Source organism: Paenibacillus sp. ACRRX, assembly GCF_022346885.1.
Taxonomy (GTDB): Bacteria; Bacillota; Bacilli; order Paenibacillales; family Paenibacillaceae; genus Paenibacillus_B.
Genome location: NZ_JAKRNK010000001.1, coordinates 461,374 through 519,044 on the forward strand (window position 1 = coordinate 461,374; position 57,671 = coordinate 519,044).

The following is a 57,671-nucleotide window of genomic DNA, read 5'->3' on the forward strand; positions in this document are numbered from 1 at the left end:
ACAAATTTTATGAATGCGCTTTCCATGACGCGAATATGTATCGATATCTCACGATTTAGCGTATTTGGGCGTCAATAGTGTCCATATATGATGAACCAGACTTGTGTTGAATGCTGCTCTAGTATAAGGAACATCAGCTTTATCGCATTGTAAAAATAGATCTCGTAACAATCTTTAAAATAATATTAATCATTTATAAATATTTTCCATCATTTTACTACCCGTGCACTAGAGTAGGTGGTACAATGTTGAGGAAAATATAACCTTCACACAAAGTACAAATTTGAGAGGGGAAATAATGTGGTAAAAAAGAAGTGGACGTCCTTAATGCTGATTGTGGTACTTATTGGGAGCTTGTTATCCGCGTGCAGTAGTTCAAATTCAACTACGAACCCACCTAAGGAACAACCTAAGCCATCCGACACCAAGACCGAACCAGTAAAGGAAAATACGGTGCAGACACCGAAAGACGGAGGCGCCATTACGCTAGGCACCTTCACAGACATCGTGACAGCGAATCCGCTATTTGCCAGCGACACTTCTTCAGGCGATGCCATTAACTTGATTTTTGCTAATTTGTACGATGTTGATCGTAAAGCCAATGTTGTAGCAGAGCCTTGGTCGCTAGCGGCAGAACTGCCGCAGATCAGTGAGGACTCCAAGACTTATACGATCAAATTAAAGCCGGAAGCCAAATGGAGCGACGGCCAACCGGTTACGGCCGACGATCTTATCTTTTCCATTAATACTACCCGCAACCCGGATGTTGGCTCACCAGGTATTAGCTCCTTCGATAAGGTAGACACTGTGACCAAAGTGGATGCCAATACGGTTCAAATCAAGCTGAAGCAAGTATATGCCCCATTCCTCTACTCCCTTAGACTCAGTCTTATCCCTAACCACATCTTAAAAGATGTCCCTGCAAAAGAACTCAAAAAGCACCCATTTGGTGCAGACCCAACGAAGACGGTAACCAACGGACCATGGAAATGGACCGAATGGAAACAGAAACAGTACTTAAGCTTTGATATCGATCCAAGCTATTGGGGGGCTAAGAAACCTCATATCGCTAAGGTCGTGTACAAAATATACGCCGATCAAAATACGGAAGTACAGGCGCTGATTAAAGGTGACATTGATAGCGTCTCGGCTATTCCGGTTACACAGCTTGCCGCTGTTCAGAGCAAAGAAAATCTGAATGTCGTGCTTGCCCCAGGGCCGCTGTATGAATACCTCGGCTTTAACTTTAAGGGCGAGAACTTCCCGGGCAACGTAAGCTTGTTTACGGGGGAGAAGACTAGACAGGCAATCGCCTACGCGCTTAACCGCCAAGGTATGGTTGACAACATTTTGAAAGGAACCGGCAAGCTGATGAATTCGCCATTCTTGCCAGGCTCGTGGGCAGATCCTGGAGAGGCTGCCGTCAATTATAGCTATGATGGGGCACAAGCGAAGAAGCTGCTGGAAGAGGACGGCTGGAAAGTCGGTGACGATGGTGTATTAACGAAGGATGGCAATCGCTTCTCCTTTGAGCTGCAGTACAATACAGGCAACAACCGCCGCGAACAAGTGGCTGCTGTTATTCAACAGAACTTAAAAGATGTAGGCATCGAGGTCAAGCCAAGAGGAATCGACTTTGCGGCATGGCAGGAACAGAACATTAATCCAGGGAAATATCAAGCTATTTTAGCTGCTTGGTCTTTGACAGATCCTGATCCGAACTCGGAAAGTATTTTCTCTTCAAAATATTTCCCGCCAGGACAAAATGCAGGCTGGTATAAAAATGATAAGTTGGATCAATTGTGGGTGAAAGGGTACTCTGTCGTTGATCAGAATGAGCGCAAGAAAGTGTATCAGGAAATTGGCAAAGAAATTTCTACTAATCTTCCTTATGTATTCCTATATCAATACGGAACACCGCAAGGCTTAGGTCCTAAAGTCAAATATGCAGAAGAAGATAAACCAGAACCTTCACTTGCATACGGTTATATGTTCCGCATTATCAACTGGTGGGTTGAATAAGGTCAACAACCATTAGACAACACCGGACGAGGGGAGGGGAGTTAACTCCCTCCCCTTTATGGTTTAGGAGGATTATTTCATGACGGAATTCCTGATCCGCCGCGTACTTCAGTCGCTGCTAGTTATATTTCTGATCTCGATCGTGACCTTCGGTCTCATCCATGCGGCCCCAGGGGGACCGACACAGATCTTTCTATCACCGGGCTTATCTCAGGAAGCGGGCAGAATTCAAGCACATAACCTGGGATTGGATCAGCCGGTATATATTCAATATGCACGATGGCTGGGCGACATGCTGCAAGGAGATCTTGGACAGACATTTAAGAACAATCTCCCCGTCTCGGATATTCTCTGGCCTACTGTGCAGAACACAGTCATTTTAATGGGAGTTGCTTGGCTGTTCGCAATGCTGATTGCAATTCCTTGGGGAATTTATAACAGTACGTCTGAATATGGAATCTCTGATCAGACAGCATCGATGATTTCCTACATCGGATTTGCTATGCCTGTATTTTGGTTTGGTATTATGCTGCAGGAACTTATATCGATCAAATGGGATCTGCTTCCTTTGTCCGACATGTACACGATGGGGAAAGAAGGTAATATTGGCGACCTTTTCATGCATTTAATTCTTCCCGTTTCTGTTCTGACATTGGGATTTTTGGCTTCATATGTTAAATATTCACGCACAAGCATGTTGGAGGTACTCGATCAAGACTACATTCGAACAGCACGGGCTAAAGGAATGAAGGAAAGAAGAGTCGTGTTCCGTCATGCGTTGCGAAATGCGATGATACCGATTATTACGATTTTAGGGCTGGATTTACCTATTCTAGTAGGGGGTGCTGCTATTACAGAAAGTGTATTTAACTGGCCTGGCATGGGACGACTGTTTATCGAAATGGCAGTTGCCCGGGAATACTCAGTCTTGATGGCAATTACGCTCATTACAGCTGTTATCGTGGTTATCGGAAATTTAATCGCAGATATTTTGTATGCTATCGTAGATCCTCGTGTACAGATTGGTCGTAAAGGGGGCGTCTCATCATGAGCGTGGCCAACCTCAAAGAGCTTCAGCCTGAGCCTGGACGTGACACAGATCTTCAACCCGTCCTCCCTCTTCCTCCCTCTGAGAAACCAATTGGCTTGTGGCAAATGGCATTTAAGAAATTTATGAGCAATCCATTTGCCGTGTCAGGACTAGTTGTTTTGTTATTTTTCGTGATCGTTGCCCTCTCCGCTCGTGTTATCGCTCCTTACGATCCGGCTGCCATCGATTTATTAAATGCGAACCTGCCAGCAGGCAGTCCCAACCATCTGTTCGGAACAGATGAACTGGGACGAGACATCTTGACGCGACTCATCTACAGCAGTCAAGTATCCCTCTTGGTTGGTTTTTCTGTGGCAATCATCTCTGTGGTGATCGGAACGATCATCGGATCGGTTTCAGGCTATTTTGGCGGCTTCGTAGACACTTTTTTTATGCGAATCGTAGATGTGATGAATTCCATTCCAACATTGTTTCTAAATATTTTGGTGCTTTCTATTTTTGGTTCTAAGTTCAGCTACATGATCATAATCATGGGATTTACAAGCTGGATGGGTTCTGCGCGGCTCGTTCGTGGTACGTTCCTGCAGCTTCGTGAGATGCAGTATGTAGAGGCGGCGAGAGCAATTGGTGTATCAAGTTGGTCTATTATTGGGCGGCATTTGCTCCGTAATTCAACAGCTCCAATTATCGTTAACGCTACGTTAATGGTAGGGGGGGCCATATTAGCCGAGTCAGGATTATCTTATTTGGGATTAGGTGTCCAGCTTCCGGATACGAGTTGGGGACTCATGTTAAGCAACGCACAGCAATTTATGTTGGTAGATCCCATGCAAGCGCTTTATCCTGGGCTGTGCATCTTTTTAGTCGTCCTAGCTGTCAACTTTATCGGGGATGGCATTCGCGACGCATTTGACCCGCGCAAGAAAGTGAAAATTCCACGCAGGAGGTTACAGCAATGGCGGGAAAACTTCTTGAAATCCAAAATTTGACCACGGGATTTGTAACTGAGAAAGGGATTGCCAAAGCCACGGACCGAATATCCCTCAGCGTGGAAAAGGGCAAGACCCTCTGTATCGTAGGAGAATCCGGCAGTGGCAAAAGTGTCGCCTCGCTATCCATTATGCGGCTCGTCAATTATGCTGGCGGAACGATCTTTGAGGGCAGTATTCGTTTTAATGGAGATGATCTGGCTGCCAAGTCACAGAAAGATATGATTCAGATTCGCGGCGAGCGAATTGCGATGATATTTCAGGACCCGATGTCTGCGCTTAATCCTGTCTTTACAATTGGCGACCAGATCGCGGAGAGCCTACAGCTGCATCAGCGGATTAGCCGCCCAGAGGCATGGCGGCAAGCCGTTGATATGCTGCATATGGTCGGGATACCTGACCCGGAGCTGCGCGCCAAGCAATACCCGCATGAGATGTCGGGCGGGATGCGGCAGCGGGTTGTGATAGCGATGGCGCTGGTATGCAAGCCCGCGCTGTTAATTGCCGATGAGCCTACAACCGCACTAGATGTAACGGTCCAAGCTCAGATTCTAGAACTGCTGCGACGCTTGCAGGATGAGCTAGGTATGGCGATTGTACTCATTACCCACGATATGGGGGTAGCGGCAGAGATGGCCGACCGGATCGCGGTAATGTACGCAGGCAAGATCGTGGAAGAGGGAACGGTTCTGGATATTTTTGATCATCCGTCACATCCTTACACGATTGGCCTGCTTAATTCCATTCCGGGATTGGAGGGCACACGAGGCGAGGAGTTGTATACGATCCCAGGAACGATACCCAGCATTAATAACCTTCCTGCGGGATGTCGCTTTAACCCTCGATGCGTAAAGGCGGAAGATAAATGTCGCCAGCAAGAGCCAGGACTAAATGAATATCGATCGGATCATTACGTCGCCTGCTTGCTTTATGGCTCTGAGGGAGCAACGAATCCAGTTGATTCCGTTACGGAGGTGCACCGCTCATGACACAACAGCCGCTTATTGATGTCCAACATCTTAAAAAGTATTTTCCAATCAAGACAGGACTGTTGAATCGGGTAATCGGTCATGTGAAGGCAGTGGACGATGTTACCTTTGGTATTCATCAGGGGGAGACATTCGGGCTTGTTGGCGAATCCGGCTGCGGGAAGTCAACGCTGGGGCGGGCAATTTTACAGCTGCAGAAGCCGACAAGCGGGGAAGTGTTCTTTGATGGCCGAAGCGTACAGCAAATGAATGCGAAGCAGTTGCGTCATTTGCGGCAGGATATGCAAATTATTTTCCAAGATCCGTTTGGATCGCTCAACCCACGGTTCCATATTCGGGATATTATCGGTGAGCCTTTACGTGTTCATCAACAAGTATCGGCTGCGGAGATTGATAAAAGAGTAGTGGAACTTATGGAACTGGTAGGCTTGGATGCGACAAGGCGCAATCGTTATCCGCATGAGTTCTCAGGTGGACAACGGCAGCGTATCGGCATCGCCAGGGCAATAGCGTTAAATCCACGCTTTATTGTAGCGGATGAAGCGGTGTCAGCATTGGATGTGTCCGTCCAGTCGCAAGTATTAAATCTATTGATGAAGCTCCAAAAGGAACTCGGATTAACGTTCCTCTTTATTGCGCATGGACTAAATGTAGTCCGTCATATATCAGATCGCATCGGCGTGATGTATCTGGGCAGGCTGGTAGAAGTTGGCCGTACGGAGGAGTTGTTTGCTAATCCGAGGCATCCTTACACAGCTGCATTGTTGTCGGCTATTCCACGACCTTCTCCGCACCGGAAGCAGGAACGGATTGTATTGCAAGGAGATGTTCCTTCTCCTGCCAACCCACCGTCGGGATGCCGGTTCCATCCGCGCTGTATTTACGCGCAGGACAAGTGTCGTGTCCTATCGCCCGAGCTTGTCACGATGACAGCGGATCGCCAAGTTGCTTGTCATTATCCATTGGAGGCGATTCCGCATTCAGTAGTCATCTAATAGCAGGTTATGATTCGGATGTGAAAGATTGTGATAACGGCTGAGATATCAAGTAAGACTCAAGTTACACGAAATGACAAACAAGCCTTTGGAGGATCAATAGCGATCATCCAAGGGCTCGTTGTGTAAACTGGGGTGCAAACCGTCGAGCAGAGACAAGGGCTAGATGGACGTCTTTGTAGTCGTGACGTTCGAATACAGTATAGCTACCGATATTTCGCACACATCGTTGGTATTATTTTGATACACGTGCCCCGTGTCTGCCGAGAAGGAGATTGCATCTCCCTTTTCTAACGTACTGGTCTCTGGCCCAATTTCGAGTGTGAGCGTACCTGAAAACACCGTTATGGACTCAATGACACCAAGTCCATGCGGTTCAGAAACGTAAGCGCACCCAGGCAGTAAGCGCGCACGAAACGTCTCCATTGAGATGCCAGGCGCCGCATAGGTATTATGAGCTTCAAAGCGCTTGTTGTCTTCCCGAAACTGAGGCTGATCATCTGCCCGCACGACCTTCAATGAAGGATTCTCAAGAATAAATGCCGTTAATGGAACCTGTAGTCCAGATGCAATCTTCCAAAGTGTAGCTACCGTCGGATTGGAGGTGCCGCGTTCGATTTGTCCCAGCATTGGCTTACTCACTCCGGTAAGTTCAGCTAGATCATCGAGTGTCATGTTTAGCTGTTGTCGATAATGGCGGAGCCGCTTGCCAATTCGATCTGAAATAAGGTCTTTTTCCATAATTACCTCCATTAAATGACGATATGATTAATAATAAACAGGCATCTGAAAAAATGATTATATTTAGTCAATAAAATGGGTTGACCGTTCCTTTAAGTATGCTATATTATATCTTGGCAGTTATTATAGCATATCAAGGGAGAAGTCACGGATGGCAGGCTATGTATCATCTAGAATAACAAAAGATGTCCCCTCGCGAAAAGGGTTTGTGAAGGCGTCTTTTGATGTGTTTCCGCTTGCTCTTAGCGTGTTTACGTATGGGCTGGCATTTGGAGCGCTTGCAAACAATGCTAATCATTTCACATTGTGGGAAACGGTTGCAATGTCTATGTTTGTGTTTTCCGGGGCAGGACAATTTACCATTTTGTCTTTGCTTCAGCAGGATGCTACATTATGGGCGATTGCCATCAGCACGTTTCTTATTAATGCCCGTTATGTTATTTATGGCTTGTCGTTAGGCCGGGATCTAGATGATTGCCGCCGAGGGCACCTCTTATGGATGTCACATATCATTACGGACGAGAGCTACAGTGTAGGAACGATTCAAGCGCAGGAGAGCAAGCTTAGCGTAAGTTACTTTGCTGGAGCAGGAATTATTGTATTTCTGTCATGGATATTAAGTTCGGTTGCAGGGTATCAGCTGGGTGGTCTGATTCAAGACCCGACTCGATATGGTCTTGACTTTGCATTCACTGCCGCCTTCCTTGGTCTGCTCATTGCACTGTTAAAACAGCGCAGCCACTACTTGGCTGCGGCGTTAGCGGTTATTGCTTCAGTGGTTGCTTACCAATGGGTAGGAACATCCGGCGCTGTATTTGCCGGAGCCGTTGCCGCGTTTGTAGTAGGGGTGAAATCGAAGTGATATCCTCGACTCTATTAGTTGTCATTTGCGTAGCGGCTGCTGCTACATATTTGACCCGATACCCAGGTTTTGCGCTTAGCCGCTATATCAAGATGTCGCCTGACATCGAAAGAGGCTTCCGTTATGTACCGATTGGTGTATTTGCCGCGTTGGTTGCTCCTTCTGTCTTTTATCATCCAACAGTGGATGGCAAGATTGAATGGGCATTTTACATCGCCGTAATTGTAGCCGCAATTACTTCATGGCTTGCGAAGAGCCCGCTTTGGGCGATGGTGACAGGCGTACTGCTTATCGCATTACTGCGCATGTTTTAGTCATCTAATCACAGACTATCTTCCTTTAAATAAAGATAACCTTGGTCAGCGTGAGCTGCCAAGGTTTTTTATTTTATTTAAGAATAAGCAAAGAATCTGCACCTTCCGATTGCCGTGTATATACTGGTATAATAAGTAGATATGAATTGAGGTGAACTTCATAATGGCAAAGGCTAAGAGTAAGCGTCCAGCACCGTATGCTAAACCTGTTTCGGAAGAGAAGCCGGCCACACTTAAAGACTTGCTCAGTCCCGAGGTGTTAAACAAGTTAAAGGCGCAGTCTGAAGAACTGAAGGCAACAGAAGTGAAGCAGAAGGAAGACGAGCGGAAGCGGCTTGAAGAAGCCCGCAAAGCAGAGCAGAAGCAGTTAGATAACAACTTTGAATATTTGCTGAATAACAGCAGCATGGACTGGCGCAAGCATAAGTAAGTTTGCTGCACGCCGTGACGAATAAGGGGGTTGCCTGGGTAAGCGTTCAGTGCTTACTGGCGGCCCCTTCCGTTTATCAGGGGCGAATGGTAACTCGGGTCCCAACAGGAACGATACTCGCCAACAGTAGTACGTCGGGGTTGTACATACGGATACACCCGTGAGACACCATGTGTCCGATGGAAGAAGGATCATTTGTACCATGGATGCCGTAATGAGGCTTGGATAACCCCATCCAAAATGCGCCAAAAGGTCCGCCTGGATTCGGCTGCTTATTAATAATGACATAATCGCCTTCTGGTGTTGCTGTCACCATCCTGCCAATTCCTACGGGAAAACTGCGGACAACAATGTTATTGTCCAGCAAATATAAACTTCGATCGGATAAGTCGATAATAATGCGGTAGTTCGGCATACAGGTCACTCCTTTAACAGCAGTGTATGTAAGTTCTAGTGTCTCGGTTTAGGCAGATCCTGTTCACCATTTGGGTTATTACGGTATTAACCCCAATGCGTACTCATAGGGTTTCTTTTTTTGCTTATAAATTAAATTAATGCCCAAATATGGAATTAAAATGTATTTTGTCTAGACATATAGTATAGGTAATAAGTCATTACTAATTGTCAGATCAGGTTGAAGGGGCGAGATGTAAGGCAGTCGTCTTATGCTTGATCCTTGAAATGAAGGAAATTACATGGGAGAGGGGGATGAAATTGACCAGTGCTGTTAAGAAAATAGGTCATTTCATTTTGTTTGTTGTTATCGTGCTTAGTTTGTCCTCCTGTGATGGCATCACGATGTTAAACAGCACTACTGTTGATGTGCAAATGAATGCCAGTGTCACAAATGTTAGCGCTGTGTCTATCCAAGCGTTTAGTGCCAATATAAAGGTTACAGCTGCGAATGTAGAGGAAGCAAAGGTGCACCTAACTGGGAAATTAAGTGGAGACGAGAAAGAAATGGAGAAGCTGCTTCGTGTGGATGCCGAAGGGTCTAATCTGAATATCCAGTTGAAACGTTCAAACAGCATGCTAGTTACAGCTAATGATCTTACGCTGGATATCGAGCTGCCAAGTCGTCGCTACAAGCAATTGTCAGTTCAGGCTTCTTCGGGCAACATTGACTTGCAGCGGTTGGAAACCGATCATTTAAGTACGCATGTATCCTCAGGTAACATCAAGATTGACCAGTTTGAAGGGAATAAATTCGAGGCTGAGTCGAGTTCCGGTAATATCGAAGTAAATAAGTTAGCCGCCGATGCAGCCATCAAAGCCACATCAGGCAACGTCATGATCACTTTAGCAAAGCTAGATAAACCGTTGTCAGCGGAGACGAGTTCTGGTAACGTTACAATAACTGTGCCAAAAGACGCCAAGGCGAGATTGAAAGCTGATACCAAGTGGGACAATATGAAAATAGACGTTCCATTTACCATTACGAACAAAGAAAAGCGACAAGTTGAAGGTATACTGAACAACGCACAAGCAGATGCAGCTTTATTCTACGTAAAGACAACGTCTGGACAATTTGACCTCAAGCAATAAATAAATCATTCTATAACCTTCCTGTCACGGATAGTCTGTCATCTAATAACCTTTCTGCAAGGCATCGTCTTGGTGCATGCAAGAAAGGTTTTTTGACATGTCGATAAAAAACCGGAACTGGATAAAGTTACCCCTTTTTATATAATGTTATCCCTTTCGCTGAGACCGATATTCATTGAAAATGAAGGTGTAAACCGTAACTCAGCTTCTTCTCGCAAGTAAGCCAAATCCCTCAATAAATACATTAATGTGTTGACACTCCTGTTAAAAATGCGACTTCTACTAAGTATCTTTGTAATCGCTTACAACCACTTGTCCCATTTATTCTTTTTTGTGCTTCTCACATCTGATGCTGATCAGCCCGTTTGCCAGACGATCTCAGTTAATAGGTTCGTCTGAGTAAGCAGGCTGCTGCATATAAGCGGCAGGCTGCTTTTGCCGCCCACTCAAAATTGGAGGTGATTTTGACTAACTCTACACTATTTGCAGTTGTTCCAAGAGGGACGACAGCGTGCATTACAACTACAAAGGAGGAATTTAATGATGTTTGCTCGAACGGCTTTGATTCGTAAATCTGCCGTTACTCTACTCGCATTTGCCATGATGTTATCCGTATTGGTAGTTTCATTTGTCCCTGCACAGACGGTGGCTGCGGCTGCTTCATCGTACAAGGTTATCGGTTACTATCCTTCATGGGGAGCGTATGGCCGGAATTATCAAGTGAGTTCTATTGATACCACTAAAGTCACGCATATTAACTATGCCTTTGCGGACATTTGCTGGAATGGACGTCACGGCAATCCAGATCCGACAAGTCCGAATACACAAACTTGGGCTTGCCAAGATGCTAACGGCAATATTAACGTACCTAATGGAACGATTGTTTTGGGTGATCCGTGGATTGACGTGCAGAAGAGCTTTCCCGGAGATAAATGGGATGAACCTATACGTGGAAATATTAAACAATTAAAGCTGCTCAAGCAGGCCAATCCGAACTTGAAGACGATCATTTCTGTAGGCGGGTGGTCGTGGTCGAACCGTTTCTCTGATGTAGCGGCAACCGCTGCGACACGAGAAGTGTTTGCTAATTCTGCTGTTAACTTCATACGCACTTACAACTTTGACGGGGTGGATCTGGACTGGGAATACCCTGTTGGGGGAGGCTTGATCGGCAACAGCGCTCGGCCTGAAGATAAACATAATTATACCCTGCTCTTACAGGCAATTCGTGAGAAGCTGGACGCCGCGGGTACAGTCGATGGTAAACAGTATCTGCTCACGATTGCTTCAGGTGCAAGCCCAACCTATGCAAGCAATACTGAGCTTGGGCAGATTGCCAACGTCGTAGACTGGATTAACATTATGACTTATGACTTCAATGGTGGATGGCAGAAGATGAGCGGGCATAACGCGCCTCTTTATTATGATCCGCTTGCAACTGCAGCGGGTCTGCCTAATGCGCAAACTTTTAACGTAGAGCAAGGCGTTCAAGGGCACTTGAATGCAGGTGTCCCTGCGAGCAAGATTGTGCTGGGCATGCCTCTTTATGGACGTGGGATGAGCGGATGTACAGATGCAGCTAACGGCCAATATCAGCAATGTACGGGAGCCGCTCAGGTAGGCACATGGGAGAAGGGGTCGTTTGATTTCTACGATCTTGAGGCGAACTATATCAATAAAAATGGGTATGTGCGTTATTGGAATGATGCTTCCAAAGTTCCCTATCTGTACAACAAATCAAATAAAACCTATATTTCGTACGATGATGTGGAGTCATTTGGTTACAAAGTTAGCTTCCTGAAGACGAAGGGCCTTGGGGGAGCAATGATCTGGGATTTAAGCGGCGATCGGAATAAGACGCTGCAAAATAAATTGATAAATGACTTAAGTGGAGGAGTTACACCACCGGACGTGATACCGCCAACGACGCCAACTAATGTCACTGTCGTATCCAAGACGTCAAACAGCGTGAATTTGAGCTGGACGGCATCGACAGACAATGTAGGGGTAACGGGCTATACGGTCACATATGGCCCGACTACTGTGACTGCTGCTGGAACAAGCGCAGCCATAACAGGTTTAAGCGCAAATACAGCTTATACATTTGCAATTGCAGCGAAGGATGCGGCGGGCAACGTCTCCCAAGCAGCCACGATACAAGTGACTACCGACAGTGGAAGTGTGCCAGACGTGACACCGCCAACGGCGCCAACTAACGTCACAGTCGTATCAAAGACGTCAAATAGCGTGAATTTGAGCTGGACGGCATCGACAGACAATGTAGGGGTAACGGGCTATACGGTCACATATGGCCCGACTACAGTGACTGCTGCTGGAACAAGCGCAGCCATAGCAGGATTAAGCGCAAATACAGCTTATACATTTGCAATTGCAGCGAAGGATGCGGCAGGCAACGTCTCTCCAGCAGCTACGATACAAGTGACTACCGACAGTGGAAGTGTGCCGGACGTGACACCGCCAACAGCGCCAACTAATGTCACCGTCGTATCAAAGACGTCAAATAGCGTGAATTTGAGCTGGACGGCATCGACAGACAATGTAGGCGTGACAGGGTACACGGTCACATATGGCCCGACTACAGTGACTGCTGCTGGAACAAGCGCGGCCATAACAGGATTAAGCGCAAATACAGCTTATACGTTTACAATTGTGGCGAAGGATGCGGCGGGCAACGTCTCCCCAGCAGCTACGATACAAGTGACTACCAACGCAAACAGTGGTGGTGTATGTGCGTCTGCGTGGGATGCAGCTGCGGTATACACGGGGGGCAATCGCGTAACTTACAACGGCAATGTGTATGAAGCAAAATGGTGGACGAAAGGTGAACGTCCGGATCAAGGTGGAGACTGGGGTGTGTGGAAACTAATCGGTCCATGCAGCTCGACGCCAGCACTCATTGTGCCTACTGAACGGACAGAATCAGCAGGAGCAACAATAATCGGAGGAGCGGGCTTATCGCCCGCTTTTCTGTCCCTCTCAAGCCAGTCAGCACTAGCCCAGCCAACTACTGCTGCGCTGCCAGCCGACAAAAAAGTGATTGTCGGCTATTGGCACAACTTTGATAACGGCTCCGGATTTATCCGTCTACGCGATGTCTCGCCCAACTTTGATGTGATTAATATATCCTTTGCGGAGCCGGTGAGTGGTCCATCCGGAGGGACGATAGGCTTTACACCTTACAACTACACAGAAGCGGATTTCAAAGCAGACGTGAAGTATTTGCAAACACAAGGTAAAAAAGTGATGATCTCCATTGGTGGAGCCAATGGCCAGGTGCAGCTCGTATCGGAACAAGCTAAAAATAACTTTGTAAATTCAATGACAAACATTATATCTTCGTACGGCTTCGATGGTTTGGATATCGACTTTGAAGGTCATTCTTTATACTTGAACGTGGGGGATAAAGATTTTCGCAGTCCGACGACACCTGTTATTACGAATCTAATTTCGGCTGTTCGAAGCTTGCACAACCACTTTGGGGATTCCTTTATGGTGACGATGGCACCTGAGACCTTCTTTGTTCAGGTCGGGCACAGTTTCTATGGTGGCAACGGAAATGGTATCGATAGCCGAGCAGGAGCATACTTGCCTGTAATTTATGGATTACGTGACATATTGGATTGGCTTCAAGTACAGCACTATAATTCAGGTCCAATCACAGCTTTGGACGGCACTTACTACAATATGGGGGATGCGGACTTCCATGTTGCAATGGCTGACATGGTATTAAGCGGATTTACAGTTGCAAACAACCCCAATTTGGTGTTCCCGGCGCTGCGTCAGGATCAAGTTGTAATCGGACTTCCGGCGAACGTTAACGCAGGCGGGGGCTATACGAGCGTAGCGGAAGTACAGAAAGGATTGAATTACTTAATGAAGGGCCAATCCTTTAATGGGCGTTATAAGCTGGCTAATCCGGCAGGCTACGCGGGGATTAGGGGCTTGATGACATGGTCGATTAACTGGGACAAATTCAATAACTTTGAGTTTTCCTCCAAGCATCGGACTTATCTCGACAGCTATCAGACGGGGCCTGATACACAACCGCCATCCGTACCAGCTAATCTTCAGGCAAACGGGGTTACCTCAAATAGCGTCAAACTGGCCTGGAGTGCCTCGACGGATAACGTAGGTGTTATTGCTTATGATGTATATCAGGGCGGCGTAAAGACAGCCACGGTTACAGGAACAACTTATCAAGCGATAGGATTAGCCGCAGATACTACCTATTCATTTAACGTTAGAGCAAGGGATCTGGCAGGGAATATATCTTCCCCAAGTCTTGAAATTCAGGTGAAAACACTTGTGGAGAACGGTGATGACCACATTCCTCCAACGGTACCAAGCAACGTGCAAGTTACCGCCAAGTCGGCTACTAGTGTAACATTAAGCTGGACACCGTCCACTGATAATGTAGGAGTTGTTGAATACTTGGTGAGTTACGGAGCACAAACAGTGAATCAAGCTGCACCAACTGTTCAAATCTCAGGACTGACTCCTAATACGCTATATTCTTTTTCGATAACAGCAAAAGATCTGGCTGGAAATGTGTCTCCGGCAGCAACGATTCAAGTGACAACCGATACAGCGAGTGGTACTACAGCCTGGAAAGCGGGCACTGCTTATAAGACAAACGATGAGGTAACATACAACAACGTGGTATATGTATGTGTACAAGGCCATACTTCTTTGCTGGGCTGGGAGCCTGCCAATGTTCCGGCATTATGGAGAAAAAAATAGCGAGAATGAAGCCTGGCTTATGCCAGGCTGTTTTTATAGGATAGTTACATGAACTGTCTCAAAATCTAATCTCTAACCGTTTTCATGGCGAACAATAATTTACGTGATAGGGGAAGACTAGATTGGAATGAGAAACGCCCAATGCAAGTTATTGATGTAAGCCGAGGCCAAGCGTGTTATTCATATTATAACCGCGCAGCTTGATAAGGAGCGGCACGATGCTTCCGTCGCTTTCGAAATGGAGTTTCCTATTACTGATCCTAACAGCAACACTTCGGATACCGTGGAGCAATTTATACACGCTTTGACCTCAGACAATGTTTCATTTGAGCCTGCAGAAGATTGCATAAAAGGCAAATATATCGTGCTGAATCCAGATAAATTAACCCACGTTCAATCTTTGAGTTAACAGTTTACAACCAAAAGGCAGTCGCATTTCATAAATGCGACTGCCTTTAATTTCATAGATGCGAGTCCTGCTGAAGCGTATTGTTTAAACCTTGACTGGGCTCAGACTTAAATGGTGCTGTCGTCAAGGCGAGGTGAAATGATCAGGCTGAGTCAGCATCATCGTATGCAAGTAGCGCTTAGCTAGGTGCTGAAAGTACGTCGTCTGCACGGAAGTAATTGCGATCACCAATGCATTTCGAATCAGGATGCGATGTTTGTCCTGAATTTGGGCACACTTTGTCATATATTCATCTGTTTTCTTGACGATAATAAGTTCCAGTACATCGTCATGATGAAGACGCAGCGGATCATGACCGTGAACGTCCAGCACCTGATCATTATTTTGATCGAGCTCCTCATATAAAGAAGAGTAGATCTGATAAAAAGTTAACGGGCGAATCGGGTAATCTCCATCATGCTCCTGTTGTTCGAACAATACGGACAAGAGCTGCCGTATCGCTTCAAAGCTCAGCGTTGCCCGTAGATCCTCTACAATCAGGATGATAGCAGCTTGCTGCAAGTCATACTTTTTCCCAACGCGTGGAGAACAGATCAATTCTTTGATATCCCGTTTAACCCAATTCTGTATCGATGTAATGGAAAAGCTCGTATATTCAACCTGATTGCCCAGTGACACGATTTCATTTAGCGATAGTCCCTCAGTATGAAGGTTACTTCGAATCAATTTCTCTAATATGATAGGAAGCTTGGACGGCATCATTGTCATACTTGCGGAATCAGTGCCTTTGAATTGCTGGTATCGGCGCCACACTTCTTGGAGGATTAGTAGCGGGCTTTTGCCACTGGCTGCGGACTCGGCTGATTCTCCTGAGTGAGAACGGTACAAAAATTGAAGCAGTGCGGACATTTGCTTCCGAGTTAGCATAAAGGACTCCATTGCTTGCCTCCTTCCGCGCATACACACAGCGTATGCGATATATGATTAACGGTAGCACTAGGCGAGCGTACAATCAAGTTTGCTTGTCATACCTGCTAAGAACTGCCCTTACATCATACAAAGACGACTAATCGCAAGTCAAAGGGAAATAGAAAGCATACCGACCGCTCAGGGATTCAATAACCACCGCTACGGGTTAATTATGACTTAATATGAACCGATTCAGACGTTGTGATTCTGTAGATAAGTTCATATAATAAGTTCAAATGAACTTAAAAATAGGTATCTCAAAGGAGAGAATCATTTAACAATGGAAGTTCCCACCCTAGAATTTATTCTTATCGCTGTATTAATTGCAATGACTGCATTTTTCGTAGCAGCCGAGTTTGCCATCGTTAAGATACGAACAAGTCGTATCGATCAGCTGGTGCTGGAAGGCAAGGCTAATGCATTAGCCGCCAAGAAGGTGATTAGCAATCTGGATGGCTACTTGTCCGCCTGTCAGCTAGGCATTACGATTACAGCACTTGGTTTAGGATGGTTGGGTGAGCCTACCGTTGAAAAGCTGCTCCATCCGTTGTTCGAAATTGCTGGTTTTCCGGAGCAGATCAACAAAGTATTGTCGTTTATTGTAGCATTTGTTCTAATTACGTTTCTGCACGTTGTGGTTGGTGAATTGGCGCCAAAGACAGCAGCTATTCAGAAAGCAGAGCAAGTGACCCTACTCTTTGCCAAGCCGCTTATCATTTTCCATAAAGTTATGTATCCGTTTATTTGGATGCTGAATGGCTCTGCCAATGCGATTACACGCATGTTCGGTATGAAACCTGCTAGCGAGCACGAAGAAGCCCATTCAGAGGAAGAGCTGCAGATCATCTTAAGTGAGAGCTTTGAGAGCGGGAAGATCAACAATACGGAGTATGGTTATGTGAGCCGCATATTTGCATTTGATGACTTGTTAGCGAAAGAAATTATGGTTCCTCGAACAGATATGATTGCACTGGACGCTGATCTTACTGTCGATGAAAATATGGACATTATGAAGCAAGAAGAATATACACGTTATCCAGTCATTAAAGAGGATAAAGATAACGTCATTGGTATGGTCAATACGAAGCAGATGTTCCTTGATTACAAGATGATTGCAGACGTCCCGGTTGAGCAACTGGTTCAGCCGATCATGACGGTATCAGAGGCGATGCCTGTCAAGAAGCTGCTGCGCAAGATGCAATTGGAACGTGCGCATATGGCGATTCTCGTCGATGAATACGGGGGAACATCGGGCATGATTACGATAGAAGATATATTGGAAGAGATCGTTGGTGAGATTAGGGACGAATTTGATGCTGAAGAGCGCGCTGAAGTAGAGCGAGTGGCAGAAGGTCATTATCGTGTCGATGGAAAAGTACTGTTGTCAGAAGTGAATGATTTGTTGGGTACCCATCTTGAAAGCGCTGATTTCGACACAATTGCCGGATGGTTGTATGATCGTTTCCCAGATGGAAAGCGTGGCAGCAAGATTACGGTAGAGGGTGTAGAATTTACGATTTTGGAAAAGGAAAGACATCGAATCCGTAAAGTAGAGCTCAAGAGAGCGGCTGATAGTACGGAGTAACTTAAGTTAACAAAGAGCCTGTCCCCTCTGGGGGCGGGCTTTTTGTTATGTTGAGCTTGACATTTGTTTGAGAGATGGATAAAATTCTGTTAAGTTGTTAATCGTAATAATTACGAATAAATAGAAGGGATGATAAGTATGAGTAATAGTGAATGGAAAGTGGGAGGCGGTTATGAGCCGATTCCTGTCACGGTGTTATGCGGCTATCTAGGTTCTGGTAAGACGACAGTGCTTAACCATATCCTGAAGCAGCGAGGGGGGATGCGTGTCGCAGTGATTGTGAATGATATGAGCGAAGTAAATATAGATGCAAAGCTGATTAAGTCAGGCTCTGCTTTGTCACGTACAGAAGAAAAGCTGATTGAGCTGTCCAATGGCTGTATCTGCTGTACACTTCGTGATGATCTGCTTCAAGAAGTGAGAAGATTGACTGAGGAAGGTAGATTTGATGCAATTGTAATCGAGTCGACTGGAGTGGGGGAGCCAATTCCGATCGCCCAAACCTTCACCTACATGGATGACAACTTGAAGATTGATTTATCAGAGCAGTGCCGGTTGGATACAATGGTTACTGTAGTAGATGCTTATCGCTTCTGGCATGATTTCTCATCGGGTGACAGTCTGCTGGAGCGCCAGCAGGCAGTCGGCCATGAAGATGAGCGTGACGTAGTGGACCTGCTTATTGATCAGATCGAGTTCTGTGATGTACTGCTGCTAAACAAGTGTGACATGGTTCAAACGGAGGAGCTCGATCAGTTGGAGCAGCTCATGCGCAAGCTGCAGCCAAGGGCGCGGATTATACGCACCGTTAAAGGCCAAGTGGATGTAAATGATATCCTTAATACGCATTTGTTTAATTTTGAGGCAGCTAGCATTTCCCCAGGGTGGATGCAGGAATTACAGCGTGAAGAGCATACACCGGAGACAGAGGAGTACGGCATTGGATCCATGGTATTCCGGAGTCGTCGCCCATTCCATCCCGAACGGTTAGGTCTTCTCTTTGAGGAATGGCCGGAAGCGATCATACGTGCCAAAGGCACATTATGGATTGCCTCGCGGAATGATATCGCAGCATCCATCAGTCAGGCCGGGGCTTCAATCCGCTTTGGTCCTGCGGGCTACTGGATTGCGGCCTTGCCTGACGATGAACGGCAGATCTATCTGGATGCGGAGCCGGATCTGGCGGCGAACTGGGAGCCGCGTTGGGGGGATCGGATGACGGAACTCGTCTGTATCGGCATAGACTTGGATCGTGAAGTGATGAACAAGCGACTAGAAGACTGTGTGCTGCGTGTAGATGAAGTAGAGCTGGATTGGAGTTCCTTTCCTGATCCGCTGCCATCTTGGGATCAAGCGTTAGAACAAGTGGAGATGCAAGAAATCGGTACGGACGTAAGTAGGTAATGAATGACTTGAGACCTACCTCAGTCGTAATAACGTCTTCTTATGAGAGCTCTGACTGCGACATAGTCTGGGCTCTTTTTCCTATCCAGCCTTGTACCTGAACAGCCTGTGCAGCCATAAACTGAAGCTAATCTTTAAGCTTGTATTGCTGTTTGCATATTAGTCAGTAACGATCGTGTAAGCGCTGCAGTGAATAAACGATACATTATAAAGACAGAGTGGAAAATAACAGGTCTCGTCATCATATTAAGCGCCAGCGATTCGCTATTTTATTATTTTGTCCTACATTAAAAATGTACAATGCTACAAATTCATTCACAATTGTTATCGTTAAATCTGAAATCTAACGTATGTTCAAGAAGAGTATTATGTGCTAAAGTAAATAACATGTTGCAAAAAGGAAATAACACCCAAAAGAAATGTGTGTTTGTAAGGAGTAACCTCAGTATTTCGGATGATCTTCCTATTTTGCCGTACATTCGCTGTGTGCTTGATAACTTTACTGTACCCGCTATATATTAGCGCACACTATTACTGCATATGCTCCCCGCACGTATCCGCTATGCATGGACACAGTTGACCTTGCTTGGTCAGATGTTGTTAACCAGAGGGTCATGCTGCACACAATAATATGTAATCAACATTCTCCGTGTAACCATTGTTCATTTAGCTGTCTGTTGACAGTGCACAGGCTGAATACGCGCTAGGTGCACATTTCGCGACCATTACACATATCCAATGAAATACGTGAATATAGGATAGCAACAGAAGGATCGTTGTTGGGTAACGTAAACTAGACGATAAGGCCTAACAGGTATCTCGATTTCGAGAACAATGGGGCCGATATAATGACTATATGATATATATTGTGGGGTTTGTTTAACCGTAATCAGGGATTACTGTACGTAATATGCTAGGGGTCGGCTTTACATTGGGTACTAATCCAATTTGAAACATTTTTTATTATGGTGTATTTTATGACTTTCAGATAGGCTATATAGACTTTTGGCCTGTAGTGCCAGCGGTGTTCCTAGCTTTTCTGCAATGAATCTCATAATTATTTAAATTAATGGAGGCTTGTTTATGAGTCAACACGTTCAACAAGACCGGGTTATCACATACGACATGTCCTATAGCAGGGATGAGAGATATCGCGAAGTAGCTACTAATCCCGAGCAGATGCGAATGGGCGTTGCAGCAATGATTGCTCATTATGAAAAGACGGAAGATGAGATTACGGCAGGGCGAATTAGCATCTACTTGCGGATTCTAGGTGAGCTGGATGAAGGCGAAAAGTACGCACGTTTGGCGATCGGCGCATATCGGGAAGAGAAACGGCCAAGAGGTGTATACGTTAACAAAATCCGGCTCGCTCGCATTCTACATTGGAAGGGCGAATATAACGAAGCAGCTGACATACTGTCGTACTTAAAAACAACGTTGGAACGCGAGCATATTGCAGTCGATTTGTTAGATCTTATCTATTATGTAACTGGTGAAGTGAAGGTTGATCAGGGTCATTATAAAGAGGCGCTTTCCTTCTTAAAGGAAGCCAAACGATTGGGTGAGATTAAAAAGGATCACGAAGCGCTTGCAGCGACTGTAGCAGCAATCGCAAGGGCTGAACGATTGTTGTCTGATGAGGTCGAATGCGAATAGGAACGGAATCGAACTGAAGTTAAGTGCAGTCAGAGGAGAATTTGTGAAAAAGATGCTAAAGTTTCTCAATATCGGTTATTTGCGCATCGGGACTTATCGACAGCAGGAAGCGTACAAAGCTCTGATCTCATCCCATATCATGGATATATTAGACCCTTACACCCCCATATTAGTGGGGACGATTCCACTGGAAATTGATCTACCGCACAGTGACCTTGATATCGCATGTGAAGTACATGATTTGCATGGCTTCAGACATGAGATGGAGGCGAGACTTCGTCCGTTTTCGCCCTTACATCTAGCTATAGGAGTCATAAATGGACAACCCTATATTACAATAAGTTTTACATATGAAGGTTGGGATATTGAAATATTTGGACAACCAGTCCCAACGACAACTCAGAACAGCTTTCGACATATGATAGTGGAATGGCGTTTGCTGGAGCTCATAGGAGAGAACGGTAAGCAGGATATACTTAACATGAAGAGGGCTGGTTTCAAGACAGAGCCTGCTTTTGCGGAGTACTTAAAGTTAGCAGGCAACCCTTATGAGTCACTGTTAATGTTGGCAGACCTAGGCGACGCTGCATTACAGCGGTTCGTAGAAGCGGCGCGATAAAGTAGGGATAACGTTGTTATCATAGAGAAACCTTCTGATTGAGAACGGTTCAAAATAAATGTTATAGCAACTAAATTAAAGAATATATAAAGCACTGGCATGCTTCCAGTGTTTTTTATATTTTATTTTAATCGTATTAGGCTCAGCAATTCTTTTTGTACCTATGAACAGTGAACTAGCTGGGAAGGTTGTTTGAACTGTGTCTACTTGGAAATAACAAGTAAATACTGTATGAAGCAGGGATAATCTACTATCCCCATTCAATTACAAGAAATTAAAACTGTACTTTTGTTTCATTTTCTTCTAATATCATGGAGGGATTTACAAGATGTCATAGTAAAACACGGCTTTTGCATGTTACAATGGGGTCGTTCATTTTGGTGTAAGGAGTACAATGTATGAGTGTTGATCACAATCCGTTTGACCGACATTTTGACAGCCTAGAATCGATAGCAGATACGATAAGTGAAGTTGTGCAGTGTCCAGTTACGATCGAGGACGCTAGTCACAAGCTGTTGGCTTATAGTTCGCATGATCCGGAGACGGACCCAGCTCGGATTGCTACAATTATTGGAAGACGAGTTCCGGAAAATGTCATAAGTGCCCTTTGGAAAGAAGGGATTATTCAGCAGATCATGACAAGTCATGAACCCATCCGAATCTCACAAATAAGTGAGGTTGGGTTAGGTGATCGAATCGCGATAGCTATTCGCAATAACCAGGATGTACTTGGCTATATTTATATATTAGATAACAATCAACGTACAAATGAGACATCTCTGCAGTTGCTGCAGCAAGCAGCACAGGCTGCACGAACGAAGCTTGTCCAACTGCAGACGCAGAATCGCAAGCAAGAACAGCATAACCATGATTTCTTTTGGCATTTGCTCACTCATGCTAACCAATCCGAGCCGGAAACTAAAGAACGTGCCTCGCAATTAGGAATTGCGCTGCCACCTCGGTATCAAGTGATTGTACTGGAGTTCGAGTCCGATATAAACGATAAGTTGAACCAGCAGATCCAGTACACCATTCGCACGGTCCAGCAAATTCGAATTGCGCTTCATGTGATCCACAATAACCGTTTAATTATGATGTGCGCACCCGGAGTTGGAAAGCATGCAGAACTGCATTACAAAGACGAATGCAGCAAATTTATTACACAACTAAAGCTCCGTTTTGGAGCTGTGCCTGTTCGTAGAGGCGGGGGCTTGTTTTATGAGCAGTACGTCTCCGTGGAGAAGAGCTACCAAGAAGCGTTAGTTGTCATTCAAATGAGAAATAAGTATCCGGAAGCACTGAGCGGCATAAATGACTATAATGAATTGGGATATTATCGCTATCTGCCTACGTTGGTTGTGGATAGAGAACGTAAACCGATCATCAACGAGAATCTCAATCGGCTTTGGCAATATGACGATGAACATAACAGCGATCTGTTGTATACGTTGGAAATATTTCTAAATCAAGATAGTAATGTGAAAAAGGCGGCAGAGGTGCTGCATGTGCATACCAACACGTTGATGTACCGTTTAAAGCGTATTATGGAGATCGGTGATATCGACTTGAATAATATGGATCAGAAAGTAACGATGTATTTAGAGTTGAAGCTAAATAAATGGAAGTAACCAATATGGCACCTGTCTTTGTGTAAAACTACAAAGACAGGTGATTTTTTTTGGAAATCAAGATAAGGTAGTGGATCGCAAACTACCTTATACTGGAAAGAGACGACTTTAATTTCAGGAGGCTTGAAGATGCGGATTGGTGTGCCAAAGGAATTAAAGAATAATGAAAATCGAGTTGCCATTACACCGTCAGGTGTGGTTGCTTTGTATCAATCAGGTCATGACATCCTTATCGAGGACGGCGCAGGCACTGGCAGTGGCTTTACGAATGAAGACTATATTAGGGCTGGAGCAGAAATAGGTTCAAGTGCCGCTGATGTATGGTTTCGGGCTGATATGATATTAAAGGTGAAAGAGCCCATTCCTTCTGAATATGCTTATTTTCGATCAGGTCTTATTTTGTTTACGTATTTACATCTAGCTGCAGAGCCTGGATTAGCGAAAGCGTTGACAGAGAATGGGGTAACAGCAATTGCGTACGAAACAGTTGAAGTGAATCGGACGCTGCCTTTATTAACACCAATGAGTGAAGTCGCGGGACGGATGGCCGCCCAGATCGGGGCACAATTTCTCGAAAAATCTCATGGTGGAAAAGGAATTTTGTTGGGAGGTGTACCTGGTGTCAGACGTGGGAAAGTGTCTGTCATCGGTGGTGGTATCGTCGGTATGAACGCTGCCAAGATTGCAATAGGACTTGGAGCTGATGTTACAATCATCGATATGAATGCGGATAGGCTGCGGCAATTGGAAGATATATTCGGTTCATCCATTCATACTTTGATGTCTAATCCGCTTACGATTGCCGAAACAGTTGCCGAGTCAGACTTGGTCATCGGAGCGGTTCTGATCCCTGGAGCGAAGGCACCTAAGCTGGTAAGTGAAGCGATGATTCAGTCGATGCAGGCTGGCTCTGTTGTCGTTGACGTGGCCATCGATCAAGGGGGCATTTTTGAGACCGTTGATCATATTACAACTCATGACAATCCAACTTACGTTAAGCATGGCGTAGTTCATTACGCTGTTGCCAATATGCCAGGAGCAGTTCCGCGCACATCGACGATCGCACTGACAAATGCTACGATTCCATACGCCTTGTTAATGGCTAACAAAGGATTGGAACAGGCACTACGGGAGCATAAAGCTCTATTGGCAGGCGTGAATACGGCAGGAGGCGCTGTTACTTATTACGCAGTTGCCCGAGATTTGCATCTCGACTATGTTCCTGCAGCAGAAGCATTAAAGTATGTCTCTGTTAATTTGTAACAAGTCAGATGGAGAGAAACTAGGCAATACGATGTATACTTTTTAGCTGCAAACCCCAGTTCTTATATAAATGAATTTGGTAAGCGAATTCGTGACCCCTGCGCGAATTCGCTTTTTAAATTGTGCAAGTCAGTTGCTCTGATATCGAAATCGCTTGAGGTATATGCAGCAGTGCATGAATCTGGTAAAATAACGAAAACACCACTTTATGGCAAAAAAATGGAGGCATTGGAACTGAAAGCGAGACCACAGTTTATAGCCGTTTATGGAGCTGCTGGCAGTCTTTGCAGTCCTTGTGTGTTTAATAGGGTTAATGTATCGAACACTTATTACCGACAAATCTTCGCACGTTGTGCATCTCAAGTATTTGAACTGGTTTAGAATGGTATGTTTTCGCATCAAGGATGAATGGGAATAGCCACAATCCCCAGTTAGAAAGGAGGATGATCGTCATGTGGTATACGATTACGGCGTTGCTGGCAGCCGGGGTTACATGGATATGTTATCGCATATTTCAGAGGATCAGGCTACTGGAAGAGCAGAATGACGAGCTTCTGTTTCGGATTGAGCAGCTTGAAAGCAGGCGGATAATGGAGCCAGATCATTATGTATCTTAATGAATATACGATGGATAGGCAGCTATCACATTCTCATCTTGTTGTCTGTTTGTTAAAGATTTGATTAAGAAATTCAGAATTGCTGTACAAAAAAAGTACATTATATAGAATTAGTACTAGGAGCATAGATCAAGGTTGCTAGTGGTTTAAGTAAGATAACCTATTAGAAGTGATATAACTACTATTCCAGTAAACTGATCATTACATGTAAGACGACCTCTTCTGCTCCGTGCTTCAGATTTTTTCCTACCCACTTTCTAAGCTCACTGCGAGTAACACCTTCATCACAGCTCTATTTTAACTCATACATCAGGATGAAACACATAGATACATATATCGTGGAGGGAGACTGTACAATTGAATATTTCAATTATTATTCCAGTTCACAACAAAGTTGAGCAGTTGGAGCGGACCTTGGCGTTTATTAGCGAGCAACAGCATCGGGACGACATTGCGTATGAGGTAATTGTTGTGGATGACGGCTCAACAGAACCTGTTAAAGAGGTAGTAGATTCGTTTGTGTCGAAAATTAAAGCGTTAAAATATTTGTTTATTCCACGGGATAAATTCTCGTGCCGTTCCAGAACAAGAAATACAGGAGTTAATGAGAGCAGGGGAGATATCTTTGTGTTTTTGGATTGCGGGATCGTGATTCCAGCACATTTTGTGGATCGTGTCGCCGAGAGAATCGGCTTAAGCCAGAATACTGTTTTGTACCATTATATCCTTGGTGCATTTACAGACCCGGACAAAGAGGACATGTCGGTAATAGATGGAATTACACCTCACAATTTACAAGAAATAAGTGAGCGTTTGAAGTACCATCCGGCTTGGGAGGACATGAGAACGTCTCATTTTCACCTAGTTGAAAATAATTTAAACCGGATGGATGTACCGTGGACGATGGGCTGGAGCGGGGCAATAAGCGCATCCAGGGAAATTGTGCTGCAAGCTGGTGGCTTTGACGAATCGTTTAAAGGCTGGGGAGCAGAGGACACGGATTTCTCTTATCAACTTCACAAACAAGGCGCTGTTATGCATGCGACAGAAGATATTTGTGTCCTTCATTTGCCGCACCGCTCAGATGATCAGAAGCAGCTTAAGATTAAGTCGAGTTTTCTTAATCGAAAGAAAATGCACGTAAAAAATTATCAGTTTGATACGGAAATTTATCCGTATTCAGCTGACATGCATTACGATCAGGTCATTTCTAAATTTAATCATCTCGTTGTGAAATACTATACGCCGGAATATGAGCTTTCCTTTATCGATACACTTAATGCTAACTATATTGCCGGTTCAGAATGCTCACTTATTATTGGTGAGGACAGTATTGCACATCTTTCCGCGCTCCATACTTCTCATATTTTCATCCAGAATAAACACATACACCAAGCTTATACTGAACGGTTTGCTGCTAGGGAAGTTGTGTATCTGCTCGGGGTTGATACACCGTATGCTCGGGGGTATTTCGATACGATTGTTGTGACGGATTATTACCGCATGATCAGTGAACCTCTTGCTGGTTTAATGTTCAAAGAATGGTTCCGTATTTCCAAGCGATTGATCTTAATCTACCATAAAGAGTACATTTCTTATCTCGCCAATGTGTCAGGATGGACTTGGCATAGTTTAGAGGAAATCGAGCTAATTTTTCGGAGCAACAATTTAGGTTATGAGATCCAGGATCAGCTCGGTGATTATATCATAATTGAGGTAACTAAAGCTGTCAGCAGGCCAACCACATCTACGTCTTTAGCTGATCCGACTTCCGTAGGGAACTAGCTGACTAGGAAAATAGAAGGTGATTCGTAAGTGAGTCATCCGAAGATGTGTTGATGCATTGGTGACTGAGAGGCTAAATATTAAATAATTCATCAAACAAGCACAGCAATTTAAAGCTTGAACAAACATAAAGTGCCCTATATTCCACTGTATGATCAGCGGAATATAGGGCACTTATTTATCTTTTGTTAATCTATTATGTTGTAAGGATTATTAGTTGAGAGGTATGGTTGTTACTCTAGGCCATACTGGCGCATTTTATAATAAAGTGCACCTCGTGAAATACTCAACATACGTGCCGCTTTGGCTTTGTTCCCAGCTGCTCGCTTCAGTGCATCCGCAATACGGACACGTTCCATCTCTTCTGAGTGCACGCTTAAAGGAACATCAGCCTCCGTCAACTCGGAAAGCGTTGTTAGCCTAGCGTAATCAGGCAGTTCGCGCACAGATACTGCGCCGGTTCCGTTTGAATGGGCCATAAAGCAGGCATGCTCCATGGCATTTGCCAACTGCGGCATATTTCCAGGCCAATCAAACGAAGTCAGTGCTGTCAATGCGTCGGAACCCAAGGGCGGCGACTGTGCATTCAACTTTTCTGCTGCCACGTTCAGGAACATACGGGACAGCTCAGGTATGTCCTGCTTACGTTCACGCAGGGCAGGAACCTCCTGCTGCAGCATCGCATAGTACAGCTCAGGAAGCCACTGTGACAATACGGACACTTCGAGTCCATTCGCTGCAGAAGCGATAATTCGACAGGATAACGATACAGTGGACGTGCCGCCTAATCTATAAAATTTACGATCTTGCAACATCTGATAGAGCTTTTCTTGGAGCGATTGGGGCAGCAAATGTATATCTTTGAGATACAAGACACCGTCCTTCGCTTGATCCAGCTTGCCAAGACGGACTTCATCACCTTGATACCCAAATAACTCTGCTTCCAGTAAACCGTGAGGAAGCGCACCACAGCTCACCGTAACAAACAGCCCCTGCAGCTGAAGCTGCTTATGAATCCATTGTGCGATTGCACGTTTGCCTACCCCTGATTCCCCCAATAGGAGCAATGGACGCTTATGTTCTACAACAAGGCAGGCCGCATGTACTTCTTCTGGCTTAAAAGGAAACACCGCAGAAGATAATTCCTCAGCCTCCGGTTTATTATACATTTCAGCGCTTAGCTTTACGTACTGCGTTACGTTGCTTTCGATAGAGATGGCACCAATTAACTGTTCCTGTTCATCTCGCACGGGAGAGGCATTAATCATAACATGTACGCCGGGACGAGGTTCGTGATATACGTGATGTACTTCAGTACCGCTTTCCATCACTTGAAATAACATAATAGATTCCCGTTGAAAGAAGTCTCCAATTCGTTTGCCTACAATATCAGATCGTGCAATTCCGTATGTCTCTTCCGATACCCGATTCCAGTACTGCACGATTCCATCGGTATCCACGATCGTTACGGCGTCATTCGTTGTGTCTAATAGTCGCTGCAGCAGAGCATTTACATGTCTGCCAGACCAGGTATGTATCTCTTGTCCCATGATTTCCACTCCGGTTTCTGCTGTCTTTCAACTATTATGGCAAACGCCCCCTAGAAAATCAATCCATCTTACTCGTAAAACTTTTCCAAGTATTTCTTCAAAATCTATTTACATGTTCAACCAATTGTGATTATAATTAATCATCGAGGTTAAATGTGTACAAAAATTGAACACTTCAATGTTTAGGGGGAACTGTTCGACATGGAAAGCTTAATGCGAAATGCGTTTCTATTTCTGTCGAAGAATAAAGTGGCTAACCGCACCGCTAAGAAATATGGTCTCCGCTTTGGCGCCAAGCGGTTTGTAGCTGGTGTTCAAATTTCGGAAGCGGTTACAACTGTGCGTATGTTGAATGAGAAGGGGATCGTAGTTACACTGGATCACCTTGGCGAATTCATCTCCACACGTGAGGAAGCCATTGAAGCGACAGCATACAATGTACGTACGCTGCATGAGATTGCCGCTAGCGGCGTCAAGTCCAACCTGTCCTTAAAGATGACTCAGCTTGGTCTCGATATCTCTCGAGAGCTGTGCATGAGCAATATGCGTCAGATTTTGGACGCAGCCAAGCAGCATGGGAACTTTGTACGCATCGACATGGAGGATTACGCTCACAATGAAGTCACCCTAGACATTTTCCGTGAATTAAGAGAAGAATATGGCAAGACCGTCGGACTAGTTATACAGGCATATTTGTACAAGAGCCAAGCTGATATGGAACAATTATCGGTTTATAAGCCCAACCTACGACTTGTTAAGGGTGCTTATAAGGAATCACAAGAAGTCGCATTTCCACGTAAGGAAGACGTAGATCAGAACTTTATTCGTATCATTGAACAGCACCTGCTGGATGGTCATTATGCAGCAATTGCAACGCATGATGATAACGTCATTAATCACGTCAAGCAATTTGTAAAGGACCATCGCATTCCGAACAGCCAGTTTGAATTTCAGATGCTGTACGGAATCAGGGTTCAAGCGCAGCAGGAACTTGCTAATCAGGGGTATACAATGCGTGTATATGTGCCTTACGGGGACGATTGGTATGGATACTTTATGCGAAGACTGGCAGAGCGGCCTGCCAATGTAGGCTTTGTCCTCAAGTCAATGTTTAAGTCGTGATATGACAAACGTACGGATTTCTTCATTATATACATTCATTATTATTGGGAGGTACGAACTATGAGCATGATTGAATATCGTAACGAGCCATTCACTGACTTTACAATTGAAACGAACAAGCAAGCGATGGAGGCAGCCCTTCAACGCGTGGGAGCGCAGCTCGGTAGTACTTATCCATTAATAATAAACGGTGAGAAAATTAGCACGGAACGTGCGGGTACATCTATTAACCCTGGAAATACAGATCAAATTATCGGTTATGTGGCGCAGGCAGATGGTGAATTGGCTCTGAAGGCAATTGCCGCTGCGGATGCGGCATTCCAAGAGTGGCAGTATGTTGATCCAGCAGAACGTGCAGGATACTTATTTAAGGCCGCAGCTGTGATGCGTCGTCGTAAATTTGATTACTCGGCATGGCTCGTATATGAGGTTGGTAAGAACTGGGGCGAAGCAGATGCAGATGTAGCGGAAGCGATCGATTTCCTCGAATTTTATGCACGCGAGATGATTCGTCTGAGTGGCCCACAGCCATTGACGAAGCTTGCAGGCGAAGACAACCGCCTATCGTATATTGCACTTGGCGTAGGTATTGTAATCCCGCCGTGGAACTTCCCGCTTGCTATTATGGCGGGTATGTCCGTGGCAGCGATTGTGACGGGCAACACCGTTGTGCTAAAGCCAGCTTCTACTTCACCGGTCATCGCGGCAAAATTTGTCGAGCTAATGGAAGAAGTCGGCTTGCCGGCAGGTGTCTTGAACTTCATTCCGGGTTCTGGAGCTGAAATTGGTGACTTGATCGTGGATCACCCTCGCACACGGTTCGTATCCTTTACAGGCTCACGTGACGTTGGATTACGTATTAATGAACGTCTAGCCAAGCCTGCTGAAGGACAGATCTGGATGAAACGTCTAATCGCAGAAATGGGTGGGAAAGACGGCATTGTCGTCGATAACACGGCAAATGTGGAAGAAGCGGCTACCGCGATTGTAGCGTCGGCATTTGGATTCCAAGGGCAGAAATGTTCTGCTGGTTCCCGTGCAATCATTCATCAGGACGTATATGATGAAGTGTTGGAACTGGTGACAGCCAAGACGAAGCAGCTTCAAGTAGGATCTGCAGTCGCAAACGTAGCAATTGGTGCTGTTATCGACGAGAATGCATATCGTAAGACGTTGGAGTACATCGCGATAGGTGCCGAGGAAGGTAGAGTAGTAGCAGGCGGAGATGTAGCGGAAGGCAACGGCTACTACATTCAGCCGACGGTTATCGCGGATGTAAGCGAGAATGCACGAATCATGCAGGAAGAAATTTTTGGACCTGTACTTGCTGTTTGCAAAGCAGATGATTATAAGCATGCGATTCAAATATTTAACAACACGGAGTACGGGCTGACTGGCGCTGTATTCAGCGGCAATCGCGAGCATTTGGAGTATGCGCGGCAGCGTATGCACTGTGGCAACCTGTATTTTAACCGCAAGTGTACAGGGGCTCTGGTCGGAGTGCATCCATTTGGCGGATTTAACATGTCAGGTACCGATTCCAAGGCTGGAGGCCGTGATTATTTACTGCTCTTTACACAAGCAAAGCTGGTATCGGAGAAATATTAATTAAGGGGAATGCAAGCCTTCGTCTGGGAAATCCGACGGAGGCTTTTTATTGTAGTGACACATATTAGGAAATAGTAAGCGCTCACTCCTTCTATTTTTCAGGGGTTAACTGACATTAGGAGTTCACATGTTGTACGTTTCTGTAGAGAAAGCTGTTTTGATGTATAACTTTTTTCCTTGCTTGTTGGGGGGATTATCTATAATATCGATATGAAGACCGTTTTCTTGTACATGATCACCTAGCAGGAACGTGGTGTAGACAAAGGATTGGCCGCTGATGGGGATGTGGCAACTTTATTGAATAAGTAGCTTTCTACCTGCTGCTGAGAAAGTAGGTTGATACCGTTGACGCCTTTACAACGCAGAATTAAATGGAAGGCAAGTCTGACAATTGTGGGTTGGCTTGTGTTTATCCTATATGTACTCTACAGTACATACTTATTATTTTTCGGGTTTTATCGCAGTTATGGTTTAAGTGAGGGTTACTATCCTGTGAATTTAATACCATTAACAACAATATGGGAATATGCGATGCACATAACAGATTATCCTGTGTATGTGTGGTTTAACAATTTGATCGGTAATATTTTGTTGTTTGTTCCACTTGGAGCCCTTCTTCCGCTGCTGGTTAGAAGCTGCCGAGGGTGGGTAAGGATGATGCTGATTTCTTTCTTGATGACGATGTTTATTGAAGTGATGCAGTATATGCTTCAAGTCGGAACGCTTGACGTTGATGATATGCTGCTGAATGTATGCGGTGGTATGATTGGTTATGGTTGCTATAAGATCGTTCGTATGCTCCTTATTTCGTTATCACGTGTAGGCCCGCAGCAATCTCCTCCTTTACCATAAGTTCTCCTCCATCAGTCCATATCCCCAAACGACCTTTTCTATATTCTATTATTCATGTTTGAAACAATTAATAGCGTGGTGCATGTCGTTTATACCCTGAATAAGGAATAGTCTGGTAATCCCCTGTGAGATATGATAGAATTTAGAGCTTACATCATATCCAATATGAGCTGTTATCATCCTATTACAGTTGCAGAAGGGAATATTAACATGAAACCGATCCGTAATTCGACGAAAGCTATTATACAGCGTTCAGGTCACCTGTTACTAACGCAGAACATAGACCAAGAGGGTCTGTTTTATTTGTTTCCAGGCGGTGGTCAAGAACACGGTGAGCAGCTAAATGAAGCACTTATACGGGAGTGCATGGAAGAGATCGGACAGAACGTAGTTGTAGGCGAGTTAACCCATATCCGTGAGTATATTGGTGCCAATCATCAATTCAGTCTAGTGGATGGGGACATCCACCAAGTCGAGTTTTATTTTGACTGTGAGTTGGAACATGAGGCAGATACTTTTATAGGCACCAATCCTGATGAATATCAAGTTGGTGTTGAATGGATTGCCATAGACAAACTACATGAGATTCGTTTATATCCGGAACAACTAGGTCATATTTTGCAAGGAAAGAGACCTGCTGTCTGTTACTTGGGAGATACGAACTAGTAACTTTTTCAACAATTATAGGAACGTATGAACGAATCATCCGTTATATATAAGAGGACGTTATGAAGATAGCGCCGCATTTTGCGGTGTTTTTTTCATGCCAGCTAATTAAAATTTGAAAATGTAACGTGGAGGCTTCAAATGGAAATGGACAGACTTACGCAACGGCTTCATCCCGATTATATCAAAGTATCACGTATATCCGGCTGCCTCACGAATCTTATCTTGATGATTGGGTCCGCCGTATATTTGCTAATCGCTCTTCAAAAGGACTGGGTATTTTGGCCAGGTTGGATAGCACTTTGTATATTTGTATTTACGTTTGTTCTTTTTACATGGATTGTGCCTGTAGTAGAATATGAACGGTTTAAATACGAGGTATTCGAGGAAGAAGTTGAGATTCGTTCAGGATTGATCTGGATCCGAGATGTACTCATTCCGATGGTAAAAGTCCAGCACGTGGAGTTAGAGAGTGGTCCGCTAATGCGGCGTTATGGCTTGGCAGAAGTAAAGGTTGTAACGGCTGCCAGCACGCACCGGATTAAGGGGTTAAAGCAGGCGGAAGCCGAACAATTAAAACTGCAGGTTGGTAAGCTGGCAAGAGTGGTGGAAGCTGATGAATGAGCCGAAACGAATGCATCCTGTATACATGCTGTTTAATCTCATTACCTATGCGAAGGCATTATGGCCAATAGCCATCTTTTTTGTATTCAAAGATATCAATTGGCTTCAACTTCAGTGGTTTTGGTATGCTGGAATAACGGTTGGTATTGCTGCGGTCCTTGGGTTTGGCTGGATGGGGTGGCGCAGGCATACGTATCAGCTTGAAGCAGATAAGCTCGTGATTCGAAAAGGGGTATTTTTCCTTGAGGAGCGTTCGATCTACTACGGGCGCATCCATTCGGTGAATACTGAGCAGCCTTTGTTGCAGCGAATATTAGGCGTTGTGCAGCTAAAAATTGAGCTGCCTGGCGGAAAAACAGACGGTGATGGCGTCTTGCCGGCCATCTCTGCGGCGGAATCAACCCGCTTGCAAGTATGGTTAAGGGAGCAGATAAACAAAGAGGTGAGCGAGAAGGCAAGCATCGCTAATACAGTAAGTGAAGCGAATACTGGCGCTGATGAAGCAGTGCACAGTCAACAAGCAAGCCTGACTGATATCGGTTCTAATAACGTTAGCAGCAGCGCTGCATTCTCTTCTGTTCAAGGCGAGTCACCACACAAGCAAGAAACGATATTTAATATTTCGGGTAAGCTGATCGTTATGGCTGCCTTTACTTCAATTAATATAGGATTGGTACTTACTTTTATTGCAGGTATAATCTCATTAGCCGATGATATTTTACCAAAGAAGGTGTACGAGCGGACCATCGAACAGGCAACGGAGCTGCTGCCAGGCTGGTGGGGGATGGCGATAGTTGGATTTTTACTAGCTTGGCTCTTATCAGGGCTTTTGTTTGTTGTAAAGTACGGAGGGTTTCGTGTAACACGGGATGGCAGCCATATCGCCATTTCATATGGGTTGATAGAGAAGAAGGCACATACGTTTAAGGCGGAACGTGTTCAGGCAGTCATATTTAAAGAGAGCTTGCTGCAGCAGGCTTTCGGATACGGAAAATTGATGCTCCATGTTGTTTCTTCCTCCAAGCAGGAAATGATAGTCCTTCACCCTTTCATTCGCAAACAGGAATGGAGTGTGATTATGTCCGATCTGATCCCGCATCTTCATGTAGTGCCGATTGAGACCGTATGCCCTCCTCGAGCAAAATGGGTATATTTCCGAGTTGATGCTCTAATCGTGATTGCGTTATGCGCAGCTGCAATTGGCTTTTGGCACGAAGCCGGGTTATGGTCGCTCTTGATTGTACCTCTGACGATTTTATGGGATCTATTGCAGTATCGCGATACTGGCATGACCTTATCAGAGAAGCAGATTACGCTGCAGTCTAGAGAAATTGCCAGAAGTACGTATATCGTGCCCCGATCTCAGATGGTGTCGATCGTGCTTAAAGGAACGGTATTCCAACGTAAACGCAAGTTGTTATCTTTGAATGTAAAGCTAATGGGGGATGTAGCGGGCACTACTTGGGCTGTTAAGCATCTGGAGCAGGCCGATGTTGAACGCGTATATCGATGGTTTAGTCGCAGACGACATGTGTAATTTTAACTAAGGTTTTATTTTCCAAGACCCTCTTCTATTCTTAGAGAGGGTCTTTATTTGCTAGGAGCACAAAAAAGAATTGGAAATAATAAAAATTGAAGTTTCAATTGCCAAGTCAGGAAGAAGGATGTATACTTTTAATGAAAATGATTATCAATATCATACATACGAGATTATACTGCATGCTTAGGCTGGGGAGAAGCCACCATCGGAACGGAGGAACTTATTGATGAGCAACATCATCATGATTTTTGCAAGTATGACAGGTAATACCGAAGACATTGCTAAGGCAGTGGAACGCGGAATCAGAAGCACAGAGGCCGAACTCACCATGAAGGAAGTAATGGATGCTGAAGCATCTGAATTGGCTAATTACGATGGGATCGTATTAGGAGCATACACCTGGGGAGACGGAGAACTGCCAGACGAGTTCTTGGACTTCTATGACGATATGGATGAACTCAGCTTATCTGGCAAGAAAGCGATTGTGTTCGGATCATGTGATTCTTCCTACCATGCTTATGGCGCTGCTGTTGATTTATTGATTGAGAAGCTCCAATCGATAGGCTGCGAGGTTGTACTGGAAGGACTGAAGATTGAGCTGTCTCCTTCTAAGGATGAAGAAGAACAGTGCGCTCAATTTGGACGCGACTTTGTTGCCAAGTTGTAGGGCGGCGGCAAGAGCAAGGAAGTCGTCGTAGGCAGATGAAGGAATATTGAACTATTGGCGATTGATTTATTGAAACTGCTAGTCGTTCACGTTCATGCAAACTAAGAGGTATGACGCAAATGAGTAAAGGCAGTGCTCGTTCTCCATCAGGAGCGGCGCTGCCTTTGTTGTATTAGTTGTAGCGCGGCTTTCTATACTTCGTGGCAGGCTACGAAATGATTCGGCTTGGCTTCCCTGAATAAAGGTGCTTCCACCGTACAGCGTTCTGTCGCAGCTGGGCAGCGTGTACGGAAGTAGCAGCCTGATGGCGGGTTGATTGGACTCGGTAGCTCTCCTTTAAGGACGATGCGCTCTTTGGAGGCTTCGATCTCGGGATCAGGCACAGGAATAGCAGACATTAGAGCTTTTGTATAGGGATGGAGCGGGTCAGCATATAAAGTGCTGCTTTCTGCAAGCTCGACCATCTTGCCCAGATACATAACGGCAACACGATCGCTGATATGTTTGACCATGGACAGGTCATGTGCAATAAACAGATAAGTAAGGTCGAACTTCTGCTGCAATTCTTTTAACAGGTTGACGACTTGGGCTTGAATAGAGACGTCGAGCGCAGATATCGGTTCATCGCAAATAATAAATTGTGGATCAACCGCAAGGGCACGCGCGATACCGATTCGCTGTCGTTGTCCGCCTGAGAATTCATGCGGGTAACGGGTTGCATGATCGGGATTAAGTCCAACGAGATCCAATAGGTCCTCAACGCGGCGTTTACGTTCTGCGCGACTGTTAGCTAGGCGGTGGATATCCAATGCTTCGCCGATAATATCAGTAATCGTCATCCGCGGATTCAGCGAAGCATATGGGTCCTGGAAGATCATTTGCATCTGGCGGCGCATTGCTTTCATTTTAATGCTATTAAGCTGGTTTATATTGGTTCCATTAAAGGTGACGCTGCCTGCAGTTGGCTCATACAGCCGCAGTACAGTTCGACCCACAGTCGATTTGCCGCAGCCGGATTCACCAACCATCCCTAGCGTTTCACCCTTTTTTACTTCAAAACTGACATCGTTCACCGCTTTGAGAACACCACCGCGATTTACATGGAAATATTTTTTGAGTCCTTCAACCTTTAGCATTGCTTCCGTTCGTGTCATACGGTAACCTCCTGTGCCAAGGGATGCATGAGCCAGCAGCGTGCTTGATGAGAACCGCTAATATCCGTAATTTCTGGATCTTCGGTTTTGCAGATTTGCATCGCATAGTCGCAGCGAGCGCAGAATCCACAGCCTGCAGGCGGCTTAATGAGGTCAGGCGGCGTTCCGTTAATGGGAATAAGTGGTTCATTTTTCTTCTGATCAAGACGCGGCAAGGAACGCAGCAGGCCCTTTGTATAAGGGTGCTTTGGATTTTTGAATATTTCCCACTTTGTTCCGGTCTCGACCACTTTCCCTGCATACATTACGATAACTCGATCGCACAAATCGGCAACGATCCCGAGATCATGAGTGATCAAAATAATTGAGGTGCCAAACTTGGCTTGCAAGTCCTTCATAACGGACAGGATCTGCGCTTGAATCGTTACGTCCAACGCTGTAGTTGGCTCATCTGCAATAAGTAATGATGGATTGCAGGCTAACGCAATTGCGATCATCGCGCGCTGGCGCATGCCACCGGAAAATTCATGCGGATACTGTCCAAAGCGCGATGAGGCATTTGGAATGCCAACCAAGTTCAACATATCAACCGCGACTTGCTTAGCTTCCCGGCCAGAGAGTTGTTTATGCTTTTCTAATACTTCTGTAATTTGGCGTCCAATTGTCATTGTTGGATTAAGTGATGTCATGGGGTCCTGAAAGATCATACCGATATCTTTTCCACGTATACTCTGCATCCGTGATGGCTTGAGCTTCAATAAATCTTCACCCTTAAATAGAATCTGACCCTGCTTCACTTTACTGGGCGGCGAAGGCAACAATCTCATAATCGACTGAGCGGTAACGCTTTTTCCACAGCCAGATTCGCCTACGATTGCTACAGCCTCGCCAGGATTAACATGGAAGGTCACACCTCGCACGGCTTTAACCTCGCCGGCACGAACATGGAAGGAGACGTGCAAGTCGTGTACCTCTAACAATGGTTTCAATGGTTTATGCATGCCTATGCCTCCTTATTTCTTCAGCTTGGGATCAAGCGCGTCACGCAGGCCGTCACCGAACATGTTAAATGCAAGCATCGTTAAGCTGATAAGAATAGCCGGGAATAGCATACGCCAAGGATATAAAATCATGGCTTTGAGTGCATCATTAATCATCGTGCCCCATGATGCAGCTGGAAGCTGTACGCCCAACCCGAGGAAACTAAGCACTGCTTCGCTAAAGATAGCAGTAGGCACAGCCAATGTTAACGTTACGATTATGGGGCCGAGGGAATTTGGCACTAAATGACGGAATAGAATACGGGCCCCAGATGCACCAAGAGAGCGGGATGCAAGTACATACTCTTGATTTTTTAGCTGCATCATCTGTCCACGTACAATCCAAGACATATTAATCCAACCCGTGATACAAAGCGCCATAATTATTGTAAATAAACTGGGTTCAAATACAACAACAAGTAAGATGGCGACAAGCATATCAGGTACGGAATAAATAATCTCAGATATTTTGTTCATAACATCGTCTAGTCGTCCCCCGATGTAACCCATAATACCGCCGTATATTACGCCAATAAATAGATTTATAAGCGCAGCGGAAAATCCAACAATTAAGGAGATCCGGGCACCCATCCAAGTACGGGCGAACATGTCGCGGCCGAGATCGTCTGTGCCAAACCAATGTTCTGCTGATGGAGGCTGGTTGGTAAGTTCCAGATTGTTGGTATAGTAGTCATACGGTGTTATGAGGGGGCCTATTATTGCCATGATAATGAGCAGCACAAGTATGGATAAACCCATCATTGCCCCAACATTACTTCGCAACCGAAACCAGGCATCACGCCATGCAGAAATGCTTTCGCGTTCGATCGCCTCCGCCGCATGTTCGTCGATGGATATTTTGGTGAATTGTTCTGCTGAATACTGTCTGTCCGAAAGGGGCCTTTTTTTGTTGTATGAGATCATGCCGCTTTCTCCTTTCGTTTACCCAGCTTAATACGTGGATCAATAAAACCATAAGCGAGATCCGTAATGAATCGTGCGGACATCAATATTAATCCGTAAAAGATCGTAATGCCCATAATAAGCGAATAATCACGATTGCCGATACTCATTACGTAAATTTTGCCTAGGCCTGCAATCCCGAATATTTGCTCAATAATAAACGAACCAGTGATAACGTTGGCTGTAAGTGGCCCGAGATAGGTAACAACAGGCAATATACCGTTACGAAGCACGTGTCGCTGCATGACAGTCCAAGTGCTTAACCCCTTAGCTCTCGCGGTTTTGATATAGTCAGAATGTAGTACTTCTAACATATTAGAACGAGTTAAGCGTGCGATAAACGCGATTGGCAGAGCCGCAAGGGCGATTGTGGGGAGTACATAATCTTTTGCTTCCTGCAAGCCGACAACATTAAAGATCGGGAACTTGACTCCAAGCAGCCATTGTAAAATAGAAGCCATAACAAAGCTCGGAACGGATACACCTACAACAGCCAGTACCATGGCGGAAGTATCCAGCATTTTACGATGGTTAAAGGCAGCGGTCATTCCAAGGGTAACACCAACTAGTACGGAGACGATAACAGCGACAATACCCAGCTTCATAGAGAATGGGAAGGAGTCCCGAATAAATTCAACTACTTCGCGGTCTTGCATTTTCATGGAGATGCCGAGGTTACCCTGTACCAACTTGCTCAAGTAGATACCATACTGTTCAAGAACAGGTTTATCTAAGCCATAATGGGCCATAATCCGAGCTTTAATTTCAGGCGGTATATTTTTCTCGGACATAAAAGGATCGCCTGGAATGGACTTCATCAGCATAAAGGTAATCGAAGCTAGCATAAATAATGAGAGGATAAAGAAGAACATCTTGTTTAAGATATAACGAGTCATCACATTACACCACTACTCCTCTGTAAAATCATCATGGCAAAAGTCGGGACACATAGAGCCTACGCTCTATGCACCCCGACATGCTTCTCATTTGTTTATCCTATTCCAGATAGCCGCGATCAAAATGAATCATACCTTGATAGTCGATAAACACGCCTTTCACGTTAGGCTTAGTAAGACCCACTGATGTATAGTAGTAGATCGGAAGGATAGCTTGCTCATCTTCAATAAGGATCTTCTCAGCTTGTGCCATCAGATCCATGCGCTCCTTGGCATCCATGGAGGACTTAGCTTTCTTCAACAATTCATCATACTTAGGATTGCTGAAGCCGATATCGTTATTGCCGCTGCCTGTCATATAAAGGTCTAGGAATGACATTGGATCGTTGTAGTCTGTAGACCAGCCTGCACGCGCAACTTGATAGTTTAAGTTCGTACGGTTTTTCAAGAACACGCCCCACTCTTGATTCTGAATCTTGACTTTTACGTTCAGGTTTTTGTTCCACATGTCGGCAATAGCTTGTGCAATCTTTTTGTGCTTGTCATTCGTATTATGCGCAAGCTCAAATTCAAGCGTTGTCAGGCCCTCTTCTTTAAGGCCTTCTTGTAGCAACTTGTTGGCTTCTTCCAAATTCTCTTGGAAGTAATTATCTTTCACTTCGGAACGGAATTCGTCATTCTGTCCGGCGATACCAGGTGATACGATTCCGAATGCAGGAATTTCTCCACTTAACGTTACTTTATCAATGAGCAACTGACGGTTGATAGCCATGGATAAGGCACGGCGTATTTTCTTGTTGGAGAAAGGCTTTTGCTTATTGTTGAATAAGTAGTAATAAGTAGAAGCAACCCCTTTAATATGAAGCTCATCCTTCTTTGTTTGCTGAAGGACTGGAATTTGCTCAGTAGGAACCTCACCTGTAGGCATACCGCTATAATCAAGTACGTTGGTTTCATACATGTTTAGCTCAGACGAACCTTCTGATACAATAGATACTTGTACCTTTGTAAATTTCACTTCGTCTTTGGCATAGTAGTTGTTGTTTTTAGCGAGTTCAAGGGAGGATTGTTTCACCCATTTGCTTACAGAGAATGGCCCGTTTGAAATAATCGAACTGGCTTCTGAAGCCCATTTGGGATTGTCTTTTACAGATTGATGCACGGGAAAGAACGTTTGGAATGACAGTAAGCTTAAGAAGTAAGCTGTCGGACTTTCTAATTGCACTTCTAATGTGTTGGCGTCTATCGCTTTTACGCCGACTTGGTTAGGGTCTGTAATTTTAGTTTTGGTGTAAGCGGCATCTTTATGTTTATTGTATCCTTCGGCGTTCTTGATGTAGTAGAGTTGGTAGGCGTAAGGAGGAGCGGGTTGAAAATCAGGGTCTAGCACACGTTTCCAAGCGAACTCATAATCATTTGCGGTGACAGGATCGCCATTGGACCATTTTGCGTCTTTACGGATGTGGAAGGTGTATTTGGTGCCATCAGGGGAGATCTCCCATTTCTCTGCAGTGCCCTCAATTGGTTTTCCTTTCTCATCTGAACGTGTCAAGCCTTCAAATAAAGCGCCTAGCAATGCAAATGAGGTAGAATCTTGAGCTTGACCTGGGTCTAGAGATGGTGGCTCAGAAATCGAGTTGAAGCGGAATACTTGCTCTTTGGCGGGTTCATTTTTGTTCTCATTGGATTTCTCTTCGTTCTTTGCCTCTTCTTTAGCAGGTGTGGAGCTACCTCCGCAAGCGCTTACAAACGCACTTACTGCCAACAGCAATGTCAGGACTAGCAGCATGGATTTTTTTTTCATGCTTTGTGTGTTCCCCTCTCTAGGTAATATCGTTGGTAACCATCGTCAAATTACGCAAGGCTGTCTAGGCATCGAGGGAAATAATTGACAGCTGGTTTGTACCATATAATAGCACATGCTTTTCTTTTCGTCTGCTCTTTTTTGCAAAAAATTTTAAAAATGTCTACTCAACAGATGCACTAATCCATCAAGAGACAACAAAATTACAAAAAATATAAAAAATATTGTCATGCATTGTCGTATAATTGCGCAATCGCTGTAAAGCTTTAAATTGGAAAAATATATAAACAAGCGCTGTAGAAGACATGATGAAGTAGTCAGCTTAAGGTGGTCTGCACTGGATAAGGCAAAATGAAATAAACGAGAAAAGGGTTATTGGATACGTTAATCTGTATGAAAAGGATGATAGACATGTTAAATAGATTGTGTCGAATGATGGGAAGTTCGAATAAAAATATTTCGACAATTCTCACACGAAATAAAAATAAGTGAAAACAAACTTTTCATGTGTTCTATGTGTATGAGAAGGGGAGATCGAGCAAGTTCTTGACAAGTGTCTTGAATTGAAACATAGGGGGAGCGCTCGAAGCGGTGCTTACAAGTGACCTCGTGCCGGGTATGTGTGCAGCCACGGCACGATTTAGCGTCATCATAACATTTTACGAAGTTATCTTGTCAGGAGTAATCGTGACAGTCTTCGTGGGCGCATCCCAACTGTTATGGAGTTGAAATACTTGCTGAAGCAGCGCCAAGGGGACGTACGTACGGTTTTTTAACAGGAGAGGCTTGGTTGTTAATGTAACATCTTTCCCGTTTACCTTTAAAACGTCAGTAATGATGTTCCAAGTCACATTTACATGTCTATTCTCAATTGAAACTGTTTGTGTGTTGGTCTCCCAGCGGACAACAGCTTGTATAAGATTAGAAATGTCCTTGACAGGCATATACGTCATGCCGTTTAAAATCGTGAAGTCTTCTACTTTGATTCGGCCTTCCTCTGTTACGATCATAACTTGGGGAACAACAGAAATGGATGGTCTTGGGCTGTGCTCGGCAGCAGCATGTCCGTACATAGGGATCAGAGTAAAAAGTATTATGGCGACTATGGATGAGGCCAGAGTTTTGTACATGTGGATACCTCCTTATAGATTAAACGGAGCAATAGCCTAAAAAGTTTCGCAAATTGGAACATTAGTAACTGTTAGTTACTTCCATATATAGTATTGGCTTCATCGATAGATTTACCGCTTGATATAGATCATGATTGTTAGAATCTTTGAAAGACTGCATTTAATGGAATATTACTAGTTGAATATTTCCATTTGTTTGGGTAAAATCTAGTCTATTGATTCTTTCATGTAAGATTACTTACCCTCTTTTTCTCATTTTAATCTTAAGGTGGCCGATTAGGAGAAAATAGAAATGTGCTCAGTAAAGGAGAATTTATCCTGGAAGAGGAATAAATAATTAAATCACACAGTTCTAGTTTTGGTAGTTGAAGAGTGAGGTTGCATCTGATTGGGACGAAATGGCATGCATTCGGATAAAATCTTAGTAGAATTGAACATCGAGAAGTAAATATATCGTGATAGCTGAGCCTATTAAAGGAGATTGAATTATGATTCAAGACCTGCATCCCAAAATTCAAGCCATCTTAAAATTATATATGGATATGATTAATGAAGTCCAGCCAGGTCTGATCGAAGGTTTATACATTTACGGATCTGTAGCGATGGGCGATTACTCTTTGCGATTGAGCGATATAGACTTTATTGCAGTAACACATAAACGTATGACCGATGAAGATATTTTAACAGTAGAGCGTGTTCATCGCAAGGTTAACCGAGCATACAAGAAACCGAACTTGAACGGAATTTATATTACATGGGATGAGTTGGGTAAAAGGGCAGAAGAAGTTGAGCCCTTCCCTTATTATTGTGATGGACGAATGCACCGTTCTGGTTATTTTGAAATGAACTTGGTGACGTGGTATGGACTTAAGACGCACGGGATTGCCTTGATTGGCCCAACTACAAAAGAATTGCCTTATGAAGTCAGTTGGCAGCAGTTAATACAAGACATGCAGCATAACTTACAAACCTATTGGATGTCCTGGATCAAGCGCTCGCACGCTATGCTCAAGGATAGAATTGGTTTGTACTTATTTCGCTCTCAAGTAGAATGGGGAGTCTTGGGAATTAGCCGATTATTTTATACATTTAGAGAGCAAGATATTACGTCAAAACGATTGGCAGGAGAATACGCGCTGCGTGTCGTTCCTGAACAGTGGCATCCTATTATTAAGGATGCTATTGACTATCGTGAGGGAATACGAAGTTCTAGTTATCGTTCACGCGCTGTGCGAAAAGCAGATACGTTAAGTTATATGGAATACATAATTTCTGAATGTACGAAGGAAAGAGAGTAGACTAGCTATAATTTTTCCTTCAGCTGCACTTTTTTTCGAGATAGATTACTCGTAAATGTATAGCAGCAAGGAGCATCCGAAGATGCTCCTTGCCACCCTGGTCAGCCTGCCTGTTACCAAGCTGTATGCTCAGTCCACTCGTCATCTGTGTCTGGCACAAGTGGACTGATCGTGCCATCTACACACAATGTTAAATGGTGAAGTGCACGTGTACAGCCTACGTATAGCAGTCTTGCTTCTAAAGGATTAATGCCATAGTGGGTTGCGTTGGCATGTGTAACGATGACAGCATCGAATTCCAGTCCCTTTGATAAATATACTGGAAGGACAGAAATACCACCCTCATACTGCTGTTGTCGTCCATCAATGATATGGGCGTTGATTCCGCTGCAGCTTAGCTGTTCATGCCACTGACGCGCCTCATCTGTCGTACGAGTCAAGATTGCCGTGGTCTGGTATCCAGATGCTTGATGGCGCTGCAGTTCCTCTGCGATCCAGCCAGCCAGTCGATCTGCTTGCGTGTGCAGCACTTGGACTTTCTGGCCGCCCCGGAATACGGGCTCTGCGAGCATCGTTGTGTTGACACCACGTTTTAATATCATATTGGCAAAATGGATAATTTCCATCGTAGAACGGTAGCTTCTAGTTAAGGCATAATAAGCTGAATCATCAGACGGGAAAGCTGCACGCATTTCCTGCCAATCCTCAATCCCTGCATAAGCATGGATTCCTTGCGACAAGTCGCCGAGTACCGTAAAAGAATGACTGCGGACCATCTGGTCGAGCAGTGCGACTTGAAGCGGGGAGAAGTCCTGCGCTTCATCGATGACGATATGATCAAACCGTTGTGCGGACGTAACGCCATGCAGACGAATATGCAAGTACGCTAACGTGGCCAGATCTTCGTGCTTGATGACGGCACGTTTTAGATCGGCAAGAGTCTGCTTGCGAACTGCTGCGGGGATACGATCTTTGAAGGCATCGTCCTGCAGCAATTGTTTGTACAATTGAACAACGTTAGCATTCGGCCACCGCTTTAGATAAGCTTTTAACTTAGAAGCGGATTTCTTCTTTTTATCCTGAAGCTTTGTTTTGCTTCGCTCTTGTTTGAGCTCCATTTCCATCCAGCGCTGTATGCGGGCAGTCACTCGTTCTAATCGTTTTGCGGGCTCATATGACCGATATTCTTGGTCAAACCAGTGGGCGATGTCTCTTTGCGGTAGTACTCCGCCGTCCCAAGGTGAGAAGTCTCCTTCCGGAATAGCTCTTTCTACCCAATGCTGTATGAGTTCATCAAGCATTTCCATCCATGCAAGCGAGCCCTTGAATCGTCCTGAACTGTCTTTACTATCCGTCGGACGCTCATCCAAGGAACCGTACCAACGTTCCACTTCCTCCATTGAAGAAGCCAACTGCACCTGATTGTGCAGATCCGCTAATTCGAGTGCCCAATCGGCAAACGTACGCTGCTGAATGTTGCCGACACCAAGTTCGGGAAGCACGTCACTTATATAGTCGAGAAACATGCGGTTAGGCGCAAATATAATCATTCGTTCCGCATGGATTTGTTCGTGATATTGATAGAGTAAATAAGCCAAACGGTGCAGTGCCACCGTAGTCTTTCCACTTCCTGCAACCCCTTGAATAAATAAAGCTTTGTTTTTAGGTGCACGGATAATTGCATCCTGCTCGGCTTGGATTGTGGATACGATATCGCGCAGTCGATTATCTTTATTCTCTCCGAGGCGATACACTAGAAATTCATCTGTTACATGTTCTTCACCCTGCTCACGATTATAAGTATCCACGACACGTTGCAGCTGCTCATTACGGATTACAAGGTTGCGCTTGAGATGTACATCTGCTGTTATCGTGCCCTCAGGTGCTTCATAAGCGGCTGCTTCATCGCCGCCAGTAAAGGAATAAAACAAGCTGGCTACAGGAGCACGCCAATCAATAACAAGCGGATAAAGTGGAGCAGTTTTCTTGGCACCCTCATGATGTTGGAGTTGATGCGTATCGACGCCTTGCTTGCCGATGTAGAGCGGCATTACCTCATCCCGATTCTCTTCACGAATATTCATTCGGCCAAAGTAAGGCTCTCTTACAGCACGCTTTAACCGTTGACGACGCTGTTCGCGAGTATCCTCCAATACTTGCTCTGTGAAGTCATGACCTGTGTAGACAGGAATGCGTTGTAGTGTTTCATATTGCTGATTGATTTCCAGGAGTGTCTGCTCAAGTCGCTGTTGCTCTTCTTGATAGGCACTTTGAAATGTGTCGCTCACCTTCAGTTACCTCCTAAGAATAATTGTCGTCCATTTCATAAGCATACAATCTACAAAATGGAAACAGGAACTCACTATATCATACTGGTGAGGGGCTAGCAACTCATTCCTCTTTTGTAAAGGAGTTGGAAAGAATAAAGTTAAAACGAATGTCCGGCCCATTTTGGGTTCTAGTCCGTATAAGTTTATTTAGATGGCATGATTCTTAACTGGCAGGTGGCTTCAGGAGATAATTATTACAGAAAACGATGCTTTGATGGTGTATGCTCCTCTTCTCAAACAATCAAGCCAGTTTTCATCGTCATACACACCTTGAATGCGCTTACTTTCAAGAGTACAATTAAACTTGAGGCAATTGAATTAACATGCAAATTAGTACAATTGCAAGTAAAGCTATAATTGTGATCGATAACTCGTTATCGGTATAGTGAGGAGAGGACTGAAGTGGGCAACGAACCTATTCTTGTATTTCCGGTCATCAGTGACGTACATATTGGACCGGGAGACGATGAAGAACAGCAAGCCATGGACGTGCAAGAGCCGACAGATATTGAAAAATATGCTGCCGCGCTAAATCTACTGAGGCAATTAGCACCTGCGCAGGATGTGATGGTGATTGTTGGGGATCTGACTAATCAAGGTACAGTCCCGGAATATACCCGTCACATGGAAACTTTAATGACTCATAAGCATCCTGATGCAGAACTGCTAATTACGATAGGTAATCATGATTATTGGAATAACCTCCCTGTTACAGAGGCGCAAGAACGGTTCCTGCACATGAGCGGCATGAAACATTTATACCAGCAATATGTTATCAAGGGTTACCATTTCATTATGTTGGCGACGGAAGATGGCACGACCCATGGATTATATTCACTCGATCAGATTGAATGGCTGAAGAGTCAATTGCTGCAGGCGGCACAACAGGACCCAGATAAGCCGATCTTTGTATTTCTGCATCAGCATATTGCAGATACGGTATACGGTAGTGCGGAGTGGGGGATTCAACAGAATAAAGAAGCGTTGTATGAAGCGCTGCGTCCATACCCGCAAGTTATCACTTTTAGTGGTCATTCTCATTATCCGTTAAATGACCCAAGAAGTATTCATCAGCGGGATTTTACATCAGTAGGTACAGGCTCAATTCGATATATGGAGGTGGAAAAAGGCAGAATTCAAGGAGCATTGCCGCTCAAGGGTAGCGAATTCAGCCAAGGACTCATAGTTGAAGTATATCATGATGGAGTGCAAATTCGCCGAATCGACTTCTGTGAACAGGCAGAAATAAGTGAACCTTGGCTGATTCCATTGCCAGTTATCACTTCGACTTTTAAATATACGGATAATCGCGACCAGAGCCCGCCAGTATTTCCGACAGATGCACGTCTGCTGGTACACAATTGGGACAAGAGTACGTCAAGTCTGACCATTGCATGGAAGCAGGCTAATGACGATCAACAGGTTCATCACTATGAAATTCAGCTGTTTGATGACGATGATCAACTGCTTCAACAATGGACAGCATTCTCTGAATCATATCGTTACACCATGCCAGATCCGTTAGTTATCACATTGAGTGATTTGCCGGATGATATAATGTATACAACCGCCAAATTAACCGTAAGGGCGGTAGACAGCTTCGGGTACAAGAGTGATGAGTGGCTGACATGTCGAGTTGAGGATGGGCAAATACGTACTCGAATCTAGCGAACTTATAATACAATACACAGTATAACGCTTACAAAAAAAGACCGAGCAATCGATCTTCAACACAGTGGCACATATCCTCTATGTTGGAAACGATGCGTTCGGTCTTTTTATGGTCCAAAAGTGAATATACTAGCCTTGGTTTACAACAGTATCCAATGCTACTTCGATCATTTGATTGAACGTAGTTTGACGTTCTTGGGAAGAAGTAATCTCACCAGTTAGAATGTGATCGCTTACAGTCAGGAGCGACAGGGCTTGTACACGATACTTAGCAGCCAGGATGTACAATGCAGCAGTCTCCATCTCTACAGCCATAACACCGTATTGTCCCAATTTATTGTTTAATTCAGGACGCTCGGAATAGAAATAGTCCGAAGAATGGATGTTGCCGACACGAACATTCATATTACGTTCTTGCGAGATCATGTAAGCGGAGTGCAGTAAATTAAAGTCTGCAATCGGCGAGAAAGACAGATCATCGAAGAAATGAGACACGATTGAAGAATCTGTACATACGCTTTGTGCCATGAGTACATCGCGCAGCTTAACATCTTCTTGAATCGCACCACACGTACCCACACGAATAAGGGTCTTGCAGCCGTAGTCTTTAATCAATTCTGTTGCATAAATAGAGAAAGATGGTACACCCATCCCAGTACCTTGTACGGAAATGCGCTTGCCTTTGTATGTTCCTGTGTAACCGAACATGTTACGGACATTGTTGTAGCATTGCGCGCCTTCTAGGAAGTTCTCAGCGATGTGTTTTGCGCGGAGCGGGTCTCCAGGTAATAGAACGGCTTCTGCAATTGCCCCATTTGGAGCTTCTAAATGAATACTCATAACGTTCCTCCGTTTCGTTGTCGTCAGTTGTCGTATGAAGCGTTATATGCGACTGAACGGGCATACTACGTTAGCTTTACACGTTCGAATCGAATTAATTCGAGGTTATCATGATTGTTGTCAACAATTCCGTAACGAGGAGGGGATTCATTTTGTGATTTTGGTTACAAAAAAAAGGTCAGGGGCGTCACTGCATCATGACGCCCTTTAACATACAATAAACCTAGACATATGAAAGCGCTTCACAGTTATTGACAGTTGGTGCGTCCTTATGCTAGATTTCGCTAGGGGAGCAGGCATTGATTCGTATCATCACCACGCCAACGTCTCTGCTTTGGATGTGCGACATCTGAGTCATAAAGGTCAATCAATCGCTGAATGTCTACTATTGTAATCGTTTTTTGTTTCATTTCAATTAGTCCGTCATCTTGGAACTCTTTAATGATCTTGGATAACGATTCACGGGTGACCCCAATCATGTTAGCGAATACATGATGAGTCAGCTTGAAATTAATTCGGATACGGCCTTTTTCTTCAATACCTAAGTTATAGGCAAGGTCCAGCAGCATATTGGCCACTTTGCGGCGAACATCCATGTAAGATAGGTACACAACCTTGCGGTTTAACACACGAATGTGGTCGACAAGCTGACAATAAGCTTTGCGCAGCACTGAAGGGTATTGTTCGGCTATGGATAGGAATTCATCACGTGACAGCAGCCAGGCATGAACGGTCTCCATCGCTTCTACTGAAGCAATCCGAGAATAGTCGGTGTAGATGGCTTCGAGTTCGCCAACCGCTTCACCAGGAAAGAAGAAATTAAAAATAATTTCTTTATCTTCCTGAATGCTGAATACTTTTACCGATCCTGACCGCAAAATAAACACATCACGGCTGGTGTCGTCTTCGTAGATTAAAGTGTGGTTCTTGTTAAATATTCTATGCTTCAACTTCGGCAGTATCGCATGCAGCGCTTCGTCCGGAAGATCTTGAAAGTAGAATACCTGACGTAAGTCATTAATCATCAAATATCCATCCTTATTTAAGGTTTTTGTAAATAGGAGTCATCTCGCCATTATAACCTAATTAGCAGCAGTTTGGCAGTGCATTGGAGTAAAGTAATAGGATGTATAATATTGCAAGTTACAATTGCTTATTCTATTTAGGAGGTGATGCCCGCTAGAAGAGGGCATACACAATAGTAGTACAGCAAGTCCGTAGAGCAATGTTATTGTAACATACTACGGTAATTTCTCAGCAACGCACATAACTAAGGGGGATTTTGAACATGAAACAAACAAAGAAATTTTGGGTCCTAACGCTCGTAGCAGCACTGTTCTTCTCCGTTGCACTTACAGGCTGTGGAGGTAAAAACAAAGATGAATCCGGCGCAGCAAACGGCGGCGCACACAGCGAATTGAAAGCAGGCTTGGTGACTGACCTTGGAAGTGTTAACGACAAATCGTTTAACCAAAGTGCTTGGGAAGGCTTGCAAAAGCTGAATAAAGAAACCGGTGTACAAGTAAAATACTTGGAGCCTAAAAAAGATACCGAAATTATTACAAGCTTGAACCAATTTGTGAAAAATAAATATGATTTGACATGGGCTACTGGCTACACAATGATGGATGCCGTTAAACAAGTAGCAGGAGAAAATCCTAACGTTAAGATTGGCTTGGTAGATGCTGAAGTTCAAGCGCCTAACGTTGCATCTGTATTGTTCAAAGAGCAAGAGGGTTCCTTCTTGGTTGGGGTAATTGCAGGTTTGACAACCAAATCCAACAAGGTAGGCTTTGTTGGTGGTGTTGAATTGCCAGTAATTAAACGTTTCGAAGTTGGTTTCCGTGCTGGTGTAGAGGCTGTTAATCCAGAAGCTGCTAAAAACATGAAAGTTATCTACGCAGGTGACTTTAGCCGTGTTGACAAAGGTAAATCCGCAGCTGCTACCATCTATAATGAAGGCGCGGATATTATCTTCCACGCTGCTGGCATGACAGGAAACGGCGTATTTAATGAAGCAAAAGAGCGCTCCAAAGGCGACAAAAAAGCTTGGGTTATTGGCGTAGATATGGACCAATCCTTGACATTTGGCGATGAAGTTACATTAACATCCATGGTTAAAAAAGTAGATGAAGCAGTAGTTAAAGTATCCAAAGACATGATTGATGGTAAATTCCCAGGCGGCAAAACAACTTACTTGGGTCTGAAAGAGAATGGCGTTGATATCGCTTCTACGTCGACCAAAAACGTAGCTCCAGATGTGTTGAAAAAGGTTGAAGAATTCCGCGAAAAAATTATTAATGGTGAAATTACTGTTCCTGAAAAATAATCGACATCACGGTTAAACCTGAACAACATTGACATCGTTCAGCACATTCCCCTGCCGTCTTGAGAATAGAGGCAGGGGAACTTTATAAGGAGGAATAATTATGGCAGAGCAGCATGACATCGTGCTCCAGCTAAAAGGGCTGACGAAGCGATTTGGCGGATTCGTCGCGAATGACCATATCGATCTGGAACTTCGCAAAGGCGAAGTATTAGCTCTTCTCGGAGAGAACGGCGCCGGCAAGTCGACTTTGATGAACATGGTGTTTGGCTTGTATCAGCCTGAAGAGGGCGAAATATGGGTTAAGGGCCAGCAGCTCACGATGGATACTCCAAGTGTTGCCATAGAACATGGAATCGGGATGGTGCATCAGCATTTCAAATTGGTGCCTCCATTTACGGTAACAGAAAACATTATTCTTGGTATGGAGACGAAGAAAGGACTTCGTCTCGATAAAAAGAGTGCGGCAGCACGAATTCAAGAGCTGTCTGACATGTACAAGCTGAACTTAAAACCTCACGCTAGGATAGATTCCATATCCGTTGGAATGCAGCAGCGTGTTGAGATTATGAAAATATTGTACCGCGGCGCGGACATTTTAATATTCGACGAGCCTACGGCTGTGTTAACACCGCAGGAAATAAGCGAACTGCTTGGCATATTCCGCAAGCTGACCAAAGAAGGCAAGTCGATTATCGTCATTACCCATAAGTTAAAAGAAATTATGGAAGCAGCAGATCGTTGTACGGTCATTCGCCGAGGGAAAGTCATTGATACATTGAACGTAAAAGACACAACTCCTCAGCAGCTTGCTGAACGTATGGTAGGACATAACGTTAAGTTGACGGTAGATAAAGAGGATGCGAAACCAGCAGAGACTTTGCTTCATGTGCAGGATATATGGGCAAAGGATGATAGCGGGCACGATATGCTGAAAGGGCTGTCATTTGAAGTTAAGGCCGGTGAGATTGTAGGTATTGCAGGTGTAGATGGCAATGGGCAGACAGAATTGGTTGAAGCAATTAGCGGCATGCGCCCAACGCAAAAAGGCAAGATTCAGCTTGGTAGCGATGAACTGACTAACCGTAACCCGCGTGATGTATCAGAGATCGGGGTTGGCCATATTCCGCAAGACCGTCACAAACATGGTTTAGTTCTAGATTTTACAATTGAAGAGAACTCGGTATTGAAGTCATACTTCAAATCACCTTGGACAAAGAAAGGTATCATTCAATCCGACAAGATTAAACAAGAAACAGAACGTTACGTTCAGGATTATGATATTCGTACACCTGGAACCGGCGTGTTGGCGCGTTCGCTGTCTGGGGGCAATCAGCAAAAAATTATTATTGCTCGAGAGATCGAACGCAAGCCGCGTCTTCTTATTGCAGCCCAACCGACTCGCGGTCTGGATGTAGGTGCGATTTCCTTTGTACACAAGCAGCTTATTGCTGAGCGTGATGCAGGGAAAGGCGTATTGCTTGTGTCCTTTGAGTTAGAAGAGATTATGAACGTTGCAGACCGAATATTGGTTATCTTTAACGGGCAGATTGTTGGCGAGACAACACCTAAGCAAACAAATGAGCAAGAGCTCGGACTGATGATGGCAGGCAAGCTAGAAAGGGGATCTGCTCATGTCTAAGATGAAGGGATTAGTAACCCGACTAAGACAAGAGTCCGTATGGATATCGTTATTATCCATTGTAATTGGTCTAGTAATCGGGGCTATTGTAATGTTAGTCAGCGGCTATGATCCGCTGCTCGCATACCAATCGCTTGTTGAGAAAATTGTAGGAAACAGTTATGACTTTGGTGAAACTTTACGAGCAGTTGTTCCTTTGATTATGACAGGTCTTGCAGTCGCAGTTGCATTCCGGGCCGGACTGTTTAATATCGGGGTAGAAGGACAAATCGTAATGGGTTCGATTGGTGCATTGCTGGTTGGACACTTCGTTAGCCTTCCACCTGTGATTCATGGCATTGTCGCAATGATCGTTGGTACGCTGGTTGGCGGCCTATGGGGAATGTTGGTTGCATGGTTAAAGACAAGCAGAGGCATTAACGAGGTTATCAGTTGTATTATGTTGAACTGGTGTGCGCTGTATATCAGCCACATTGTTATTCGTACATTAATGGAGGAGTCTGGTACAGGTCGCTCTAAGCTGATTCAAGAGTCAGCAAGCATTCAGCTTGATTCCTTGTCAGCTTGGATGGACGGAGCACGTATCCACTGGGGCTTTGCCATTGCTATTATTGCTGTTATTGGGTATTCCTTCTTTATGAACAAAACAAAGTGGGGATATGAGATTCGAGCAGTTGGTTCTAACCGTCACGCGGCTCATTATGCAGGGATGAAAGTAAACAGCACTGTGCTGCGTGCATTCTTCATATCGGGGATGCTGGGCGGCATGGTTGGTACGTTTGAAGTTCTTGGCGTGTTTAAGTACGTTGCAATTGCACCGGCAACTTCAGGACTGGGCTTTGACGGTATCGCGGTTGCTTTGCTCGGGATGAACACGGCAATTGGTATTTTCTTCTCCGCCATACTGTTTGGCGCATTGATGTACGGAGCTCAAGGAATGAGCTTTGGTGCTGATGTACCAGGTGAAGTCGTACGGATGATTATTAGTATTATTATTTTCTTTACAGCGGCTCCAGGTCTGCTGAGAATGTTCTTCAAGCTGCGTACTCGCAAAGGCAGAAAGGGGGCGAATGCGAATGGAAATGATAGCGTTTCTTCTTAATGGCACGTTTGTATTTGCCACTGCATTAATCTTTGCGGCACTTGGCGGATTAATCACAGAACGTACAGGAGTTATCAACCTCGGTTTGGAAGGCTTTATGGTATCCGGCGCATTTACTGCTGGTGTGGTGTCATATTATGCTGAGCAAGCGGGGTTGGGAGCAGCGTCTCCATGGATGGGGTTTCTGGCAGCACCAATCTTCACATTGTTATTTGCAGCGCTTCATGCTGTTGCATCCGTTAAATTTAAAGCGAATCAAGTTATTAGTGGTCTAGTTGTTAATATGCTCGCATCAAGTTCAACGTTCTTCCTTGTGAAGCTGTTGTTTGATGGGGCAGCTGAAACACCAATTCTCAATCATGTATTTAATAAAGTGTATATCCCAGTTCTGTCGGATCTGCCGATTGTTGGGGAAGGGCTGTTCCGGTTATATCCGGTTACCTATATTGCGCTTATTCTGGCAGCTGTTATCTACTTTATTATGTTCCATACGCCACTTGGACTTCGGATGCGAGCAGTTGGGGAACATCCGGGTTCCGCAGATACAGCAGGGGTTCGGGTTAATCGCCTTCGCTTCCTTGCGGTGCTTGCAGGCGGTATGGTAGCTTCACTTGGTGGCGCTACAGTTACATTAACTGCAAACAGCAGCTTTGCGTTCCATACGATATCCGGTCAAGGGTATATTGCCTTGGCGGCAGTTATCTTCGGTCGCTGGCATCCGATCGGTGCATTGGGCGCGGCTATATTCTTTGGGTTTGCGCAAGCGCTGAAGGATCAAATGCAGATCGTAGAAGCAGCAAAATTTATTCCGAATGAAGTATTCTACTTGCTGCCATACGTATTGACACTTGTTGTGCTTATCTTTACGTCGAAGCGTTCCAGCTCACCTGCGGCCCTAGGGGAACCGTATGAGCCAGGGAAGAGGTAAGCTGAAAGGTACGGTAGAATATACCGAGTGCTTACAGCTTCTTATCATTAATAACAACCGATACATGGTTCAGACTATGTGAGACGCGGTTATCTGCAACAGCAGTTCAAGAATATTCTTGGACTGCTGTTTTTTTATGGGTTAAAGTTTTACTAAAGAGTTTATTTCCTTTAAGCTGTTATAATTAATTTATGAATACGCGAGCAGCAACAGAAATACTCATACTTAAGCTGAATACAAGCATAGGATAAGGCAGTAGCTTATACCGCTAATTCAATCAGGAGTATGTACGACTTCTGGCCTCGCACCTTTTAGTTAACAGAGATCGCAAAATTGCAAACATTCTCTTCCCTCAAGGAAGCATTTACTTTGTCAGGCTTTTACCATTAACAAGCAAAAACAACGGTCAGTTTCGCGGATGCTGAACCTGAATCTAAAAAAATGATAAAGATCATTAATAAGTATCAATAATCGTTGATTCGTCATATATCAATGAAAGCGCTTAGATAATAAAATGATAACAAAGGAAGCAAGCGAGATAGATACATGATGACGTTAAACGGGCAGTGACGTTAGGTCAGGATAAGGGATTACAGACATTAGTTGAGATGGAGGGAGAGAGTGGGGAAGTAGGCCTTAAATAGACAGAAGGCCATCGTGTATGCGTACTGTAGAAGTTTTATGCTGCCATTAGTTAAAACGCTTGTACTTTCATCACACTATATACGTAGGAGGGATTCGAGCATGGCGAAGGCAACCGCCGTACCAGAGACGGGATCAGGATTGAATCTCGACAAGCCCAAAAAGAGTACACTTAAACGATTTTTTTCTCAAATAGATATTCAATTAATGGTTTTGCCGGCACTTGCTTTAGTTTTTGTGTTTGCTTATATTCCGATGTATGGATTACTTATTTCTTTTCAGGACTATAAGATGGGTTCCAACTTATTAAATAACGATTGGGTAGGCTTTAAGCATTTTATTTACTTCTTTAATTCACCGGAATTTTACCCAGTAATGCGTAATACGATCGTTATCAGTTTCCTGAAGTTTATTTTTGGATTCCCAGCACCTATTATTTTGGCCCTAATGCTGAATGAAGTTCGTAAGATGGTGTTTAAGCGTGTCATACAGACCGTTACTTATTTGCCTCACTTCTTGTCCTGGGTTGTAATTGGATCCATGGTTACATCGATGTTATCGGTGGATAACGGTAGTGTAAATATGCTGCTAGAGAAAATAAAGTTAATTAATGAACCGATTAATTTCTTGTCCATGACGGAGTACTTCTGGTCGATCTTGGTTACTACGAATGTATGGAAAGAGATTGGGTTTGGCTCTATCGTGTACTTGGCGGCCATTGCAGGTATTGATCCTCACTTGTATGAAGCAGCTTCTATGGATGGCGCGAGCCGATTTAAGCAAATGTATTTGATTACGCTTCCGAGCATTATGCCTGTTGTCGTTATCTTTATGATATTAGCAATTGGAAGCCTGTTGAATGCCGGGTTTGAGGATATTTTGATTCTCGCTTCCAACCCAGCACTTCGAGAAGTATCTGACTCACTTGATGTATATGTCGTTCGAATAGGTATAGACAATTATAGGTACTCCTATGCGACTGCCATTGGACTGTTTAAGTCCATCGTCAGCGTAACCTTACTCACATTTGCTAACTTCGTTGCCAGAAGATCCGGTAATAGCTTGTGGTAATGAATCACTTAATTCGAGGAGGACTGAATAATGATACGAGATAGTATAGGAGACCGTCTCTTCACCGCATTTATATATGTATTTCTGACTTTGCTGGCGTTTTCAACATTTTATCCGTTCTGGAACTCCATCGTTATCTCCTTTAATGCAGGGATGGACACCTCCAAAGGCGGAATCACATTTTGGCCACGTGAGTTTACATTAGAGAACTATAAGATCGTGTTTGAAGACTCGCGATTGATGAACGGATTTATGATCGCTGCTCTCCGAACGGTTATCGGGACGGTTACAGCGATATTGGCTACTTCGATATTTGCGTACGGGATGTCAAAGCGTGAATTGATGGGACGCAAATATTATATGATTATGTGTATCGTGACAATGTACTTCGGTGGAGGACTTATTCCAACGTACATGTTAATTAAAGGTCTTGGTTTGTTTAACTCATTCTGGGTGTTTATTATACCGGCACTAATAAGCGTATGGAATATGATTATATTCCGAACGTTCTTCCAAGGACTACCGCAAGGCTTGGAAGAGTCTGCCAAGATTGACGGCTGCGGCAACTGGGGGACATTTTTCCGAATTGTATTACCACTGTCAGGACCCGTTATCGCAACGTTAGCCTTATTTACAGCAATTGCTCACTGGAATGAGTGGTTCGTAGCGAGTATCTACATTACCAATGAGAATCTGTTGCCGATTCAAACGGTATTAAGACAGATCTTGTTCTCTAACATAGCATCTGAGCAAATATCTAATCTGGATGCCGGTGCGCTGGCACGCTTGAACGCAGCTAAGACGATTACGTCGAAGTCATTAACGATGGCCACGATTATGGTCGCAACACTTCCAATCGTCTGTGTGTATCCATTCCTGCAGAAGTATTTTGTTAAAGGGGTCTTGGTTGGTTCCTTGAAAGAGTAGTCTGCATGTAAGTTGAGCTTCATATGTACTCATGAGTTTAGAGCTACAAGCTTTAAACATAGATTAACATTTGAAAGGGGCAAATGTCAGTGAAAAACAAGAGAAAGTTGCTTCTTAATGTGATGTCCATTTTGATGGTTATTACGTTAATGGTAGGCTGCAGCAGTAATTCAGGATCATCAACACAGCCTACTACGCCAGACGAGACAAAGACAGATCCAGGCAAAGAACAAGCAAGTACTCTTTATGAACTTGGCAAAGAACCGCTTGAAGTATCATTCTATGGTAACTATGGCTGGTACCAAATGCCAAAATGGGGCAAAGACACAGCAACAAAATGGATTTTGGACAATAAAAAACTTAACGTAACTGCTGTTAGCTCTGGAGGTAATAATGCTCAGAAGCTGCAGACGATGATTGCAGGAAACGAGCTTCCTGATGTGATCTGGACGGATAAAGGTATGGACGTAGAGCGTCTTCGTCAAGCAGACATGCTTGTGCCTTTGGATGACTACATTAACAAATACCCTAACTTTAAGAAGTACTTAACCGAAGCGCATTTAGGTTTGCTGCGTTCTCCGGACGGAAAGATCTATCAATTGCCTAACTATTACACTACTCAACCGAACGGAAACGCTGGT

Annotated in this window: 48 protein-coding genes (1 of these 48 running past the window's edge); 35 read left to right on the top strand and 13 right to left on the bottom strand. The window is 44.5% G+C overall.

What is annotated here, in order from left to right; translation table 11 throughout:
* Window positions 1-327: 327 nt before the first annotated feature.
* The 5 genes from MH117_RS01995 (at window position 328) to MH117_RS02015 (ending at window position 6,046) form a co-directional block, all read left to right on the top strand.
* Complete coding sequence (locus tag MH117_RS01995) at window positions 328-2,022, top strand: ABC transporter substrate-binding protein (protein ID WP_239327727.1); 1,695 nt, start codon at window positions 328-330, stop codon at window positions 2,020-2,022.
* 79 nt (window positions 2,023-2,101) lie between these two features.
* Window positions 2,102-3,073: an ABC transporter permease gene (locus tag MH117_RS02000; RefSeq protein ID WP_239326854.1), complete on the top strand. Its 972-nt coding sequence runs from the start codon at window positions 2,102-2,104 to the stop codon at window positions 3,071-3,073.
* Window positions 3,070-4,062 (top strand): ABC transporter permease, encoded by a 993-nt coding sequence (locus MH117_RS02005; RefSeq protein WP_239326856.1) that lies wholly within the window; start codon window positions 3,070-3,072, stop codon window positions 4,060-4,062. Before MH117_RS02000 ends, MH117_RS02005 begins: the two co-directional genes overlap by 4 nt.
* Window positions 4,029-5,051, top strand: coding sequence for an ABC transporter ATP-binding protein (locus tag MH117_RS02010; RefSeq protein ID WP_239326858.1), 1,023 nt, complete (start codon window positions 4,029-4,031; stop codon window positions 5,049-5,051). Before MH117_RS02005 ends, MH117_RS02010 begins: the two co-directional genes overlap by 34 nt.
* Window positions 5,048-6,046: an ABC transporter ATP-binding protein gene (locus MH117_RS02015; RefSeq protein WP_239326860.1), complete on the top strand. Its 999-nt coding sequence runs from the start codon at window positions 5,048-5,050 to the stop codon at window positions 6,044-6,046. The genes MH117_RS02010 and MH117_RS02015 overlap by 4 nt, the downstream gene beginning before the upstream one ends.
* Window positions 6,047-6,208: 162 nt before the next feature.
* Here the strand turns inward: MH117_RS02015 and MH117_RS02020 are convergent, their stop codons facing one another.
* Window positions 6,209-6,787 carry a helix-turn-helix domain-containing protein gene (locus MH117_RS02020; RefSeq protein WP_239326862.1) on the bottom strand — a complete coding sequence of 193 codons (579 nt, stop codon included), beginning with the start codon at window positions 6,785-6,787 and terminating at the stop codon, window positions 6,209-6,211.
* 151 nt (window positions 6,788-6,938) lie between these two features.
* Here MH117_RS02020 and MH117_RS02025 point away from each other — a divergent pair, with 151 nt between their 5' ends.
* The 3 genes from MH117_RS02025 to MH117_RS02035 all read left to right on the top strand — a co-directional run bounded on the left by MH117_RS02025 (window position 6,939) and on the right by MH117_RS02035 (window position 8,393).
* Entirely contained in the window at window positions 6,939-7,649 is a 711-nt protein-coding gene (locus tag MH117_RS02025; RefSeq protein ID WP_028544033.1) for an AzlC family ABC transporter permease, read from the top strand.
* Complete coding sequence (locus tag MH117_RS02030; protein WP_239326864.1) at window positions 7,646-7,963, top strand: AzlD domain-containing protein; 318 nt, start codon at window positions 7,646-7,648, stop codon at window positions 7,961-7,963. The genes MH117_RS02025 and MH117_RS02030 overlap by 4 nt, the downstream gene beginning before the upstream one ends.
* Window positions 7,964-8,126: 163 nt before the next feature.
* The gene (locus MH117_RS02035; protein WP_239326866.1) at window positions 8,127-8,393 is read left to right on the top strand and encodes a YqkE family protein; all 267 of its coding nucleotides are present in this window, start codon (window positions 8,127-8,129) and stop codon (window positions 8,391-8,393) included.
* A gap of 76 nt (window positions 8,394-8,469) precedes the next feature.
* On the opposite strand, the gene MH117_RS02040 is transcribed toward MH117_RS02035, so the two are convergent.
* Window positions 8,470-8,808, bottom strand: coding sequence for a L,D-transpeptidase (locus tag MH117_RS02040; protein ID WP_239326868.1), 339 nt, complete (start codon window positions 8,806-8,808; stop codon window positions 8,470-8,472).
* Between the two features lie 293 nt (window positions 8,809-9,101).
* On the opposite strand from MH117_RS02040, the gene MH117_RS02045 reads away from it, so the two are divergent.
* The 3 genes from MH117_RS02045 (at window position 9,102) to MH117_RS02055 (ending at window position 15,108) form a co-directional block, all read left to right on the top strand.
* On the top strand, window positions 9,102-9,938 hold the full coding sequence (locus MH117_RS02045) for a DUF4097 family beta strand repeat-containing protein (protein ID WP_239326870.1): 837 nt from the start codon (window positions 9,102-9,104) through the stop codon (window positions 9,936-9,938).
* A gap of 543 nt (window positions 9,939-10,481) precedes the next feature.
* Window positions 10,482-14,699 carry a glycosyl hydrolase family 18 protein gene (locus tag MH117_RS02050; protein WP_481857217.1) on the top strand — a complete coding sequence of 1,406 codons (4,218 nt, stop codon included), beginning with the start codon at window positions 10,482-10,484 and terminating at the stop codon, window positions 14,697-14,699.
* A 238-nt stretch (window positions 14,700-14,937) separates the two neighbouring features.
* On the top strand, window positions 14,938-15,108 hold the full coding sequence (locus MH117_RS02055; RefSeq protein ID WP_239326872.1) for a hypothetical protein: 171 nt from the start codon (window positions 14,938-14,940) through the stop codon (window positions 15,106-15,108).
* 123 nt (window positions 15,109-15,231) lie between these two features.
* On the opposite strand, the gene MH117_RS02060 is transcribed toward MH117_RS02055, so the two are convergent.
* Window positions 15,232-16,047: a DUF1836 domain-containing protein gene (locus MH117_RS02060; protein WP_239326873.1), complete on the bottom strand. Its 816-nt coding sequence runs from the start codon at window positions 16,045-16,047 to the stop codon at window positions 15,232-15,234.
* Window positions 16,048-16,357: 310 nt separating this feature from the next.
* On the opposite strand from MH117_RS02060, the gene MH117_RS02065 reads away from it, so the two are divergent.
* The 8 genes from MH117_RS02065 (at window position 16,358) to MH117_RS02100 (ending at window position 26,637) form a co-directional block, all read left to right on the top strand.
* Complete coding sequence (locus MH117_RS02065; RefSeq protein ID WP_239326875.1) at window positions 16,358-17,662, top strand: hemolysin family protein; 1,305 nt, start codon at window positions 16,358-16,360, stop codon at window positions 17,660-17,662.
* Between the two features lie 138 nt (window positions 17,663-17,800).
* Entirely contained in the window at window positions 17,801-19,066 is a 1,266-nt protein-coding gene (locus MH117_RS02070) for a GTP-binding protein (protein ID WP_239326877.1), read from the top strand.
* Between the two features lie 1,083 nt (window positions 19,067-20,149).
* On the top strand, window positions 20,150-20,725 hold the full coding sequence (locus MH117_RS02075) for a hypothetical protein (protein ID WP_239326879.1): 576 nt from the start codon (window positions 20,150-20,152) through the stop codon (window positions 20,723-20,725).
* A gap of 52 nt (window positions 20,726-20,777) precedes the next feature.
* Window positions 20,778-21,344, top strand: a complete 567-nt coding sequence (locus MH117_RS02080) for a DUF4269 domain-containing protein (RefSeq protein ID WP_239327729.1) — start codon at window positions 20,778-20,780, stop codon at window positions 21,342-21,344.
* Window positions 21,345-21,742: 398 nt separating this feature from the next.
* Window positions 21,743-22,972 carry a PucR family transcriptional regulator gene (locus MH117_RS02085; RefSeq protein ID WP_239326881.1) on the top strand — a complete coding sequence of 410 codons (1,230 nt, stop codon included), beginning with the start codon at window positions 21,743-21,745 and terminating at the stop codon, window positions 22,970-22,972.
* A gap of 129 nt (window positions 22,973-23,101) precedes the next feature.
* A complete protein-coding gene (gene ald / locus MH117_RS02090; protein WP_239326883.1) occupies window positions 23,102-24,235 on the top strand; it encodes an alanine dehydrogenase in 1,134 nt (377 codons plus the stop codon).
* Window positions 24,236-24,687: 452 nt separating this feature from the next.
* The gene (locus MH117_RS02095) at window positions 24,688-24,852 is read left to right on the top strand and encodes a hypothetical protein (protein WP_239326885.1); all 165 of its coding nucleotides are present in this window, start codon (window positions 24,688-24,690) and stop codon (window positions 24,850-24,852) included.
* Window positions 24,853-25,209: 357 nt separating this feature from the next.
* On the top strand, window positions 25,210-26,637 hold the full coding sequence (locus MH117_RS02100) for a glycosyltransferase family 2 protein (RefSeq protein WP_239326887.1): 1,428 nt from the start codon (window positions 25,210-25,212) through the stop codon (window positions 26,635-26,637).
* Between the two features lie 233 nt (window positions 26,638-26,870).
* On the opposite strand, the gene MH117_RS02105 is transcribed toward MH117_RS02100, so the two are convergent.
* Window positions 26,871-28,187 carry a sigma 54-interacting transcriptional regulator gene (locus MH117_RS02105; protein WP_239326889.1) on the bottom strand — a complete coding sequence of 439 codons (1,317 nt, stop codon included), beginning with the start codon at window positions 28,185-28,187 and terminating at the stop codon, window positions 26,871-26,873.
* A gap of 201 nt (window positions 28,188-28,388) precedes the next feature.
* Between MH117_RS02105 and MH117_RS02110 the strand changes: the two genes are divergently transcribed.
* The 7 genes from MH117_RS02110 to MH117_RS02140 all read left to right on the top strand — a co-directional run bounded on the left by MH117_RS02110 (window position 28,389) and on the right by MH117_RS02140 (window position 35,266).
* Window positions 28,389-29,309: a proline dehydrogenase family protein gene (locus tag MH117_RS02110; protein ID WP_239326891.1), complete on the top strand. Its 921-nt coding sequence runs from the start codon at window positions 28,389-28,391 to the stop codon at window positions 29,307-29,309.
* Window positions 29,310-29,369: 60 nt separating this feature from the next.
* The gene (gene pruA / locus MH117_RS02115; protein WP_239326893.1) at window positions 29,370-30,917 is read left to right on the top strand and encodes an L-glutamate gamma-semialdehyde dehydrogenase; all 1,548 of its coding nucleotides are present in this window, start codon (window positions 29,370-29,372) and stop codon (window positions 30,915-30,917) included.
* Between the two features lie 345 nt (window positions 30,918-31,262).
* Window positions 31,263-31,769, top strand: coding sequence for a VanZ family protein (locus tag MH117_RS02120; protein ID WP_239326895.1), 507 nt, complete (start codon window positions 31,263-31,265; stop codon window positions 31,767-31,769).
* A 210-nt stretch (window positions 31,770-31,979) separates the two neighbouring features.
* Window positions 31,980-32,435, top strand: a complete 456-nt coding sequence (locus MH117_RS02125) for an NUDIX domain-containing protein (protein WP_239326897.1) — start codon at window positions 31,980-31,982, stop codon at window positions 32,433-32,435.
* Between the two features lie 141 nt (window positions 32,436-32,576).
* Window positions 32,577-33,059, top strand: a complete 483-nt coding sequence (locus MH117_RS02130) for a PH domain-containing protein (protein WP_239326899.1) — start codon at window positions 32,577-32,579, stop codon at window positions 33,057-33,059.
* Window positions 33,052-34,596: a PH domain-containing protein gene (locus MH117_RS02135; RefSeq protein ID WP_239326900.1), complete on the top strand. Its 1,545-nt coding sequence runs from the start codon at window positions 33,052-33,054 to the stop codon at window positions 34,594-34,596. The genes MH117_RS02130 and MH117_RS02135 overlap by 8 nt, the downstream gene beginning before the upstream one ends.
* A gap of 229 nt (window positions 34,597-34,825) precedes the next feature.
* Window positions 34,826-35,266: a flavodoxin gene (locus MH117_RS02140; RefSeq protein WP_239326901.1), complete on the top strand. Its 441-nt coding sequence runs from the start codon at window positions 34,826-34,828 to the stop codon at window positions 35,264-35,266.
* A gap of 191 nt (window positions 35,267-35,457) precedes the next feature.
* On the opposite strand, the gene MH117_RS02145 is transcribed toward MH117_RS02140, so the two are convergent.
* From MH117_RS02145 to MH117_RS02170, 6 genes are all read right to left on the bottom strand, one after another.
* On the bottom strand, window positions 35,458-36,420 hold the full coding sequence (locus MH117_RS02145) for an ABC transporter ATP-binding protein (RefSeq protein WP_239326902.1): 963 nt from the start codon (window positions 36,418-36,420) through the stop codon (window positions 35,458-35,460).
* Complete coding sequence (locus MH117_RS02150; protein ID WP_275444513.1) at window positions 36,417-37,409, bottom strand: ABC transporter ATP-binding protein; 993 nt, start codon at window positions 37,407-37,409, stop codon at window positions 36,417-36,419. The genes MH117_RS02145 and MH117_RS02150 overlap by 4 nt, the downstream gene beginning before the upstream one ends.
* A 24-nt stretch (window positions 37,410-37,433) precedes the next feature.
* Entirely contained in the window at window positions 37,434-38,384 is a 951-nt protein-coding gene (locus MH117_RS02155) for an ABC transporter permease (RefSeq protein WP_239326904.1), read from the bottom strand.
* Complete coding sequence (locus tag MH117_RS02160) at window positions 38,381-39,319, bottom strand: ABC transporter permease (protein WP_239326905.1); 939 nt, start codon at window positions 39,317-39,319, stop codon at window positions 38,381-38,383. The genes MH117_RS02155 and MH117_RS02160 overlap by 4 nt, the downstream gene beginning before the upstream one ends.
* Window positions 39,320-39,419: 100 nt before the next feature.
* The gene (locus tag MH117_RS02165; RefSeq protein WP_239326906.1) at window positions 39,420-41,123 is read right to left on the bottom strand and encodes a peptide ABC transporter substrate-binding protein; all 1,704 of its coding nucleotides are present in this window, start codon (window positions 41,121-41,123) and stop codon (window positions 39,420-39,422) included.
* Between the two features lie 659 nt (window positions 41,124-41,782).
* Entirely contained in the window at window positions 41,783-42,253 is a 471-nt protein-coding gene (locus tag MH117_RS02170) for a copper amine oxidase N-terminal domain-containing protein (RefSeq protein ID WP_239326907.1), read from the bottom strand.
* 488 nt (window positions 42,254-42,741) lie between these two features.
* On the opposite strand from MH117_RS02170, the gene MH117_RS02175 reads away from it, so the two are divergent.
* Window positions 42,742-43,551, top strand: a complete 810-nt coding sequence (locus MH117_RS02175) for an aminoglycoside adenylyltransferase domain-containing protein (protein WP_239326909.1) — start codon at window positions 42,742-42,744, stop codon at window positions 43,549-43,551.
* A gap of 113 nt (window positions 43,552-43,664) precedes the next feature.
* Here the strand turns inward: MH117_RS02175 and MH117_RS02180 are convergent, their stop codons facing one another.
* On the bottom strand, window positions 43,665-45,839 hold the full coding sequence (locus tag MH117_RS02180; protein WP_239326911.1) for a HelD family protein: 2,175 nt from the start codon (window positions 45,837-45,839) through the stop codon (window positions 43,665-43,667).
* A gap of 444 nt (window positions 45,840-46,283) precedes the next feature.
* On the opposite strand from MH117_RS02180, the gene MH117_RS02185 reads away from it, so the two are divergent.
* On the top strand, window positions 46,284-47,549 hold the full coding sequence (locus MH117_RS02185; protein WP_239326913.1) for a metallophosphoesterase family protein: 1,266 nt from the start codon (window positions 46,284-46,286) through the stop codon (window positions 47,547-47,549).
* 132 nt (window positions 47,550-47,681) lie between these two features.
* Here the strand turns inward: MH117_RS02185 and deoD are convergent, their stop codons facing one another.
* Together deoD and MH117_RS02195 are read right to left on the bottom strand one after the other, a co-directional pair.
* Window positions 47,682-48,392, bottom strand: coding sequence for a purine-nucleoside phosphorylase (gene deoD / locus MH117_RS02190; protein WP_239326915.1), 711 nt, complete (start codon window positions 48,390-48,392; stop codon window positions 47,682-47,684).
* A 284-nt stretch (window positions 48,393-48,676) separates the two neighbouring features.
* The gene (locus MH117_RS02195; RefSeq protein WP_239326917.1) at window positions 48,677-49,417 is read right to left on the bottom strand and encodes a Crp/Fnr family transcriptional regulator; all 741 of its coding nucleotides are present in this window, start codon (window positions 49,415-49,417) and stop codon (window positions 48,677-48,679) included.
* A 263-nt stretch (window positions 49,418-49,680) separates the two neighbouring features.
* Between MH117_RS02195 and MH117_RS02200 the strand changes: the two genes are divergently transcribed.
* From MH117_RS02200 to MH117_RS02230, 7 genes are all read left to right on the top strand, one after another.
* Window positions 49,681-50,721: a BMP family lipoprotein gene (locus MH117_RS02200; RefSeq protein WP_239326919.1), complete on the top strand. Its 1,041-nt coding sequence runs from the start codon at window positions 49,681-49,683 to the stop codon at window positions 50,719-50,721.
* Window positions 50,722-50,821: 100 nt separating this feature from the next.
* Window positions 50,822-52,360, top strand: a complete 1,539-nt coding sequence (locus tag MH117_RS02205; protein WP_239326921.1) for an ABC transporter ATP-binding protein — start codon at window positions 50,822-50,824, stop codon at window positions 52,358-52,360.
* The gene (locus MH117_RS02210) at window positions 52,353-53,462 is read left to right on the top strand and encodes an ABC transporter permease (protein WP_239326923.1); all 1,110 of its coding nucleotides are present in this window, start codon (window positions 52,353-52,355) and stop codon (window positions 53,460-53,462) included. Before MH117_RS02205 ends, MH117_RS02210 begins: the two co-directional genes overlap by 8 nt.
* A complete protein-coding gene (locus MH117_RS02215; protein WP_239326925.1) occupies window positions 53,437-54,390 on the top strand; it encodes an ABC transporter permease in 954 nt (317 codons plus the stop codon). The genes MH117_RS02210 and MH117_RS02215 overlap by 26 nt, the downstream gene beginning before the upstream one ends.
* A 744-nt stretch (window positions 54,391-55,134) precedes the next feature.
* Window positions 55,135-56,103 carry an ABC transporter permease gene (locus MH117_RS02220; protein WP_239326927.1) on the top strand — a complete coding sequence of 323 codons (969 nt, stop codon included), beginning with the start codon at window positions 55,135-55,137 and terminating at the stop codon, window positions 56,101-56,103.
* A 30-nt stretch (window positions 56,104-56,133) separates the two neighbouring features.
* Window positions 56,134-57,030 (top strand): carbohydrate ABC transporter permease, encoded by an 897-nt coding sequence (locus tag MH117_RS02225; RefSeq protein ID WP_239326929.1) that lies wholly within the window; start codon window positions 56,134-56,136, stop codon window positions 57,028-57,030.
* Between the two features lie 83 nt (window positions 57,031-57,113).
* On the top strand, window positions 57,114-57,671 hold the beginning of the coding sequence (locus tag MH117_RS02230; protein ID WP_239326931.1) for an extracellular solute-binding protein. It continues 1,119 nt past the right edge of the window; the window shows 558 of its 1,677 coding nt (coding positions 1-558); it begins with the start codon at window positions 57,114-57,116; its stop codon lies beyond the right edge, outside the window.

What these genes read in the sequence shown, in the direction of transcription:
- MH117_RS02225 (WP_239326929.1), top strand. Translation starts at nt 56,134, where the DNA reads ATGATACGAGATAGTATAGGAGACCGTCTCTTCACCGCATTTATATAT.
- MH117_RS02095 (WP_239326885.1), top strand. Translation starts at nt 24,688, where the DNA reads ATGTGGTATACGATTACGGCGTTGCTGGCAGCCGGGGTTACATGGATA.
- MH117_RS02135 (WP_239326900.1), top strand. Translation starts at nt 33,052, where the DNA reads ATGAATGAGCCGAAACGAATGCATCCTGTATACATGCTGTTTAATCTC.
- MH117_RS02085 (WP_239326881.1), top strand. Translation starts at nt 21,743, where the DNA reads ATGAGTGTTGATCACAATCCGTTTGACCGACATTTTGACAGCCTAGAA.
- MH117_RS02125 (WP_239326897.1), top strand. Translation starts at nt 31,980, where the DNA reads ATGAAACCGATCCGTAATTCGACGAAAGCTATTATACAGCGTTCAGGT.
- MH117_RS02005 (WP_239326856.1), top strand. Translation starts at nt 3,070, where the DNA reads ATGAGCGTGGCCAACCTCAAAGAGCTTCAGCCTGAGCCTGGACGTGAC.
- MH117_RS02145 (WP_239326902.1), bottom strand. Translation starts at nt 36,420, where the DNA reads ATGACACGAACGGAAGCAATGCTAAAGGTTGAAGGACTCAAAAAATAT.
- ald (WP_239326883.1), top strand. Translation starts at nt 23,102, where the DNA reads ATGCGGATTGGTGTGCCAAAGGAATTAAAGAATAATGAAAATCGAGTT.
- MH117_RS02025 (WP_028544033.1), top strand. Translation starts at nt 6,939, where the DNA reads ATGGCAGGCTATGTATCATCTAGAATAACAAAAGATGTCCCCTCGCGA.
- MH117_RS02015 (WP_239326860.1), top strand. Translation starts at nt 5,048, where the DNA reads ATGACACAACAGCCGCTTATTGATGTCCAACATCTTAAAAAGTATTTT.
- MH117_RS02110 (WP_239326891.1), top strand. Translation starts at nt 28,389, where the DNA reads ATGGAAAGCTTAATGCGAAATGCGTTTCTATTTCTGTCGAAGAATAAA.
- MH117_RS02040 (WP_239326868.1), bottom strand. Translation starts at nt 8,808, where the DNA reads ATGCCGAACTACCGCATTATTATCGACTTATCCGATCGAAGTTTATAT.
- pruA (WP_239326893.1), top strand. Translation starts at nt 29,370, where the DNA reads ATGAGCATGATTGAATATCGTAACGAGCCATTCACTGACTTTACAATT.
- MH117_RS02020 (WP_239326862.1), bottom strand. Translation starts at nt 6,787, where the DNA reads ATGGAAAAAGACCTTATTTCAGATCGAATTGGCAAGCGGCTCCGCCAT.
- MH117_RS02210 (WP_239326923.1), top strand. Translation starts at nt 52,353, where the DNA reads ATGTCTAAGATGAAGGGATTAGTAACCCGACTAAGACAAGAGTCCGTA.
- MH117_RS02220 (WP_239326927.1), top strand. Translation starts at nt 55,135, where the DNA reads ATGGCGAAGGCAACCGCCGTACCAGAGACGGGATCAGGATTGAATCTC.
- MH117_RS02205 (WP_239326921.1), top strand. Translation starts at nt 50,822, where the DNA reads ATGGCAGAGCAGCATGACATCGTGCTCCAGCTAAAAGGGCTGACGAAG.
- MH117_RS02175 (WP_239326909.1), top strand. Translation starts at nt 42,742, where the DNA reads ATGATTCAAGACCTGCATCCCAAAATTCAAGCCATCTTAAAATTATAT.
- deoD (WP_239326915.1), bottom strand. Translation starts at nt 48,392, where the DNA reads ATGAGTATTCATTTAGAAGCTCCAAATGGGGCAATTGCAGAAGCCGTT.
- MH117_RS01995 (WP_239327727.1), top strand. Translation starts at nt 328, where the DNA reads ATGCTGATTGTGGTACTTATTGGGAGCTTGTTATCCGCGTGCAGTAGT.
- MH117_RS02160 (WP_239326905.1), bottom strand. Translation starts at nt 39,319, where the DNA reads ATGACTCGTTATATCTTAAACAAGATGTTCTTCTTTATCCTCTCATTA.
- MH117_RS02105 (WP_239326889.1), bottom strand. Translation starts at nt 28,187, where the DNA reads ATGGGACAAGAGATACATACCTGGTCTGGCAGACATGTAAATGCTCTG.
- MH117_RS02075 (WP_239326879.1), top strand. Translation starts at nt 20,150, where the DNA reads ATGAGTCAACACGTTCAACAAGACCGGGTTATCACATACGACATGTCC.
- MH117_RS02070 (WP_239326877.1), top strand. Translation starts at nt 17,801, where the DNA reads ATGAGTAATAGTGAATGGAAAGTGGGAGGCGGTTATGAGCCGATTCCT.
- MH117_RS02155 (WP_239326904.1), bottom strand. Translation starts at nt 38,384, where the DNA reads ATGATCTCATACAACAAAAAAAGGCCCCTTTCGGACAGACAGTATTCA.
- MH117_RS02140 (WP_239326901.1), top strand. Translation starts at nt 34,826, where the DNA reads ATGAGCAACATCATCATGATTTTTGCAAGTATGACAGGTAATACCGAA.
- MH117_RS02050 (WP_481857217.1), top strand. Translation starts at nt 10,482, where the DNA reads ATGTTTGCTCGAACGGCTTTGATTCGTAAATCTGCCGTTACTCTACTC.
- MH117_RS02000 (WP_239326854.1), top strand. Translation starts at nt 2,102, where the DNA reads ATGACGGAATTCCTGATCCGCCGCGTACTTCAGTCGCTGCTAGTTATA.
- MH117_RS02080 (WP_239327729.1), top strand. Translation starts at nt 20,778, where the DNA reads ATGCTAAAGTTTCTCAATATCGGTTATTTGCGCATCGGGACTTATCGA.
- MH117_RS02035 (WP_239326866.1), top strand. Translation starts at nt 8,127, where the DNA reads ATGGCAAAGGCTAAGAGTAAGCGTCCAGCACCGTATGCTAAACCTGTT.
- MH117_RS02010 (WP_239326858.1), top strand. Translation starts at nt 4,029, where the DNA reads ATGGCGGGAAAACTTCTTGAAATCCAAAATTTGACCACGGGATTTGTA.
- MH117_RS02060 (WP_239326873.1), bottom strand. Translation starts at nt 16,047, where the DNA reads ATGGAGTCCTTTATGCTAACTCGGAAGCAAATGTCCGCACTGCTTCAA.
- MH117_RS02195 (WP_239326917.1), bottom strand. Translation starts at nt 49,417, where the DNA reads ATGATTAATGACTTACGTCAGGTATTCTACTTTCAAGATCTTCCGGAC.
- MH117_RS02065 (WP_239326875.1), top strand. Translation starts at nt 16,358, where the DNA reads ATGGAAGTTCCCACCCTAGAATTTATTCTTATCGCTGTATTAATTGCA.
- MH117_RS02045 (WP_239326870.1), top strand. Translation starts at nt 9,102, where the DNA reads ATGAAATTGACCAGTGCTGTTAAGAAAATAGGTCATTTCATTTTGTTT.
- MH117_RS02200 (WP_239326919.1), top strand. Translation starts at nt 49,681, where the DNA reads ATGAAACAAACAAAGAAATTTTGGGTCCTAACGCTCGTAGCAGCACTG.
- MH117_RS02130 (WP_239326899.1), top strand. Translation starts at nt 32,577, where the DNA reads ATGGAAATGGACAGACTTACGCAACGGCTTCATCCCGATTATATCAAA.
- MH117_RS02170 (WP_239326907.1), bottom strand. Translation starts at nt 42,253, where the DNA reads ATGTACAAAACTCTGGCCTCATCCATAGTCGCCATAATACTTTTTACT.
- MH117_RS02055 (WP_239326872.1), top strand. Translation starts at nt 14,938, where the DNA reads ATGGAGTTTCCTATTACTGATCCTAACAGCAACACTTCGGATACCGTG.
- MH117_RS02165 (WP_239326906.1), bottom strand. Translation starts at nt 41,123, where the DNA reads ATGAAAAAAAAATCCATGCTGCTAGTCCTGACATTGCTGTTGGCAGTA.
- MH117_RS02215 (WP_239326925.1), top strand. Translation starts at nt 53,437, where the DNA reads ATGGAAATGATAGCGTTTCTTCTTAATGGCACGTTTGTATTTGCCACT.